This is a genomic window from Aeromonas sp. s3 (assembly GCF_040907805.1).
Lineage (GTDB): Bacteria > Pseudomonadota > Gammaproteobacteria > Enterobacterales > Aeromonadaceae > Aeromonas > Aeromonas dhakensis.
In genome coordinates this window covers 108590-165137 of the sequence record NZ_JBFOCQ010000034.1, presented here as the reverse complement: position 1 = coordinate 165137, position 56548 = coordinate 108590, and the positions used below count along the sequence as shown (strand labels likewise).

Genomic DNA, 56548 nt, shown 5'->3' with positions numbered 1-56548 from the left:
GGGAAGAGATCGGGATCCGGGTGCAGGATTGCGCTCCCTTCATGGAGCTGCATCACGACTACCCGGACAAGCAGGTACTGCTGGATATCTGGAAGGTGACCCGCTTCAGTGGCGAGCCGTTTGGCAAGGAGGGGCAGGAGTGTCGCTGGGTGCCGCTGGCCTCGCTGCACGAGTACCATTTCCCCGACGCCAATGGTCCGATCGTGACGCGCCTGCAGGCATCGCTGACCGCACAGGGCTGATATGAGCCGCAGTGCATACCAAAATAAAAAGGGCCGTATCGGCCCTTTTTGCTTGCTGGCTTACTGCCACTGCTCCCCCTCTTCGGGGTAGGGCAGCAGCTCGGGATCCACTTCACCCGGGATGCACTTCTGCTCGTCGGCCCACTCGCCGAGATCGATCAGCTGGCAACGCTTGCTGCAGAACGGGCGAAACGGGCTCTGCGGGCCCCATTCCAGCTCGGTCTGGCAGGTCGGGCACTTTACCTTGGTCACCATGGATGCTCCTTAGCAGCAGGCCAGCTGGAAGGACACGTCACCGATCTGCTGCTCCGCAGTGGGCAAAAAGCGCAGGGCAAACCGGTTCTTGTGGCCGCTCAGGGTCGGGTAGCACTGCTGGGTGCCGCTCAGGCGAATGCGGATCAGCTCGGCACTCTCGGCGGTATCCTGGAAGAAGCCGTTGACGGCCACCTGTTCGCTGAAGTTGCCGGATTCACGCCACAGGCGCAGCAGCAGGGAGATGGCGTTCATCAACAGGTTGATGTCGCTCAGCCACAGCTGCATCTGCTGATGGCGCGTGATGGCCGGGGTGGCCAGCCAGTGGTGCAGTTGCGGCACGTCGAAGGCACAGAGCCCGCCCGGGATGGAGAAGCGCTGGCGGATGGAGCCAAGCAGCCGGTCCTCTTTCAGGCGGGCACCGGGACGCGGTGCACTCAGCAGGTTGCGGGAGAGCTGGGTGCTCTCCTGCTGCATCAGGTTGATCTGCTCCAGGTCGACGTCTGGCAGACTGGCCCAGTGGCTCAGGCGCTGGCTGAGGCGCTCCAGATCCTTGATGAGATCGGCGCGCAGGTCACCGCGCTCCAGCAACTCCTGCAGGTCGAACAGGCCCTTGAAAAAGGCGATGTGTGCCCAGGGCTGGTCGCTCTCCAGATTGTCGCGGATCTGGGAAAACAGGGACTCCAGACGAAGATAGGTCCGGCTTTTTTCATTGAGGGGAAAATCGTAAATCATGCCTAATCCTAGCCAGCCATAAACCGGCCTAGTGTACTCACAGTTGGCGGGCTTGTTGAGAGGCAAATGCCAGATATGTCTCGTGCAGCGCGAAAATTCGGCTCTTTATTGCCTCGGGCGTGCCGTTCCGGTTGTCCAGCACATCGTCGGCTGCCGCCAGCCGCTCGGTCCGGCTCGCCTGGGCGGCCAGGATGGCCTCAGCCTGCTCCCGGCTCACGCCGTCCCGGCGACAGGTGCGCTCAATCTGGGTCACTTCGTCCACGTCGATCACCAGTACCCGGTTGGCCAGTGCGGTGAGCCGGTTTTCCACCAGCAGGGGCACCACCAGCAGGCAATAGGGGGAGCGCGCGGCCGCGCACTGGCGCTGCATCTCGCTGCGAATGAGGGGATGGAGCAGGGCGTTGAGCCAGCCCTTGGCCTGCGGGTCAGTGAAGGCCCGCTCACGCAGCTGGCGGCGATCGAGCCGGCCATCGGGGGCGATGACGTCTGCGCCAAAATGGGTGGCGATGGCCGCCAGGGCCGGGGTGCCGGGTTCCACTACCTCGCGGGCGATGATGTCCGCATCCACCACCTCGATGCCCAGCTCGGCAAACTGATTGGCAACCGTGGTCTTGCCGCTGCCAATCCCGCCAGTAATTGCGACTACATACATGGGTCAGTACTGCCTTTGATCAGAGAAACGTCGTGAGATACCAGCGGGTGATGGTATCGCCCCACAGCAGCGCGATCCAGCCGGCGATGGCCAGGTAGGGGCCGAAGGGGATGGGTTTGTTCTGATGGTGGTTGCGCAGCAGGATGAGACTGATCCCTATGATGGCGCCGACCAGGGAGGAGAGCAGCAATACGATGGGCAGGGCCTGCCAGCCCAGCCAGGCCCCCAGCGCCGCCAGCAGCTTGAAGTCGCCGTAGCCCATCCCTTCCTTGCCGGTCAGCAGCTTGAAGGCCCAGTAGAGACTCCAGAGCACCAGATAGCCCGCCATGGCACCGATCACCGCATCGGCCAGCGGAACGAATCCCCCTGCCAGATTGAACAGCAGGCCACCCCACAGCAGTGGCAGGGTCAGCTGATCCGGCAACAGCATCTTGTCCAGATCGATGAAAGTGAGCGCCACCAGCACCCAGGTGAGCAGCAGGGCGGCCAGCAAGCCCCAGCCCGGTGGAAATGTTGCGGCGACGACCAGCGAGAGCAGGGCGGTCAACAGCTCCACCAGCGGATAACGGGCCGAGATGGGGGCCTGACACTCACGACAGCGACCCTTGAGCCAGAGCCAGCTGAGCAGGGGGATATTCTCCATGGCCGTGATGGCGTGGCCGCAATGGGGGCAGGCGGAACGTGGCACCATCAGGTTGTAGCGTTCCTCCTGCTGCAGTTGTGTCTCTGGGTTGAAATAGCTGAGGTATTCGGCCTGCCACTCCCGTTCCAGCATGATGGGCAGGCGATGGATCACCACGTTGAGAAAACTTCCGATCATCAGAGAGAAGAGGAATACTAGCGAAAAATAGAGCCAGGGCAGGCTGTGAAAAACGTCAGTGATCAGCAACATCGGGTTCCGGATTGGTTGGGGGTCAGTGGATGACCGACCCCAGTTTGAAGATGGGCAGGTACATGGCAACCACCATGCCGCCGACCAGTACTCCCAGCACCACCATGATGAGAGGTTCCAGCAGGCTGGTGAGGCCGTCGACCAGATCGTCCACCTCCTGCTCGAAGATGGTGGCGACCTTGGAGAGCATATCATCGATGGCGCCTGACTCCTCGCCAATCATCACCATCTGGATCACCATGTCGGGGAAGAGATCGACGGTGCGCATGGCCACGTTGATCTGCATGCCTGCCACCACCTCGTTGCGAATGGCCATGACGGCGGTGCGATAGACATAGTTGCCGGAGGCGCCTGCGGCGGAGATCAGGGCATCCACCAGCGGGATACCGGCAGAAAAGGTAGTGGAGAGGGTGCGGGCGAAGCGGGCCATGGCGGCCTTGTGCAATATCATGCCGACCACCGGGATGGTCAGAATGAACTTGTCGGTGTTGTCTCTGACTTTCTGCGAGGCACGCCAGGCTCGCACGTAGAGGAAGATGGCGAGTGCAACCCCGCCAAAGATCATATACCACCAGTTCTGCATGAAGCGGGAGATGCCGATGACGAACTGGGTAAAGGCAGGCAGTTCGGCGCCGAAACTCTTGAAGATGTCCTCAAACTGCGGAATGACGAACAGCAGCAGAATGGAGGTGACGACAATGGCCACCAGGATGACCATGGTGGGGTAGAACATGGCCTTCTTGATCTTGGATTTGAGCGCTTCGGACTTTTCGCGATAAGTCGCGATGCGGTCGTAGATGGTTTCCAGGGCGCCGGACTGCTCGCCCGCCTCGACCAGGTCGCAATAGAGATCATCGAAGTGGCGGGGATGGCGGCGCAGCGCCTCGGACATGGGGGTGCCGGTCTCCACATCGGCGGCTATCTGGCCCATCAGCTCGCGCATGGCCGCCTTCTCGTGGCTGCGGGCGATGATCTGCAGGCTCTGGACCAGAGGTACGCCGGCCGACAGCATGGTGGTGATCTGACGGGAGACGACGGCAATATCCATCGGCTTTATCTTGGCGCCGCCCTTGGAGAAGAGCCCCTGGCTCTTCTTGCTCACCTTGGTGACGTTGACGCCCTGCTTGCGCAGCTCGGCCTTGACCGTGTTGATGCTGTCGGCCTGCAGCTCGCCGGAGACCTTCTGGCCCTTGCGGTTCACCCCGCTCCAGCGAAAGGCGAAGACTTTCTTGGGGGCATTCTGTTTCTGGGTTAGCGTTGCCATCACTGCGTCCTGCAATGGGGCCCGGCTTGCTCGTCGCTAAGACAAGCCGCCTCGGCCTGATGGAAATCGCCAGGGCCGGCGGCACCTGGATGAATCGGCTGAGCGATAGACTCTGTCAGTTGGTTGTTACCCGGTTTATCTCGGCCAGGCTGGTCACCCCCAGCCGGGCCTTCTCAAGACCGGAGGTCCGCAAGGTGCGCATGCCCTCCTTCTGGGCAATGGCCGCAATTTGCATGGAGTTGGCTCCCTGCATGATCAATTTTGCAATATTTTCGGACATCAACAGGATTTCGTAGATGCCGACCCGCCCCTTGTAGCCGCCCGAACACTCCTTGCAACCAACCGGCTTGAACAGCCGCAAGCCTGCTGCCAGCTGCTGTTGGGTGAACCCCAACTCCAACAGTTCAGCCTCCGGCACCACTTCGGGGGCCTTGCAGTGGTCACACAGCTTGCGTGCCAGTCGCTGGGCCATGATCAGGGTAACCGAGGAGGCGATGTTGAAGGCGGGTACCCCCATGTTCATCATCCGGGTCAGTGTTTCGGCCGCCGAGTTGGTGTGCAATGTGGAGAGCACCAGGTGGCCGGTTTGTGCCGCCTTGATGGCGATCTCGGCGGTTTCAAGATCCCGTATTTCCCCGACCATCACTACGTCGGGATCCTGGCGCAGGAAGGAGCGCAGGGCACTGGCGAAGGTCAGCCCGGCCTTGGGGTTGACCTGTACCTGATTGACCCCAGGCAGGTTGATCTCCACCGGGTCTTCGGCGGTTGAAATATTCACTTCTGTGGTGTTGAGAATGTTCAGGCCGGTGTAGAGCGACACCGTCTTGCCCGAACCGGTCGGGCCGGTCACCAGGATCATGCCCTGAGGCTTCGAGAGCGCGCGCAGATATTGTGCCTTCTGCCGATCGTCAAAGCCGAGCTGCTCGATATTGAGGCGCGCAGCGGAAGAGTCGAGCAGACGGATAACGATCTTCTCGCCCCACATGGTGGGCAGGGTGTTGACCCGCATGTCCATCGACTTGTTGCGCGACATCTTCAATTTGATGCGGCCATCCTGGGGCAGCCGCCGTTCGGCGATGTCTAGGCGCGCCATCACCTTGAGGCGGGCCGAGAAGCGGTTGGCCAGATTGACCGGCGGCGTTGCTACCTCATGCAGGATCCCGTCTATCCGAAAGCGAATACGGTACTTGGTCTCATAGGGCTCGAAGTGGAGGTCGGATGCACCACGTTTGATGGCATCCATCATGATTTTGTTGATGTATTTGACGATGGGGGCGTCATCGTCCGCCGTGTTGACGCTCTCGTCGAGTCGTGACCCCTCGTCAGACACCTCCAGCTCGGAGATCTCGGATTCGTCGATGTCCTCCATGCCGAGGGCGTCCTGATCGTTCTCCATCAGCTTGCTGATGGCGGCGGTCAGCTTGTTCTCTTCGACCAGCAGGGCCTCGGTGTGCAGCCCGAAACTGAAGCCAAAATCCTCCAGTGCTGACACATTGGTCGGGTCGGACATGGCGATATAGAGGGTGTGGCCCTGGGTGTAGATGGGCAGCACATGGTGTTTCTCAATCAGCTTCTGATTGAGGTACTTCTGCGGGATCTCGGCCAGGTCGAAGGCGGCAAGATCCAGCAGAGGTACCCCATACTCCAGCTCGCAGAAGTCAGCCAGCGCCTTGCTGTCGAGGATCTCGTTCTCGATCAGAAAAGTCACAAAGGGTTTGCGCTGCGCCTTGGCCTGGCTCAGATAGCGCTGTGAGTCGGACTCACTGAGCAGGGAAGAAGCGGCCAGGCTTAACGCCAGGCCGCTATTGGGGCTAGAGGTCATGCTAATTCAGCAAATCCCTGCCGCGACGCATGTTCCAACGTTGCCGGCAGGGTTGGCTGCCCAGGTTACTTTACCGGTGAGCACGGTCGGAACAATGATATAAGTTTCACCGGTCAAGCCGTTTACCGGAGCTCCGGCTGCACCCACAGCGGTCGCCGTGATGGCATTGGTGGCCGCATCGACGGATACAGATGCCACGTTACCATTAGCCGCAGCAATGTTGGCGGGAACACCATTGGTGCCTGCGTCACAAGTCGAAAGCACTCCATCAGGGGCGGCGGTGGATTGCGCGCATAGCTCAATGGCTGTCTTGAATGAACCGGTTGCAGCAACGACCTCCGAGAATCTCGCCTTTTGGGTGTACGTTTGATACGCCGGCAGCGCAATGGCGGCCAAGATGGCGACGATCGCGACCACGATCATCAATTCGATAAGGGTAAAGCCTGATTGTTTCTTCATTTCAAATATCCTTTTTGTCCTTGGTTCCTGGGAAGTGCCGGTGGAAAACTATCCACACGTCAGTATCTTATCCGAGCTGTCCGACTTGGCAACAGAGGTCGGGGTTTTTGTTAATGGTCTTTTTGTCATTTGCGGAAAATTTGATATAAATCATGAGTAAAGAGCCCCTATCGACTCTTTTTAGCTGGCGGGGATGGGTCCATCTCACACTCCTTTGCCGAGGGATCCTGCCTTAAAGAAAAGGCGCCCATGGCGCCTTTTGCAAGTCCTTCATCTTGTTATATGTCACCGGCCCGACGGGGCATGGTGAACGCCCTTCGGCTAGATAAAACGCATCGAGAGATCAAGGGCCCGCACATGTTTGGTCAGGGCACCGACCGAAATGAAGTCGACACCGGTAGCCGCATATTCGGCCAGGGTGTCCAGCGTGACGTTGCCGGACACTTCCAGCTTGGCCCGCCCCTGATTGAGTGCAACGGCCTCGCGCATCATGGGCACGTCGAAGTTGTCCAGCATTACTATGTCTGCCTGGGCTGCCAGCGCCTGTGCCAGCTCGGCCAGGGATTCGACCTCGACTTCCACCGGTTTGCCCGGATTGAGCCGGCGAGCCTCGGCAATGGCCTGCGCTATGCCACCACAGGCGAGAATATGGTTCTCCTTGATGAGATAGGCGTCATAGAGGCCGATGCGGTGATTCTTGCCACCGCCGCAGGTGACCGCATACTTCTGGGCGCTGCGAAGGCCGGGCAGGGTCTTGCGGGTGTCGAGCAGGCGGCAATCTGTGCCTGCCAGCTCGGCCACGTAGCGAGCGGTGAGGGTGGCGACGCCGGAGAGGGTCTGCACGAAGTTCAGCGCATTGCGCTCGCCGGTCAGCAGGGTGCGAGCCGGGCCGTGCAGACGAAACAGCTCCTGATTGGGGGTGAGCACTTCACCATCCTGCACCAGCCACTCCACTTGCACATCGCCGCCAAGCTGGGTGAATACCTCGTCTACCCAGGGTTGGCCACAGAAGACGCCGGCTTCGCGGGTGATGACGCGGGCCGTCGAGATGCGATCCGCCGGGATCAGCTGGGCCGTGATATCGGCGCTGGCATCCGGTTGGTCCAGCGCGGTGAGGGCGTCGCCCAAATCTTCGAGTAGTGCGGCGCGCACGGCGCGACGGATGTCCTGTTGTAGCATGCCTTTATTCCTGCAAAGGTCTGAGCAGCAACTGCCGCTCCTTTTGAACCAGCTCCAGCCGGCCGAGGGCATTCATGCCTACCAGCACCTCGTCGCCAGCCGTCGCCGGGTTGATAAAGATGGCCAGATCGTACAAGGTCAATGGTCCCATCGCCAGCGTTTCGATGGTGCCGTTGCCGACCCGGATAAAGCCGGCTGCCGTATTCACCTGGCTGCTGCCGTGGGCGGTCAGGCCGAGCCGCTCGGCGACCCGTTGTGGCACTGTGATGCGCGTTGCGCCGGTATCGAGCAGCAGTTGCACCGGCTGGCCGTTGATGGCACCCTCCAGTCGATAGTGGCCGCTCTGGTCGGCCCTCAGCAGGAGTTCGCCGCTGGCGGTGACGCTCGGTTGGGTGCGGGAGTGGAAGTAGAGGGTCAGCAGGCCCATCAAAGAGAGCCAGGCCAGTAGCCAGAACCAGCGCGCCGTTTGCTGCATACCTCATCCATATCGAGCCAAAGATGACCCAGCCTAACACACAATTTTCCACTGATTCAGCGGCTTGGTGACAAGATGCCGGCCCGGATCGCGCTTTTCCCCTCAACTCGTATCGAGTAGCCGATGACCCATCCTGACCCCATGTTTTCCATCGACGCCGCCGGCTGGTGCCGGGAGGCTCGCCAGGTGCCTTCTCCCCACCACAACGAGCGGGCCAGCCCGAGCGACATCTCCCTGCTGGTAGTGCATGGCATCAGCCTGCCGCCAGGCGAGTTCGGCGGCCCCTTCATCGACGATCTCTTTATGGGCAGGTTGGATCCCGCGGCTCATCCCTACTTTGCCGACATTCATCAACTGCGGGTTTCGGCGCACTGTCTGATCCGGCGCGATGGTGAACTGGTGCAGTATGTGCCGTTTGGTGCCAGAGCCTGGCATGCCGGGGTCTCGAGCTGGCAGGGGAGGGAGGCGTGCAACGACTTCTCTATCGGCATCGAGCTGGAAGGGACCGACGAACTGCCCTACACGGACGCACAGTATGAGGTATTGGTTGGGCTCAGTCGAACCTTGTCGAGTCATTATCCCGCCATCACGGCGGATCGCATCGTCGGCCATTGCGACATAGCGCCGGGGCGCAAGACGGATCCGGGTGAGAGTTTCGAATGGCAGCGATATCGCCAGGCACTCAACTTTAAGTAAATATTATAAAAATAAGTTTGTGTTTTTAAAACAATGGCTTGCCTATATGGCAGGCCATTTTTATTCGCTGTTGATCAAATGTTGCCTGTGAGCCATGTCAAAAATATTGGTCTGACCAATTTCTATGAGCCAAATCATAAATCCCTCTATTTACCCCTTAAGTGGCAAGGTTGATTCTTGATTCAGATCATCTTTTGGGTGGACTTTTCCCATGCCCTCTGCTAATTTTCGCCCCATTCATGAAATTGGTAATACCAATTTAACAAAGCAGCCTCATGCCCTATCTCAAGATTACTCAACCCAAGTTGGCCGACGCCATTGTCGCCGAGCTGGAACAGATGATTCTGGAAGGCAGTTTGCAGCCGGGCCAGAAGTTGCCGCCCGAGCGGGAACTGGCCATCCAGTTTCAGGTTTCGCGCCCCTCCCTGCGCGAAGCCATCCAGCGCCTCGAGGCAAGAGGACTCTTGTATCGCCGTCAGGGCGGCGGCACTTACGTACAGAATGCCTTGAGCAAAGGGATCGCCGATCCCCTGTTCGAGCTGCTCAGCACCCACCCGGAAGCCCAGTACGACCTGCTGGAGTTTCGCCATGCGCTGGAAGGCATCTGTGCCTACTATGCTGCATTGCGGGGAACGGAAGCCGATTTCGAGCGGATCCGTCAGGTGCAGTCCGCCATCGAGGAGGCTGGCCAGCAAGGCTCGCTGGTAGCCGAATCCGCTGCCGTCACCCAGTTCTATCTGGCGGTGGCCGAGGCGTCCCACAACGTGGTGCTGTTGCATCTGCTGCGGGCCATGGGCCCCATGCTTGAGCAGAACATTTTACGCAATAACGAAATTCTGAATCGCCGTCCGGGAGTGGTCGCCAAGATCCGTCGCCATCGCGCGCATCTGATCGAGGCTATCCTGTCGGGGGCTCCGGAGCGGGCCAGGGCAGCTTGTCATGAGCACCTGGCCTTTATCGAGGACACCTTGTTGGATATGCAGAGGGAAGACAGCCGGATCCAGCGATCCATGCGTCGGATCCGTCAGCAGGAAAACTAATCCCACAAGGCTTTATTGTCGAATGCTTGCGCCCTTCGCCGTGCAATGCCGTGCAATCACAACATAATAGGAACCAGCCATGTCTGATATCCTGAAGAACGATGTGGACCCGATAGAAACGCTGGAGTGGCTTGCCTCTCTGGAATCCCTGCTGCGTGAAGAGGGTCCGCAACGCGCTCAGTTCATCCTTGAACAGTTGGCCGAGAAAGCCCGCGCAAGCGGTGTGGACGTGGCTGCCAAGGCAAATCGCGACTACATCAACACCATCCCGTCCAGCGACGAGCCGGCTTACCCGGGCGACCTGGAGATGGAGCGTCGCATTCGCGCCATCATCCGCTGGAACGCCATGATGATCGTGCTGCGCGCCTCCAAGAAAGACCTGGACCTGGGTGGTCACATGTCTTCCTTCGCCTCTTCCGCGACCATCTACGAAGTCTGCTACAACCACTTCTTCCGTGCCCGCAACGAGAAGGACGGTGGCGACCTGGTTTACTTCCAGGGTCACATCTCCCCGGGCATCTACGCCCGTGCATTTGCCGAAGGTCGCCTGACCGAAGAGCAGCTGGACAACTTCCGTCAGGAAGTGGATGGCAAGGGTATCCCTTCCTACCCGCACCCGAAACTGATGCCGGAATTCTGGCAGTTCCCGACCGTCTCCATGGGTCTGGGCCCCATCGCCGCCATCTATCAGGCCCGCTTCCTGAAGTACCTGACCGACCGTGGCATCAAGGATTGCTCCGAGCAGACCGTTTACGCCTTCCTGGGTGACGGCGAGATGGACGAGCCGGAAGCCAAGGGCGCCCTGACCGTTGCCGTGCGTGAAAAGCTCGACAACCTGGTGTTCGTGGTCAACTGCAACCTGCAGCGTCTGGATGGCCCGGTTGTCGGCAACGGCAAGGTTATCAACGAGCTGGAAGGCCTGTTCGCCGGCGCCGGCTGGGACGTCACCAAGGTTATCTGGGGTCGCAAGTGGGATGAGCTGCTGAAGAAAGACACTTCCGGCAAGCTGATCCAGCTGATGAACGAGACCGTGGATGGTGACTACCAGACCATGAAGTCCCGCGATGGCGGCTACGTGCGCGAGCACTTCTTCAACCGTTACCCGGAAACCGCCGCGCTGGTCAAAGACATGACCGACGAGGAGATCTTCGCCCTGAACCGCGGTGGTCACGATCCTCGCAAACTGTTTGCCGCTTTCTCCAAAGCCGCACAGACCAAGGGCAAGCCGACCGTGATCCTGGCCAAGACCATCAAGGGCTATGGCATGGGCGAAGCGGCCGAAGGCAAGAACATCGCTCACCAGGTCAAGAAGATGGATCTGGGCTCCGTGCGTCACCTGCGCGATCGTTTCAACCTGCCGGTGACCGACGAGCAGCTGGAAAACCTGCCGTACCTGAAGATCGAAGAGGGTACCGAAGAGCACAAGTACCTGCACGCCCGTCGTGCCGCGCTGAAGGGTTATGTTCCGACCCGTCTGCGCGAGAGCACCACCAAGCTGGAAATTCCGGCACTGGATGCCTTCGGTCCGCTGCTGGGTGAGCAGGCGCGTGAAATCTCCACCACCATGGCGTTCGTGCGTTCCCTGAACGTGATGCTGAAAGACAAGTCCATCGGCAAGCGCATCGTGCCGATCCTGGCTGACGAAGCCCGTACCTTCGGTATGGAAGGCCTGTTCCGCCAGATCGGTATCTACAGCCCGCACGGTCAGCAGTACACTCCGCAAGACCGCGACATCGTCTCCTACTACAAGGAAGACAAGCAGGGTCAGGTTCTGCAAGACGGTATCAACGAGCTGGGCGCCATGTCCTCCTGGCTGGCTGCTGCGACCTCTTACAGCACCAACGACTGCCCGATGATCCCGTTCTACATCTACTACTCCATGTTCGGCTTCCAGCGGATCGGCGACATGGCGTGGGCAGCCGGTGACCAGCAAGCCCGTGGCTTCCTGCTGGGTGCGACCTCCGGTCGTACTACCCTGAACGGCGAAGGTCTGCAGCACGAAGATGGTCACAGCCACATCCTGGCCAACACCATCCCGAACTGCGTCTCCTACGACCCGTCCTACGCCTATGAAGTAGCGGTGATCGTACAGGACGGTCTGCGCCGCATGTACGGTGAGAACCCGGAGAACGTGTTCTACTACATCACCACTCTGAACGAGAACTACGCCATGCCGGCCATGCCGGAAGGCGCCGAGGAAGGCATCCGCAAGGGTATCTACAAGCTGGAAACCGTGGCCGGCACCAAGGCCAAGGTACAGCTGCTGGGTTGTGGCTCCATCCTGGGTCACGTGCGCACCGCCGCCCAGATCCTGGCCAGCGAATACGGTATCGGTTCCGATGTGTTCAGCGTCACCTCCTTCAACGAGCTGGCTCGTGACGGTCAGGACGCGGATCGCTGGAACATGCTGCACCCGACTGCCGAGGCTCGCGTCCCCTACATCGCTCAGGTGCTGGGCAGCGAAGCCACCATCGCCGCGACCGACTACATGAAGTCCTTCGCCGATCAGGTGCGTGCCTTCGTGCCGACCGAAAACTACCGCGTGCTGGGTACCGACGGTTACGGCCGTTCCGACAGCCGTGCCAACCTGCGTCGTCACTTTGAAGTGAACGAGTTCTACGTAGTGGTTGCTGCCCTGACCGAACTGGCCAAGCGCGGCGAGGTAGACAAGCAGGTTGTGGCCGAGGCCATCGCCAAGTACGGCATCGATGCCGACAAGGTCAACCCGCTGTACGCGTAAGAGGATCAAGTGTCGTGCCGGGACTCGTTGCCCGGCACGGCCTTGCAAAGGTTAACGCGAAAGACGCGTGACAGCAGTCGGTCACGCGGATGCACGCAAGAGGATAAAGCACAATGTCCAAACAGATTATGGTGCCGGATATCGGCGCCGATGAAGTTGAAGTCACCGAGATCATGGTGGCCGTGGGTGACAAGGTCGAACTCGATCAGTCCATCATCGCGGTAGAAGGCGACAAGGCCTCCATGGAAGTCCCGGCCCCGTCCGCCGGCATCGTCAAAGAGATCCTGATCAAGGTGGGCGACAAGGTTGCCACCGGTTCCCAGATCATGATCTTCGAAGCCGAGGGTGCTGCCGCACCTGCGCCGGCCCAGGCCGCTGTACCGGTTGCAGCCGCACCGGCCGCCGCTCCTGCTGCTGCCGCTCGCAAAGACGTGCACGTGCCGGACATCGGTGACGACGAAGTGGACGTGACCGAGATCATGGTTGCCGTGGGCGACATGGTTGAAGCCGACCAGTCCATCATAGCCGTGGAAGGTGACAAGGCCTCCATGGAAGTGCCGGCACCGTTCGCGGGCCGCGTGGTCGAGATCAAGGTTGCCGCTGGCGCCAAGGTCTCTACCGGCTCCCTGGTGATGGTGTTCGAAGTGGCTGGCGCCGCTCCTGCCGTTGCTGCTGCACCGGCCCAGGCTGCCGCTCCCGTGGCTGCTGCCCCGGTTGCCGCCGCTGCCAAAGAGGTCAATGTACCGGATATTGGTGGCGACGAAGTCGAAGTTACCGAGATCATGGTCGCCGTGGGTGACAAGGTTGAAGCCGACCAGTCCCTGATCGCCGTGGAAGGTGACAAGGCCTCCATGGAAGTGCCTGCGCCGTTCGCCGGTGTGGTCAAGGAGATCAAGGTGAAGGCGGGTGACAAAGTCTCCACCGGTTCCCTGATCATGGTATTCGAAGTGGCTGGTGCCGCTCCGGCTGCCGTGGCTGCTCCGGCTCCTGCCGCTGCACCTGTTGCTGCCGCTCCGGCTGCCGCTGCTCCTGCGCCGGTTGCCCAGGCTGCTGCCGCCTCCGACTTCGTTGCTAACGATGCCTATGTACACGCCTCTCCGGCGGTACGCCGTCTGGCTCGCGAGTTCGGTGTCAACCTGGCCAAGGTGAAAGCCTCCGGTCGCAAGGGCCGCATCGTCAAAGAAGACGTGCAGGCCTACGTGAAGGATGCGGTCAAGCGCGCCGAGTCCGCTCCGGCTGCAGGTCAAGGCACTGGTAACGGCAACGGCATGAGTGTGCTGGCGTGGCCGAAGGTCGATTTCAGCAAGTTCGGTGATGTGGAAGAGGTCGATCTGACCCGCATCCAGAAGATCTCCGGTCCTAACCTGCACCGCAACTGGGTCATGATCCCCCATGTCACCCAGTTCGACGAAGCCGATACCACCGAGCTGGAAGCGTTCCGCAAAGAGCAGAACGCGATGCTCGAGAAGCAGAAGGCAGACGTGAAGATCACCCCGCTGGTGTTCATCCTGAAAGCCGCCGCCAAGGCGCTGGAAGCTCACCCGCGCTTCTGCAGCTCCCTGTCCGAAGATGGCAGCAAGCTGATCATGAAGAAGTACATCCACATCGGTGTGGCGGTGGATACCCCCAACGGTCTGGTTGTGCCCGTGGTGCGTGACGTCAACAAGAAGGGCATCATGGAGCTGTCTCGCGATCTGGCCGAGATCTCCAAGAAGGCCCGTGCCGGCAAGCTGACCGCTGCCGACATGCAGGGCGGTTGCTTCACCATCTCCAGCCTGGGTGGCATCGGCGGTACCAGCTTTACCCCGATCGTCAACGCGCCTGAAGTGGCCATCCTGGGCGTCTCCAAGTCCGAGATGAAGCCGAAGTGGAACGGCAAAGAGTTCGCGCCACGTCTGATGCTGCCGCTGGCCCTGAGCTACGACCACCGCGTCATCGATGGTGCCGATGGAGCTCGCTTCATCACCACCATGAACGGCGTACTGTCCGACATCCGTCGACTGGTCCTGTAAGTGAGAGGGCGGGCCCAGAGCCTGCCCTTTTTACTTCTCATTTCGTTAACAGGATTGTAAACTTGCCCCGTTTTTTTCACGGCTGCAGCCGCCTTGTCCTGGCTTAAGACTGCGCTGTCCGGGGATATAAGAACGACAAAGAGGTCATGATGAGTAAAGAAATCAAAACCCAGGTCGTAGTACTGGGTGCTGGCCCTGCCGGTTATTCCGCTGCCTTCCGTGCGGCTGACTTGGGTCTGGATACCATTATCGTCGAGCGTTACTCCACCCTGGGGGGCGTCTGCCTGAACGTGGGCTGCATCCCGTCCAAGGCGCTGCTGCACGTCGCCAAAGTCATTGAAGAAGCCAAGGCGCTGGCCGAGCACGGCATCGTCTTCGGTGCCCCGCAGACCGACATCGACAAAGTGCGTCTGTGGAAAGAGAAGGTCATCAACCAGCTGACCGGCGGTCTTGCTGGCATGGCCAAGATGCGTAAAGTCCAGGTTGTGAACGGCTTCGGCAAGTTCACCGGCCCGAACACCCTGGAAGTGGAAGGCGCCGACGGCAAGACCACCGTCACCTTCGACAACGCCATCATCGCTGCCGGTTCCCGTCCGGTGAAGCTGCCGTTCATCCCCCATGACGACCCCCGTGTATGGGACTCTACCGATGCGCTGGAACTGACTACCGTTCCGGGCAAACTGCTGGTCATCGGTGGCGGCATCATCGGTCTGGAGATGGGTACCGTGTACTCCTCCCTGGGTTCCGAGATCGACGTGGTGGAATTTGCCGACCAGCTGGTACCGGCTGCCGACAAAGACATCGTCAAGATCTACACCAAGCGCGTTGCCAAGAAATTCAACATCATGCTGGAGACCAAGGTCACCGCAGTTGAAGCTCGTGAAGACGGCCTGTACGTCTCCTACGAAGGCAAGCACGCCCCGGCCGAGCCGGTTCGTTACGACAACGTGCTGGTTGCCGTAGGTCGCGTGCCGAACGGCAAGATGCTGGATGCCGAGAAGGCCGGCGTTGCTGTGACCGAGCGCGGTTTCATCGAGGTGGACAAGCAGCTGCGTACCAACGTGGCGCACATCCACGCCATCGGCGACATCGTCGGTCAGCCGATGCTGGCGCACAAGGGGGTGCACGAAGGCCACGTGGCGGCCGAAGTCATCGCCGGCAAGAAGCACTACTTCGATCCGAAAGTGATCCCGTCCATCGCCTACACCGAGCCGGAGATGGCCTGGGTGGGTCTGACCGAGAAAGAAGCCAAGCAACAGGGCCTGAACTTCGAAGTCGCCACCTTCCCGTGGGCTGCTTCCGGTCGCGCCATCGCGTCCGACTGCTCCGACGGCATGACCAAGCTGATCTTCGACAAGGAGAGCGGCCGCGTCATCGGTGGTGCTATCGTGGGTACCAACGGTGGTGAACTGCTGGGTGAAATCGGTCTGGCCATCGAGATGGGTGCCGACGCCGAAGACATCGCGCTGACCATCCACGCTCACCCGACTCTGCACGAGTCCGTGGGTCTGGCTGCCGAAGTGTTCGAAGGCTCCATCACCGACCTGCCGAACGCCAAGGCCAAGAAGAAGAAGTAATTCTCTTCCCGCCCCATGAAAAAGCCGCTCAATCGAGCGGCTTTTTGTTTTTCAGCGGCAGGAGGCCGGTTGTCAGCAGCGCCCCTTCTTGGCCTGACCGGGCGGGCAGAAGGTGCCGTAACCGTCCCTGCTGCCATCGCTGACCCGGATCCGGGCATCATCGACGCTCACATCGGCACTGTGCACCCGTACCGGTCCGCTGCTGCAGGCGCTGAGCAGCCCCCCCAGCACTATCATCACTACCAGCTTGCCCATAACTCCTCCTCTCATTTTCCTGATTATGGGGCATTTTCAGAAGCCGGTGGAGGCGGCGTAAAAGCGCCTGCGTCACGACTTGCCGTGGTGGCGACAGAGGGCGCCGCAGCGCCTTCTGTCGGGTGATGAAGTGAGCGCCAAAAGCTACAGCCGGAAGTTGCCGACCAGCTTGTCCAGCTCGCCGGAGAGGTGCTGCAGGCTGCGGCTCGACTCGGTGAGCTGGTGGGCGATGTCGGCGGTCTCCATGGTGAGCTGGTTGATGTCCTCCACGTTGCGGTTGATCTCGCCCACCACGCTGGATTGCTCCTCGGTGGCGGTGGCGACCTGGATGTTCATGTCGCTGATCTGGGTGATGTGGGCGGTGATCTGGCCGAGGGCGCCGTTGGCCGCATCGGCCTGGGAGACCACTTCCAGGCTCTGGTTGCGACCCTGGGCCATGGCGCTGACGGCGCGGGCGCTCTGCTCCTGCAGCCGGTTGATCATACCCTGGATCTCGGCTGTGGAGGCGGCGGAGCGGCTGGCGAGGTTGCGCACCTCGTCGGCCACCACCGCGAAGCCGCGGCCCTGCTCACCGGCGCGAGCGGCCTCGATGGCGGCGTTGAGCGCCAGCAGGTTGGTCTGCTCCGAGATGCTGCGGATGGTGTCGAGGATGCTGCCGATGGAGTCGGTCTGGCTGGCCAGCGACTCGATGACCCCGGCCACCCCTTCAATCTCGCCGGAGAGGCCGACGATGCCGTGACGGGCCTGGGCCACCACCACGGCGCCGGCGTCGGCTTGCTCGTTGGCCTGCTTGGCCACGTCAGCCGCCAGCGAGGCATTGCCGGCGATTTCACTCACGGTAGCCCCCATCTCGTGGATGGCGGTGGCTACCTGCACGGTGCGATCCCGCTGGGCGGTGCAGTTGTGCTGGGTGAGCTGGGCCTTGGCGGCCACCTCGTCGGCGGTGGCGGCCAGTTGATGGGAGTTGCGGGCTACCTGCTCGATGGCGCTGTGGATCTTGCTGACGAAGTGATTGAAGCTCACCGTGATCTCCGCCAGCTCGTCATTGCCCTTCAGCTGGGCACGGGAATCCAGCGCCAGGTGTTCGGCGGCATAGCCAATGTACTGTTGCAGGAAGCTGACGCGATTGCGCAGGCCACGCAGTACCAGAAAGGAGACCAGCAGGCAGATGACGAGTGCGCCTCCTATGATGGCGAGCATCTGGCTTTCGCCCCGTGCGAAGCTCTGCTGACTGATGGCGTGACGCTGCTGGGCCAGCTTCATCAGTTCGTCGAGCTGGGTATTGGCACTCTTGCGCATGGTGCCGTAGGTCACCGCGTAGCGCTCCTTGTAGATGCGCCGTGCGCTCTCCATGTCACCCTGTTCCATGGCGGCCAGCATGGGCTGCAACTCACTCTTTTCCATCGCCTCGAATTGTTCGAACAGCTGCTGGGCATTTTGCCGCGCGGCAGGATCGACCTGGGCGTTGACCGCTAGCTGCATGGCCTGGCGCATCTCGGGGATGTCCTCTTCCCGTGTCTCCTTGACCCGGGTCAACACCCCTTTTTCATCCTTGAGCGAGGTTTCTTGCAGCAGCATCATGTCGAGCCCCACCCGCATGCGGGGGATGCGCGACACTACCTCTGCCATGGCCCGCATCGGGGTGGCGGTGTTCTCGTAGAGCTCGGTGGCCTGTCGTTCGATAGCGCCCATGCTGCGAAGGCTGGCGGCGCCCACCAGCAGCAGCGCCAGACAGGGCACGGCGACAGCCAGTATCAACTGGCTCTTGATTGTCAGTTTACCCTCTAGCATGGGCTCTCCTCGCTGATCATGACGATGTGAATTATCACAGTATAAATCGACGGATCTGGCGCCAACTTGAGCCTTTGTTAACAAACGGCCAACAAAAAGGGGCGCCATGCGCCCCTTGTGATGTCAAAAGCCTCAAAGTCGGAAGTTGCCGACCAGCTTGTCCAGCTCGCCGGAGAGGTGCTGCAGGCTGCGGCTCGACTCGGTCAGCTGGTGGGCGATGTCGGCGGTCTCCATGGTGAGCTGGTTGATGTCCTCTACGTTGCGATTGATCTCGCCCACCACGCTGGACTGCTCCTCGGTGGCGGTGGCAACCTGGATGTTCATGTCGCTGATCTGGGTGATGTGGGCGGTGATCTGGCCGAGAGCGCCGTTGGCGGCATCGGCCTGGGTGACCACTTCCAGGCTCTGGTTGCGGCCCTGGGCCATGGCGCTGACGGCGCGGGCGCTCTGCTCCTGCAGCCGGTTGATCATGCCCTGGATCTCGGCGGTGGAGGCGGCGGAGCGGCTGGCGAGGTTGCGCACCTCGTCGGCCACCACGGCGAAGCCGCGGCCCTGCTCACCGGCACGGGCCGCCTCGATGGCGGCGTTGAGCGCCAGCAGGTTGGTCTGCTCCGAGATGCTGCGAATGGTGTCGAGGATGCTGCCGATGGAGTCGGTCTGGCTGGCCAACGACTCGATGACCCCGGCCACTCCTTCAATCTCGCCGGAGAGGCCGACGATGCCATGACGGGCCTGAGCCACCACCACGGCCCCTGCATCGGCCTGCTCGTTGGCCTGCTTGGCCACGTCAGCCGCCAGCGAGGCATTGCCGGCGATTTCACTCACGGTGGCCCCCATCTCGTGGATGGCGGTGGCCACCTGCACGGTGCGATCCCGCTGGGCGGTGCAGTTGTGCTGGGTGAGCTGGGCCTTGGCGGCTACCTCGTTGGCAGTGGCGGCGAGCTGGCGGGAGTTGTCGGCCACCTGCTCGATGGAGCCGTGGATCTTGGCGACGAAGTTGTTGAAGCCGGTGGCCACCTGGGCCAGTTCATCCCGCCCTTCCACCTTGAGGCGCTGGGTCAAATCGCCGTCGCCGCTGCCGAGTTCGCGGAACAGGTGGGCCAGCTGGTTGAGCGGGCGGCTCACCGAGCCGGCCAGCAGCATGCCGAGCAGGCCCATGCCGGCGGCGATGGCCAGGCTTACCAGCAGGATGTGCAGACGGGCGCGGTCCAGTTCGGCATAGATCTCCGCTTCTGGCACCTGGGCCACCAGGTACCAGTCGAGTAGGGGGATGTAGCTGCTGGCCAGCACCACCGGCTGACCATCCACCTCGGCGTGGGTGGCGGCAAAGGGTTGCTTGGCCAGCAGGTTGCCGCTGCCGCTTGCCAGCTGGGTCAGGCTGTCCCGGTCGATGCGGCTGGCGTCGGGGTGCAGCTTCACCTTGCCGCTGCCATCGGTCATGAACACGAAGCCGCTGTCACCGATGCGGAAGTTGGCGAGCATGCTGACCATGCTGTCGAGGGACTTGGCGAGACCGGCGAGGCCGCGGCCATTGAGTTGCTGGAAGTTGACGAACAGCTTCACCTCGCCGTTGCTCTCGCGAAAGATGCTGAGCATCAGGTCCTGCTGGCTCTTGGTGTAGCCGTAGAACCAGGCGTCCTGCTCCGGGGTGAGGTTGCGCAGGAAGCCATCCTGGTTGTAGTAGGCGGCGCTCTGGCGATCGGCGAAGGAGGCGGTGACCAGACCATACTGGCTCGTCATGTCCTTGAGCTGGTTGATGAGGATGGACTCCTGCTCCTTGGGCATGCCGCGCTCGACCCAGTCCAGCACGAAGCGATCGTTGGCCAGTTGCCTGGCGGCACCGGCGACCGAGGTGAGATCCTTCTCGATCTCCTTGCCGATGCGCTGGGTCAGGTTGGGCAGCTCCTGCTCGAACATGCGGGTTTCGATCAGTTGCTGGGCCGAGCGCTGGCTGAAGTAGCCTACCAGCAGGCAGGAGAGCACCACGGCGAGGGTGACCGTGGCCAGGATTTTCTGTTTGAGTGTCAGGCTTGCAAGCATAAGAGTGACTCGGATGGATGAACGCGGGATTGAGCACATATTAGCGGCAGCCCGGCGCCACCCTTGATAGGCCGGCCCACTTTATTGATGGATTACGTTTGCGCTCACATCGCTGCCTGGCTGGGCCGTACCCGCCTGCGTCGGAATGCGCATCGATAACCCCTGCCAACTGTTGCGGTTCGCTTTGCGCACCTTATAGTAGGCTTCACTGCCTAGCTGGCTCGCCCTGGATTCAATGGAAAATCATATGCGCATCTTTCGTCGAGGATGGAACCCACTGTTCCTGATTTTGCTGGCCTGTCTGCCGCTGATGGCGGCGGCCCAGCCCGAACGGCCCAAAATTGCCCTGGTACTCAGCGGCGGCGGCGCCAAAGGGTCGGCCCACATCGGCATCCTCAAGGTGCTGGAGCAGAAGCGCATCCCGGTCGACATCATAGTGGGCACCAGCATGGGCTCCTACGTGGCGGGCATGTACGCCATGGGGCTCAGCGCCGAAGAGGTGGAGCGCACCACCCTGGCCATCGACTGGAACAAGGGCTATCAGGACAAGGTCGGGCGCGACGAACTCTCCCTGCGCAAGAAGCAGCAGAGCGAACAGTACCAGCTGCGCACCGACATCGGCATCAACGGCGACTCGGTCCAGTTCCCCGACGGCTTCTTCCAGGGCCAGTCCATGGCCAGCCTGCTGCGCCACGCCACCTCCAACCTGCCGGTACAGAAGAGCTTCAACGATCTGCCCATTCCCTACCGCGCCATGGCCACCGACATGGAGACGGTGACCCCCTTCGTGCTGGACCACGGCAGCCTGGCCAAGGCGATGCAGGCCTCCATGTCCATTCCCGGCGCCCTCAAACCGGTGGAGTGGGAGGGGCACATCCTGGCCGATGGCGGCACCGTCAACAACATGCCGGTGGACGTGGCCAAGGCGATGGGGGCCGACGTGGTGATCGCGGTGGACATCAGCGCCAGGCTGCGCACCCGCGAGTCTCTGAAATCGGGGCTCGCCATGATCGACCAGCTCACCACCTACATGACCCAGGTCGGCACCGAGAAACAGAAGGCGTTGATGGGGCCAGACGACATTCTGCTGACGCCCGAGTTCGGCAACATGGGCATTGCCGACTTCGCCCTGATGCCGGAGGGGATCAAGCTCGGGGAGGAGGTGGCCAACCGCGCCTCGGCCCGGCTCGACAAGCTCTCCCTCTCGCCGGCCGCCTATGCCGCCTATCGCAACCAGAAGTTGAGCCGGCGTGCCGAGCGCAGCGGCCAGCCCGCCTACTACATCGACAAGGTGGAGATCATCAACAAGTCCCGTCTTTCCGACGAGACGGTGCGCGCCATGCTGAAAGTGCGCCCCGACAAGATCCAGACCAACGAGAGCCTGGAGGCGGGCATTCGCCGGCTCTATGCGCTGGAGTCGTTCGATCGCATTACCTACGAGGTGGTGGAGCGGGGTGGCGAGAACGTGCTGGTGGTCGACGCCAGCGAGAAGAACTGGGGGCCGGGCTACCTCAACTTCCAGTTCGGCTTCTCCGATGACTTCGAGAGCAGCTCCAACTACAACGTGGGCATGTCCTACACCCTCACCAACGTCAACGACTGGGGGGGCGAGTGGCTGACCGAGGCATCGCTCGGTACCGCCAAGCACTTCAAGACCGACTTCTACACCCCGCTGGAGCCCTCCCAGACTTTCTTCGGCGAGGCGAGCCTGGCCTATGACAAGACCCAGCGCCGCATCTTCATGCCCGAGGAGACGCGGGCGGCCGATGGGGTGAGCTATGTCGATTCCGAATACAGCTTCACCAGCGTCGATCTGGCGGTGGGCTGGAATCGTCAGCCCTGGAGCCGTCTCTCGCTCGGGCTGGAGGGAAAAATGGGGGATATAGACATTCGCAACGTGGCGGATGCCAAGGTGGATGCCTCCTCCTGGGGCCCCTATATCCGCTTCGAGCACGACACCCTCGACAGCCGCTACTTCCCCTATCAGGGCGCCTACTGGGACATCAAGGGGGGTTACTCCGCCGTCCGGCTGGATGACAGCAGTGACATCAATGATCGCTACGAGGGGGTCAACTACCACCTGGCGATGATCAAGCCCTGGTCCTGGGACAGACACAGCCTCAACCTGCTGCTGGAGGGAGGGGGCTCCACTTCCCAGGAGGAGTACCCGCTGTTCGTGCAGGATCTGGGCGGACTGTTCCGCATGTCCGGCTTCCAGCGCTACCAGCTGAGCGGCCGCTACAGCCTGTTTGGCGGGCTGCGCTACATCTACCGGGTGGCTGACAACGACTTCGGCGCGCTGCGGGCCCCACTCTATCTGGGGGGCTCCATCGAGCAGGGTGGGGTGTGGAACAGCGGCAGGGATATCAGCGTGGAGAGCTCTTTCACCGCCGGCTCCGTCTACGTCGGGGTGGAGAGCTTCCTCGGCCCCATCTTCCTCGGCTACGGCATGGCGGAGGGGGGCAACGACATGTTCTATCTGCAATTGGGCAGCACGTTCGAATAACGGGAAAATGATGCCTTTTTGTTAACTTATTTCTGGTGTGCCATTTATCCACTTGTAAAACATCAGCAAGTTTAGATGGTTATGTCGTTTTGATGAATATCTGTACAGGCTTTGGATTTTAATTAGTCGTTAAAACTTATATAGTGGGGGGCACCCTACGGGTGTCCCGCAAGGACGATCGCCGCGAGCGTGGGCGAACCCCAAAAAAAGACCAAAGAGGAATTAGTCGTGCTTGAAACATACCGTAAACACGTCGCAGAACGTGCCGCCGAAGGCGTGGTTGCCAAACCTCTGGACGCAGAGCAGGTCGCCGCCCTGGTTGAACTGCTCAAGAACCCGCCCGCCGGTGAACAAGACTTTCTGAAAGAGCTGTTGTCCTCCCGTATCCCCCCAGGCGTTGATGAAGCGGCCTATGTCAAAGCCGGTTTCCTCACCGCCGTTGCCAAGGGCGAAGCCCACTCTCCCATCCTCACCGCTGCCGAAGCCGTCGAGCTGCTCGGTACCATGCAGGGTGGTTACAACATTCAGCCGCTGATCGACCTGCTGGACGACGCGACCCTGGCTCCTCTTGCCGCCAAGGGCCTCTCCCACACCCTGCTGATGTTCGACTCCTTCCACGACGTGGAAGAGAAGGCCAAGGCCGGCAATGCCCACGCCAAGCAGGTGATGCAATCCTGGGCCGACGCCGAGTGGTTCCTCTCCCGCCCCGAATTGGCCGAGAAGATCACCGTCACCGTGTTCAAGGTGACCGGCGAAACCAACACCGACGATCTGTCACCGGCGCCGGACGCCTGGTCCCGCCCGGACATTCCGCTGCACGCCCTGGCCATGCTGAAGAACGCCCGTCCCGGCATCACCCCGGACAAGGATGGCGTCATCGGCCCCATCAAGACCATCGATGCCCTGAAAGAGAAAGGTTTCCCGCTGGCTTACGTGGGTGACGTGGTCGGTACCGGCTCTTCCCGTAAATCCGCCACCAACTCGGTGCTCTGGTTCATGGGCGACGACATTCCGTTCGTGCCGAACAAGCGCGCCGGCGGCGTTTGCCTCGGTGGCAAGATTGCCCCCATCTTCTTCAACACCATGGAGGATGCCGGCGCCCTGCCCATCGAAGTGGATGTCTCCAAGCTGGAAATGGGCGATGTGATCGACATCTACCCGTACCAGGGCAAGATCTGCAAGCACGGCACCGACCAGGTGCTGGCCCAGTTTGAACTGAAGACCGACGTGCTGATCGACGAAGTGCGCGCCGGTGGCCGTATTCCGCTGATCATCGGCCGCGGCCTGACCGACAAGGCCCGCGAGGCGCTGGGTCTGCCGTTCTCCACCGTGTTCCGTCGTCCGCAGCCTGTCGCCGACACCGGCAAGGGCTTCACCCTGGCCCAGAAGATGGTGGGCAAGGCGTGCGGCGTGAAGGGCATCCGCCCGGGCACCTACTGCGAACCCAAGATGACCACGGTCGGCTCCCAGGACACCACGGGCCCGATGACCCGCGATGAGCTGAAAGACCTGGCCTGCCTCGGCTTCTCCGCCGACCTGACCATGCAGTCCTTCTGCCACACCGCGGCTTATCCCAAGCCCATCGACGTGCAGACCCACCACACCCTGCCGGACTTCATCATGAACCGCGGCGGTGTCTCTCTGCGTCCGGGTGACGGCGTCATCCACTCCTGGCTGAACCGCATGCTGCTGCCGGATACCGTGGGTACCGGTGGTGACTCCCACACCCGTTTCCCCATCGGCATCTCCTTCCCGGCGGGCTCTGGCCTGGTGGCCTTCGCCGCCGCCACCGGCGTGATGCCGCTGGACATGCCGGAATCCGTGCTGGTGCGCTTCAAGGGCGAGCTGCAGCCGGGCATCACCCTGCGTGACCTGGTCCATGCCATCCCGTATGCCGCCATCCAGAAAGGGCTGCTGACCGTCGAGAAAGCAGGCAAGAAGAACATCTTCTCCGGCCGCATCCTCGAGATCGAAGGTCTGCCGACCCTGAAGGTAGAGCAAGCCTTCGAGCTGGCGGACGCCAGCGCCGAGCGCTCCGCCGCCGGTTGCACCATCAAGCTGGATAAAGAGCCGATCATCGAGTATCTGAAGTCCAACATCGTGATGCTGAAATGGATGCTCTCCGAAGGCTACGGCGACGTGCGCACCATTACCCGCCGCATCAAGGGGATGGAAGAGTGGCTGGCCAACCCGGTGCTGATGGAAGCGGACAAGGACGCCGAGTACGCCGAGATCATCGAGATCGATCTGGCCACCATCAAGGAGCCCATCCTGTGTGCGCCGAACGATCCGGACGATGCCCGCCTGCTGAGCAGCGTGGCCGGCGACCAGATCGACGAGGTGTTCATCGGTTCCTGCATGACCAACATCGGCCACTTCCGCGCCGCCGGCAAACTGCTCGAGAAGTACCAGGGCGAACTGCCGACCCGCATGTGGATCGCTCCGCCCACCAAGATGGATAAGGATCAGCTGACCGAAGAGGGCTACTACGGCATCTTCGGCCGGGTCGGTGCCCGCATCGAGATCCCGGGCTGCTCCCTCTGCATGGGCAACCAGGCGCGGGTAGCGGAAGGGGCCTCCGTGGTTTCCACCTCCACCCGCAACTTCCCGAACCGTCTGGGCAAGGGTGCCAACGTCTATCTGGCTTCTGCCGAACTGGCTGCGGTTGCCGCCATCCTCGGCAAGATCCCGACCGTGGCCGAGTACCTGCAGTATGCCAAGTCGCTGGATGCCACTGCCGCTGACACCTATCGCTACCTCAACTTCAACGAGATCGCCTCCTACACCAAGAAGGCCGATGCGGTGATCCTGCAGCAAGCGGTATAAGGGGAGGCGCCGACAGGGCGCGTCCGTATTGACTCCAAGCCCCGGCCCGTGCCGGGGCTTTTGTTTGTTTCGCTGTCAGCAGCTGGTCAATCTTTGCGCATGTTAGGGCCCGATTCAGCATCGGCTGTTAAGGTGGGCTGCCATGTTTGCCGTATGGTCCCGCCATGTCGATGTCGCCGCTCAACCTGGATTTCTCCCGCACCTGGCTAAGGTTCGGATGCACCTTGCTGCTGTTCATGCTGCCCTTTTCACTCGGGCTGTGGACCATCTACCACGGTCATCTGCAGACGCTGGATCGCCAGTCGCAACGCTCGGCCCGGCAGGCGGTCACCCTGATGGAGACCATGCTGACCCACGCAGAGGGGGCCAACCAGGCCTTGCGTCCCTTCGTTGACAAACCGTGCGAGCAGGCCCTGTTCACCCTGCGCCAGCAGGTGGCGCTGGTGCCCTTCGTGCGCACCGTCAACCTGGTGGGGGAGCAGGGGATCTACTGCAACTCGCTGTTCGGTGCTATCCAGTGGCCGGATCGGCTCGAACACTACAGCGGTGGCCGGCTGCGGTTGATGGCCGGCAATCAGGTGCGGGCCGATCACCCCCTGCTGGCGCTGCGCGACAGCGAGGGCAAGGGCGCCATCTTCAGCACCATAGACGGCGACTACCTGCGCTTCATGCTGGTGCTGAGTGGCCACCCCTGCACCCTGCTGCTGCACGTAGGCAAGCAGTGGCTGGATGAGCGGGGCGTGCTGAGTGAAGAGCCGCAGGCGCCCTCCATGCTGGCCGGCCATGAGATCCGCTCTGCCCGCTACCCGCTCTCCATCTATGCCGGGCACGATCTCCCTTCGCTCTGGCGCTCCCTCTGGCAGACCCGCCCCTGGGCCATCCTACTGTTGCTGAGGATCTGCTTCGGCTTTGCCCTGCTCATCTGGTGGTTGCTGGGGCGACCCCGTTCCCCCGGGATCGAGCTGGCCCGTGCCCTGCGCAACCGGGAGTTCGTACCCTATCTGCAACCGCTGGTGGAGGCGGGGAGTGGTCGGGTGATGGGAGGCGAGGTGTTAATGCGCTGGCAGCACCCGACGGCCGGGTTGATCCGCCCCGATCTCTTCATCCCCCAGGCGGAGGCGAGCGGCCTGATCGTGCCGATGACCACCCTGCTGATGGAGGAGGTGGCCCGCGAGCTGAGCATGGCGCGAGAGCTGGTGCCCGATGGCTTTCACATCAGCTTCAACATCAGTGCCGTCCACTGCCGCGACATGACGCTGCTTGCCGGGTGCCGGCGCTTCCTCGATCACTTCGCGCCTGGCCAGGTGGTGCTGGTGCTGGAGCTGACCGAGCGGGAGTTGCTGGTGGCGGATCCCAGGACGCTGGCGCTGTTTCGCCGGCTCGACGAGATGGGGGTCAGGCTGGCCATCGACGATTTTGGTACCGGCCACTCCAGCCTCCACTATCTGCAGCAGTTCCATGTGGACTATCTCAAGATAGACAAGTCATTTATCGGCAGGATCGGCACCGAATCCCTCTCCGAGCACATAGTCGACAACGTGATCGATCTGGGAACCCGGCTCGGCCTCGCTCTGGTGGCCGAGGGGGTGGAGACGCGCCGGCAGGCCGACTACCTGAGGGGCAAGGGGGTCGACTACCTGCAGGGCTATCTGTTTGGCCGCCCGCTGCCGCTGCGCGAATTTCAGGAGGTGCTGCGCCACTCCTGCGTCGATCCCGCACGGCAGGCGCTCTCGGCCTGAGTCGTCAGGTGAGGGCGTGCAGCCACTCCGCGAGCTTGGCGTGGGCACTGCCAGGGGCGGGAGGCGCGGGGGCGAGCAGGTGATAGCCGGTGCCATCCGCAATGAAGCCGAGCGGCGCCGCCAGCAGGCCGGCTTCAATGTCGTCGCACACCTGCCGGTAGGGGCCGATGGCGACTCCCAGCCCGGCAACCGCCGCCTGCAGGCTGAAGTAGAAGTGCTCGAAGGTCTGCCCCGGTGCCTCCTCGCCGGCGGGTTGGCCGGCGTGCTGCAACCACTCCTGCCAGGCCCCCGGCCGGGTCTTGGTGTGCAGGCGGGGGGCGCCAGGGCGCAGGGCCGGGCCGTTTGCCCCCGTCTCGAAGAAGTGCGCCACCTTGCCCGGCTGGCAGACCGGCCCGGTCAGCTCTTCGAACAGCGGCTGGCTGTAGAGCTCGGCGGGCCACTGGAAGTCGTTGCGCCGGATGGCGAGATCGATGCCGCTACCGAAGTTGAGGGCGCCGCCACCGGCCATCAGATGCACGTCCAGCTCGGGGTGCAGGGCCTGGAAGGCGGGCCAGCGCGGGATCAGCCAGCGCATCAGCAGGGTCGGCTCACAGGAGATGACCAATGAGGATGGTCGCCCCTGCTGGCGCAGTGCCTGCGCCGTCTGGCGGATGCCGCCCAGTCCCTCCCTGACCGCCTGATAGAGCCGTTCGCCCGCCTCGGTCAGAAAGACCCGGCGCTGGCGCCGCTCGAACAGCATGACTCCCAGATCCTCCTCCAGCAGGCGCACCGCCCGGCTGACGGCTCCGTGGGTGAGGTGCAGCTCGTCGGCGGCGCGGCTGAAGTGTTCGGTGCGGGCCGCCACCTCGAAACAGCGCAGCGCGGTCAGGGCGGGCAGCGACAGGCTTTTCTGTGAATTATTCTCACCGTTCATGTCAGAAGTTATCGTTCGTTATTGGCATCATGGCCAAATAAAATAGCCGATATTCCATGTAATCAGGACTATTTTCATGACCGAACTGTTAGCCGTAGTGGCCATTACCTTCTTTGCCGTCATCAGCCCCGGGCCCGACTTCGCCATGGTGTCGCGCAACAGCCTGCTGCTCTCGCGCCGCAGCGGGGTGCTGACGGCGCTCGGCATCGGCGCCGGGGTCTGCGTGCACGTCACCTACACCCTGCTCGGGGTGGGGCTGCTGATCCAGCAGTCGCTCTGGCTGTTCAACCTCATCAAGCTGGCGGGGGCCGCCTACCTCATCTTCCTCGGCATCAAGATGCTGCGGGCCAAACCGGCGAGCGCCGAGGTGCTGGCCGACCAGCCCGCCCTCTCCAGCCCGGGGGCGCTGCGCACCGGTTTCCTGACCAATGTGCTCAACCCCAAGACCACCATCTTCATCGTCAGCCTGTTCATGCAGGTGGTGCAGCCGCAGACGCCGCTGGCGGTCCAGCTCGGTTACGGCGCCTTCATCGTGCTGGCCCACGCCGTCTGGTTCAGCGCGGTGGCGATCTTCTTCTCCACCGACTCGGTACGGGGTCGGCTGCTGGCGGTGCGCCACTGGATCGATCGGGTGTTTGGGGGGCTGCTGGTGGGATTCGGCATGCTGCTGGCACTGACCCAGCAGACACGCTGAGGCGAGGGGAGAGGCGCTCTCCCCTATCCACCCCCGACTGTAGGGGCTTGTTTTTCATGCCTTGTGGTTCGCTTTTCGGTAGAATTGGCGCTCATTTTGACGTCAATAAAGATGAGGGGCGGTATGACGGTCAGGTTCCAGGCATTTCACAGCATCAAGGCGATAGGTCAGCGGGAGGTGCTGTTCAACTGGTCCAGGACCAATCCCCTCGGCGCACTGGAGCAGGTGTGGCGTCCGAAGAATCGCGACGAACTGCAGCAACTGCTGCGGGAAAACCCCGAGCGCAAGCTGCGCCTCATCGGCTCCGGTCTCTCCTTCGAACCCATCCACAGCGTCTATGCCGAGGGCAGCCAGGCGCTGCTGGTGGACTTGCACCACCTGCGCGGTCAGTTGGCGCAGACCGCCGACACCGTCACCTATCAGGCGGGCACCCCGCTCGACACCGTCTACGCCGATCTCATCGCCATGGAGCGGATGCTGCCGGCTTCCCCCGGCGTCATCGGCATCCAGACCCTGGGCGGTGCGCTCAGCACCGGCACTCACGGCCAGGGGCTGCACCAGTCCGCCCTCTGTGATGCGGTGGCGGCCCTGACAGTGATGTTGGCCAGTGGCGACATCATCCGGGTGGATCGCACCGACTCCCGCTTCGGTGCCTTCGTGATGGGGATGGGCATGCTCGGCATCCTGCTCGACGTCACCCTGCAGACCGTGCCCAACCGCATCATGCGCTGCACCAAGTTCACCACCGACTACCCCTTCCTGCTGGAACACAACGAGCGGCTCAACCGCGAGCACGCCTTCGTGAAAAGCTGGTGGTTCGCCTGGACCGGCGAGAGCCACATCTGGCTGGTGGACCCCGCCTCTGAGGAGGAGGTGGCCCGCTACCGCGCCGGTGGCAGCGAGCCGCTGCTGCTAGAGGGCGACATCGACGCCCGCATGAATGCCACCATAGATGCGACTCTGCAGAAGATGGCCAAGGACACCAAGGATGAGGCGCTGGCCGGCGAGCACTTCGAGACGGTGCGCCGCTTCAAGGATGCCTCCGATCTGGTGGGCAACGTCTACCAGATCCTCTGCAAGGGGATCCCGGCGCCCCAGATCAACTGCGAGGTAGCGGTGCCGCTTAATCGCATGAACGAGGCGCTGGAGACCCTGCAGGCGTGGCAGCAGGCCAACCCCGGCGTGCTGCATTACCCCTTTATCCTGCGCTGTACCGGCCCCTCCAAGGCCTGGCTCAGTGCCGCCTACGATCAGTCGGTCTGCTGGATCGGGTTCCTGGTCTATCTGGCGGCGGACGGCACCTTCGTCAACGGCTCCATGGAGCAGATGCGCGAGCTGCAGCAACTGCTGGTGCCGCTCGGCGGCATCCCGCACTTTGGCAAGCACCTGGCGATGGATCTCTACGACTTCCCGGCCCTGCTGCCGCGCTGGCACGACTTCCTGGCCCTCAAGGGCGAGCTCGACCCCCACGGCCGCTTCGAAAACCGCTGGCTCGCCGACCTGTTTGCCAACCGGTAAGGATCTGACATGACCGATATGCAAGATACCCGCATCCCAGTGACCCTGCTGACCGGCTTTCTCGGCAGCGGTAAGACCACATTGCTCAACCACTGGGTCAAGCAGCCCGAGCTTGGCGAGTGCGCTGTACTGATCAACGAGTTCGGCTCGGTGGGGCTGGATCACCACCTGGTGCAGCAGGTGGACGAGCAGGTGGTGCTGCTCGATTCCGGCTGCATCTGCTGCTCGGTGCAGGGTTCCCTGGTGGAGGCGCTGCAGGGGCTGTTTATGAAGGCTATCCAGCGGAAAATTAAGCCTTTTAAACGACTCATTATCGAGACCACAGGCCTCGCCGATCCGGCCCCCGTGCTGTTCACGTTGAGGGAGGAGGGCTTTATCGCCCAGCGCTATCGCTTCGACGGTACCGTCACCGTGGTAGATGCCGGCCATATCGAGCAGCAGCTGGCGGCTCAGTATGAAGCGGTGAAACAGGTGGCGCTGGCGGATCTGCTGGTGGTGAGCAAGGGCGATCTGGTGGATGAGGAGACGCTGGCACGGGTGGAGGCCCAGCTGGCGACCCTCAACCCGGCGGCCCCCATCGAGCGGGTCAGCAATGGGGTGCTCTCGCCCGCCGTGCTGGAGAAGCTGGGCGCCTACAACGAGGCGGCCGGGCGCGACGTGCGCCAGTTGCTGGCCTGGCTGCGCACAGAATCCCCGAAACAGGGGCTGGCCTCGCCGATGCAGCCGAAGATGAAGCCGTTTGCCGCCAAGGTGGGTACGGCCGCGCCGACCCACTTCGAGCACGGCAATATCGAAAGTTTCTCCCTGCGCATCGGCGAGCCGCTCAAGCCCTCCCGCCTGCTGGCCGCCATCGACGCGGTGCAGGCGCAATACGGCGATGCGCTGCTGCGGCTCAAGGGCATCTTGCAGCTGGAGGGAGAGAGCCAGCCGGTGGTGATCCACGGCGTCCATGGCCAGCTCTATCCGCTGCAGGCGCTGGGAGAGTGGCCGGAGGGCAAGGCCCAGTCCCGGCTGGTGTTCATCGTGAAGAGTCAGGACAAGGCGGGTATAGAGCGGTTGTTCCTTGATACCCTCAAGGCCCCCGAGCCCAGCCTGGAAGAGCAGCTCAGAGCCATGCTCGGCCAGCCTGATGCCTGATGTAATGAGATGACCCGCGCTTGTGCGGGTCTTTTTTTGTCTGAAGAGGAGGTGGCTGCAGATGCCCGATAGCACACACATGGTGACCCCTGCCCAGCGCAAATGGCTGCCGCCGCTCACGGCGGTCGGTTTCTTCATGCAGACGCTGGATGGCACCATCCTCAACACCGCCCTGCCCAGCATGGCCGAGACCCTGGGTGAGAGCCCGCTGCAGATGCAGTCGGTGATCATCGCCTACATGCTGACGGTGGCGCTGCTCATTCCCGCCTCCGGCTGGCTGGCGGACAGATTCGGCACCCGCCGCATCTATCTGGCCGCCATCCTGCTGTTTACCCTGGGCTCTCTGGCCTGCGCGGCCGCCAACTCCCTGCCGGTGCTGGTGGCCGCCCGGGTACTGCAGGGGATCGGTGGTGCCCTGCTGATGCCGGTCGGCAGGCTGGCGGTACTACGGGTCTACAGCAAGCACGAGCTGCTGCGGGTGATGTCGTTCGTCACCATCCCCGGCCTGGTGGGGCCGCTCATCGGCCCGGCACTGGGTGGCTGGCTGGTGGAAGTGGCGAGCTGGCACTGGGTGTTTCTCATCAACCTGCCGGTGGGGTTGCTCGGCTTTATCGCCAGCTGGTACTTCATGCCGGACTTGCGCCAGAGCACGGCCAAGTTCGACTGGCAGGGATTCGTGATGTTCAGCGCCGGCATGGTGCTGGTGTCGGTGGGCCTGCAGGGGCTGGGGGAGCACAGCATCTCCACCGGCTGGGCGCTGTTTGCCCTGCTGTTCGGGCTGGCCGCCATGGCGAGTTACTGGCTCTACGCCGCCAATGCCGAGGAGCCGCTGTTCGGGCTGGGGCTGTTCAAGACCAGCACCTTTGCCATCGGCATCTGGGGCAACCTGTTCGCCCGCCTCGGCAGCGGCGCCATGCCGTTTCTCACCCCGCTGTTTCTGCAACTGGGGCTCGGCTTCTCGCCGAGCAAGGCGGGGATGACCATGATCCCCACCGTGCTGGGGGCCATGCTGACCAAGACGCTGGTGAACAAGCTCATTCCGCGCATCGGCTATCGCCGCATCCTGATCGGCAACACCCTGGCGCTCGGGGTGATGATCGCCAGCTTCTCCCTCATCGACAACCAGCTCCCCTACGGGGTGCTGCTGGGCTGGTTGATGGTGTTTGGCGCCATCAACTCGCTGCAGTTCTCCGCCATGAACACCCTGACCCTGCAGGATCTCAGCCCGGAGTTCGCCAGCAGCGGCAACGGCCTGCTGTCGGTGGTGATGCAGCTCTCCATGAGCCTGGGGGTGGCCATCGCCGCCAGCCTGCTGGGGCTCTTCTCTGCCGGCTCGGCGGCGGCGGATAGCCAGTGGCTGGGAGGCTTTCACCTCACCTACCTCTGCATCGGCCTGATGTCGATGCTGGCGGCGCTGATCTTCGCCCAGCTGGCGCGGGACAAGCGCTGAGCTGCAGGCTCAGGGGGCCGGCAGGTAGCTCACCTGGCAGGGCAGCTGGGCCAGCAGTCCGGCCAGGTGGGCGGTTTCCAGCAAAAAGGTTTGCTCGGGGTGGCCGGGGGTCCAGGTAAAGGCGTGGTGGGTCATGAGCACAGGATCCACCAGCAGCGGAATGTCGGCGCGGGGCAGGAAGGGGCAGACCGCGCCCGGCAGGCAGCCGATCTCGGCCTGCATCTCGTCGGCGGTGCAGATGGAGGGCTTGGCGCCGAGCGCCGCCTTGACCGCCTTGTTGTCGAGCCGGCCGTCCCTGTGGGTCAGCAGCAGGGCGAAGCGGCCATCCTTGAACTTGAGAAACAGGGTCTTGCTGAACTCGGCCTGCCAGCCGAGGCGGGCTCTCACCTTTTCATCGGTGGCGTAGTCGAGAATGGGCTCGTGCTCGAAACGCTGATGGGGCAGTTCGGCCAGCAGCCGGCAGTTGAAGTCGTGAATGGTATCGAGTGGCATGGGGTCCTCCTGTGATGGCGGCCATCCTGCCACTTGCCGCGGCGCAGGCCCAATCACGGTTTCTTATCCGTTATCAGCTCTGTCCATCAACAACAAGGGCACCCGTGGGTGCCCTTGTCGTTCAGTGGTGCTGCAATGCGCCTGCTTCCCAGTGAAAAGGAATGGGGCAGAGCCGTTGGGAGGCCTTGTCGTAGCACGCCCACAGCTCGCCGATGGTGCGGCCATCGACGGGGTGGCAGAACTTGGGCGCCAGCTCGGCCAGTGGCCAGAGCACGAAGGCGTTGGTGAGGATCTCGCCGCGCGGCAGCACCAGCGGCGTCTCGCAGACCAGCTCGCCGTAGAGCAGCAGATCGAGATCCAGGGTGCGCGGGGCGAACTTCTTGGCGTCCGGCTCGCGGCCGTGGGCGAACTCCATGGCGCGCAGTCGCTGGCACAGGGTCGCCAGCGGCAGCTCGGTGTCGGCACCCACCACCAGGTTGTAGAAGGGCCGGCCGTTGAAGCCTACCGCCTCGCTCTCGAACACCCGGGAGACCTGCAGCTCGCCAAACTCGGCCTGCAGGGCATCGAGGCCGGCGCGGATATGGCGTTCCCGCTCGATGTTGGATCCCAGGCTGATATAGACACGAGTCATGCGGTGCTCCCTGTCATCTGGCTGGAACCCTGGCTGATGTAGATACAGGTCATGCAGCGCTCCCTGTCATCTGGCTGGAACCCAGGCTGATATAGATGCGGGTCATCAGTTGGCGCTCGCGGCCGGGGTGCGGTGACGCAGGATCTCGACACCGACACCGGCGGCATTGGGGACGGCACCCGGCTTGGTCAGGGTGACCTTGACCCACTGCACCCGTTCGTCGGCCAGCACCAGCATGGCGACCTGTTCGGCCATGGTCTCGACCAGCTCCACCACCTTGCTGGCGACGTGATCACAGATCTTGCGAGAGAGGGTGGCGTAATCCAGTGCCAGATTGATATCGTCGGTTGCGGCGGCGGGGCGGTTGTCGAACCCCATCTCGAGGTCGAAACAGAGCTTCTGGCGAATGCCTTTCTCCCACTCGTATACACCGATAGTGGTCAAAACCTCGAGTCCGCGAATAAACACCTTGTCCATGACAGTACTTCTTCTTTACTCTTGATGGGCTGTGATGACAGCGCAGGGATGCAGGCCTGGCCAGCGGATGAGTGCCGGCGGCCGGTTTGGGCGACACGCGGTGGGCAACCCCACGCAGGCGCCAGAGAATGTGGCCCGCATCATACCCCATTCATATCGTGGTAAAAACGACCAAGATGACGGCCCTGACGATTTTGATGATTATTCTGGCCTACCTGGGCGGCTCGCTGTCCAGTGCTGTGCTGGTTTCCCGCATCACGGGTCTGCCGGATCCCCGTGATCACGGCTCCCACAACCCGGGGGCCACCAATGTGCTGCGCCTCGGTGGTCGGCTGGCGGCCGTGGTGGTGCTGTTGCTCGATGTGCTCAAGGGCACGGCTCCCGTCTATCTCGCCTGGTATCTGCAGATCAAACCCGTCTACCTCGGCTTTATCGGGGTGGCAGCCTGTCTCGGCCACATGTACCCCATCTTCTTCCACTTTCGTGGCGGCAAGGGGGTAGCCACGGCGCTCGGCACCATGATGCCCATCGGCTTCACCATGGGGGGCGCGGTGATCGGCACCTGGCTGCTGGTGCTGCTGGTGAGCGGCTATTCGTCGCTGGCCTCCATCATTACCGTGCTGCTGACCCCGCTCTTTACCTACCTGCTCAAGCCGGAATACACGCTGCCAGTGTCTCTGCTCTCCTGCCTCATTCTGATCCGCCATCACGAGAACATTGCCCGCCTGCTGAAAGGGGAGGAGCCCAGAGTCTGGGGCCGCCAGAACCGCGCCGAGCAGGAAGAAGTGCTGGAAATGGATGATCCTGAGCAAAAAAGAGACGAACGAGACAAAAAGTGAAATTTCCCGTTGACCACCTGCCTTAAAATCCGTTTAATAGCGCCCACGCCCAGATAGCTCAGTCGGTAGAGCAGGGGATTGAAAATCCCCGTGTCGGCGGTTCGATTCCGTCTCTGGGCACCAAATTTTGGTGTCGTGAAAGAAAAACTTGTTCATGCACAATGGTTTAAAGTGTGCCGGCTTAGCTCAGTAGGTAGAGCAACTGACTTGTAATCAGTAGGTCACCAGTTCGATTCCGGTAGCCGGCACCATTTGCCCAGATAGCTCAGTCGGTAGAGCAGGGGATTGAAAATCCCCGTGTCGGCGGTTCGATTCCGTCTCTGGGCACCACTTATAATTCCTCCTTAGCTCAGTCGGTAGAGCGACGGACTGTTAATCCGCAGGTCGCTGGTTCGAGCCCAGCAGGAGGAGCCAATTCAAAAGCCCAGCAGCAATGCTGGGCTTTTTCTTTGCCCGTTTTCCGGCATCCGGCGCCCCATTGAGCAAGATCTCGCCAGCTCGGCGGCAAGTTGTCGCAGTGCCCCTGCCGTACCGCTCCCGCCAGTGACTTCCCCCGCCCGCCTAGTATGATGGCGTGATGAGTCCCTATTCTGCCCATCTTGCCCTGGCGGCCTCTGTCGCATCGGTGGGCGCAGGAGAACGGGACCGCTTTCTTGAGTGAGGTCATCCATGAATGCAACAGAGCTTTGGCAGCTTTCCCCCGAACAGTTCAACGAGTGGCGCCGGGCCAACGACTACCCCCTGATCTGGGATCTGCTGGTGGCATCGCTGCCCCATTTCGACGACTGGATGACGGAGCAGAAGATCGACAAGCAGGTGATCTTCCAGATCGGCATCGCCCGCTTCATCAGCTCCCGCTGCGTGCTGAGCCTGTGCCTCTACATGAGCGACGACAAGATCAGACTCTATGAGACCGCCTCGAGCGCGCTGGAGTCCCTGCGCAAGAGCGGGCTGATCCGCGCCGAGACGCGTTTTGAACCCTATTGCATGTGGCTGGCCGGCAAACACGGCAAGGACGAAGTGAAGCGGGTGCAGAGCCTGCTCTCGGTCTCCGAGAACAACAAGGGGGAGGCCCAGGTGCTGGGCAGGCACCGGCTGCTCAACATTGGCGGCGTCGAGCTCAAAAGCCCCATCATCTCCGGCCGGCTGCTCGACTTCACCTGCCTGGACGAGCTCTCGCTGGATGGCGCCGTCAACAACTCCAAGGTCTATCTGTGGCACTGTTCGGCCAAGGGGGTGAGGGTCAACGGCGGGGTGATCGGGCTCGATCTGTTCGACTCCCTGCTGTGGGACCACAGGGCCTGGGCCAAGAAGCGGGAGCTGGCGCTGGAGGACGGGGTGTTTCAGGACTTCACCATAGAGTGCGAGGAGATCCGCTTTCACTCCTCCCGGGCGGTACTGAAAAACTTCAACGTGCGGGCCAAGAACTTCGACGCCACCATGGAGCACACCAACCTGGACAAGGTGCAGGTGGCCTACAACGAGAATGGCCGGGTCGATCACAGCGAGGCCAGCAAGCTCTACCGCAACGCCAAGCGGCTCTTCTCCAGCGTGGGCGACACCGTCGATGCCGGCGAGTGCTACTACAAGGAGAAGCTGCACGAGATGAAGTCGCTGGCGAGCCCCAGGGAGCTGTTCAAGGAGTGCTGGCTGCGCAGCGGCTGGCTCAAGAAAGGCTGGCTCACCCTGCTGTGCTACCTGAAGTGTGCCGCCAAGTTCATCAGCTTCATCACCTGGGGCTTCGGCGAGCGGCCGATCCGCAGCCTGCTGCTGTCGATGGGGGTGATCCTGCTGGCGACCCTGACCTATTATCTGGCGCCGGGATCGGTCACCCATGATCATCTTGGGCGCTCGCTCTATTTCAGCATCGTCACTTTCGTGACCCTGGGCTATGGCGACATCTCCCAGACCTCCTCCCCGCTGCAGCTGCTGTCGGCCATCGAGGCCTTCTGCGGCATGTTCCTGACCGGACTGTTCCTGGCGGGGTTTGCCTCCAAGACCAAGCAGTATTGACGGCGCGCCGGTCACTGGTCGAGCAGGTCAGCCGGCTGGCGTGATCTCCTGCATCTTGAGCCAGAAGGCCTCCTGGCAGGGGTTGTGGAACAGCTTGCGCGCAGGGGTTATGGGGATGGGGCTGGCGACCACCCGGTAGCTGATCCAGCACTCCGGACAGACTTGTGGGGAGGGCTCTTCGTCCAGCTCCAGCTGGTGGCAGATGACCACGCCATTGGCGAACCAGTAATGGGTCTGCCGGTGGTGGGTCAGGGTGCCGCTCTCGTCCTGCTCGCTGTGTTGTTCGCTCTGCTGGCGGACGAGTATCGCCGGTCCTGCCTGGCGGTGGATGGCCTTGATATAGGTCACGAGGTCGTTCATGGTGCTGCCCATGTTGCTGCCGGATGGTGAATGATGGAGTCGATTGCCGATGGGGAAGCTTACCCGCGCAGGCGCTGGGCGGCAATTTGCTCCGGTCGCCCCTTGTTTCGCCGACCGGCCCCAGTTGCTATACTGCCGCCCCGTTTCGTCGCTAGGCAGGCCGTGGTGCCGGTGCGCTGGCGCGAGACAGGCAGACTGGACAGGATCGTCCGGCCACCCGTTTTCTCCTCCCCGGTTCAGTCGCCAGCGTGGTGGGCAGTCAGCCCGCATGGCACAGTTCGAGCCTGGCAGAAGAATCAATGCAAGGAGCCCTTGTCGCAAGACAAGGGCTCCTGCTTTATGGGTGCCATAACAACAATACTCACCACACAGCGACAGATTTCAGGATTGGTATGGAAAATCAAGCAGTTAAAGATTCTCACCAGGGGGCGGCCTCCCTTCGCCGCTGGCTGGAGCCGGTATTGGTGCTGGCCATCCTCGGCAGCCTGTTTGGCTACCTCGGCAGCCAGATGGGCCTCTCTGCCCTGGTCAACACCCTGTTCAACACCGCCCACCAGCTGCTGCTCAACACAGTGCTCTTCATCATGGGCATTACCGTGCTGTCTGGCGCGCTCAGCCAGCTGCTCAGCGAATTCGGGGTGATCCGCCTGCTGGAGGTGTTGCTGGCGCCGCTGATGAAGCCGGTGTTCCGGCTGCCGGGTCGCACCGCACTGGCGGCCCTGATGACCTTCTTCTCCGACAACCCGGCGGTGATCAGCCTCGCCAGGGACAGCCGCTTTCGCAAGGGTTTCACCCCCTGGCAGCTGGTCTCGCTCACCAACTTTGGCACCGCCTTCGGCATGGGGTTGATCGTGGTGACCTTCATGGCCACCCTGCAGCTGCCGGGGGGCGAGTCCACTGCCAGCGCGGCGCTGATCGGCCTGCTCGGCGCCCTCATCGGCTCCGTGGTATCGACCCGGCTGATGCAGCGGATGATCCGCCCGCTGGTGGGGGAGACCCCGATCGCCGACGAGGTGGCGAGCGTGGGGGCCAAGCCCGGCCTGCGCCGGGAGGCGGCGCCTACCTGGCTGCGGGTGCTCAACGCCCTGCTGGATGGCGGCAAATCCGGGGTGGAACTGGGGATGGCGGTGATCCCCGGGGTGCTCATCATCAGCACCTTCGTGATGCTGCTGACCTTCGGCCCGGGTGAGAAGGGGTATACCGGCGAAGCCTTCCAGGGGGTGGCGCTGCTGCCGGTGCTGGCGGCCAAGGTGGGCTGGCTGTTCGAGCTGCTGTTCGGCTTCACCCACGCCGAGCTGGTGGCCTTCCCGGTCACCTCGCTGGGGGCGGTCGGGGCGGCCATGTCGCTGGTGCCTCCCTTCATCGGCAAGGGCTGGATCACCGGCAACGAGGTGGCGGTGTTCACCGCCATGGGCATGTGCTGGAGCGGCTTCCTGAGCACCCACACCGCCATGCTGGATGCGCTCGGCTATCGTCATCTCACCTCCCGCGCCATCGTGGCCCACACCATCGGTGGCCTGTGCGCCGGGGTGGCTGCTCACCAGCTCTACCTCTGGCTGGGCTGATCCATCAAGCAGCAAAAGGGCGCCGAGGCGCCCTTTTGCTTGCGTGGCCGACCGGCGGCCTCACAGGTTGCCCGGTTTGGGAATGGGGATGCCGAGCAGGAAGTTGTCCATCATGCCGACCATGCGGCCCAGCTCCGGTTTGGTGATGGTGTCGTTGGCCCCCAGCTGCAGCGCCTTTTGGCGGTTGTCATCGCTCATCAGCGACGAGAACATGACGATGGGGATGGTCTTGAAGGCGGGGGTGTCGCGCAGCCGCTTGAGCAGGTGCATGCCGTCCATGCGGGGCATCTCCACGTCGGTGATGATGCCGCTGACGAACTCGGCCACCGGGATCTTCTCCTCCTGCGACAGGCGATCGAACTCCATCAGCATCTCCAGCCCGTCGCCCCCGTCCTTGGCAGTCACCACGTTGTAGCCCGCGGTGCGCAGGGTGGTCTCGATCATCTTGCGGATGAAGGCGGAGTCGTCCACCACCAGGATGGTTTTGGCCTGGCGCATGGCCATCATGCGATCGTCGATGATGACCTTGCGATCCTGGGTCACATCGTACTTCTCCATGCTCAGCTCGGGGTTGATGTCGGCGATGATCTTCTCGAAGTCGAGGATCATGATGAGGTTGCCATCGCGCCTGACCACTGCCACCACGCAGTCATTCTCGCCCGCCTCCAGGAACTGGCTGGGGGACTCCACATCCTCCCAGGAGACCCGGTGGATCCTGCTGACGCTGTCGATGAGGAAGCCGTTCGCCATCTTGTTGAAATCGGTGACGATGACCACCTTGTTGCTGTTGTCCGGGTTGGTTTTGATACCAAGCCAGCCGGCCAGATCCACCAGCGGGATCAGCCGCTCGCGCAGGGAGAAGACCCCCACCATGTGGCGCTGGGCGTTGGGGTAGTCGGTGGTCTCCGGCACCCGGATCACCTCGCGCACCTTGGCGACGTTGATGCCGTAGTAGGCTATTTTCTCGCGGCCATCGGGCAGCTGCTTCTTGAGGTGGAATTCGATGATCTCGAGCTCGTTGGTGCCGCTCTCGGTCAGAATGGATTTACGCTCTTCCCCGTCTTTGGCCATCATGGTCACTCTCGTGCTTCTGGTTGCGCTGGCAGCAGCCGCTGCGGTTTTCCCTCAGTATAGGAATGGATCCGCCGCTGACGACGGGATCCACACAAGATCGCCTCCATAACCGCTTGATCCCGCAGGCTGGAAGGCGCGTATCAGCCTATCAGGAAAAGCGTGGGGCGATGGAGAAGGCCATCACACTCGCCGCAAGGGGGAGTCATGGAAGAGAGTGTCGTGGTGATCGGCGCCGGCGGTGGGCTGGGAAGCGCCCTGGTGGCGCACTGGCTGGCGGCGGACACTGCGCCTGTCATCGCCGTCAGTCGCCAGCCGAAACCGGCGGGGCTCAACAGCAGCAGGCTGCACTGGCTGCGCTGCGATTACAGTGATGAACAGCTGGCAGAGGCGGTGGCCCGCATCGGTGAGCTGGCACCGAGACCGCGCTGGCTGGTGATCTGCAACGGCTTGCTGCAGCAGGGAAGTATCCGGCCGGAGAAGCGGTTAGAGGCGCTCAACCTCGAGGCCATGACCCAGCTCTACCAGACCAACGCTCTGCTGCCGCTGCGCTGGATCAGCCGGCTGCTACCCCTGCTGGGGTCGAGCCCCTGTACCCTGGCCGTGCTCAGTGCCCGGGTCGGCAGCATTGGCGACAACCGCGCCGGGGGCTGGTATGGCTATCGCGCCGCCAAGGCAGCCCTCAACATGCTGCTCAAGTGCGCCGCCATCGAGCTCGCCAGACGGGCGCCCGGCGTCAAGCTGCTGGCGTTTCATCCGGGCACGGTGGACACCCCACTCTCGCGACCATTCCACGGCAACCTGGCCGCCGGCAGTCTGCACAGCCCGCAGCAGGCTGCCGCGGATCTGGTGACGCTGATGGCGCGGCTGACGCCGGATGGCGAGCTGAGCTACCTCGACTGGCGAGGCGAGCCTATCGAGTGGTAGCGGGCTGCAGCAGCCGGGCCAGCAGGCTGCGCAGCGCCTTGATGACCGCCGGCTTGCCTGCCAGTTGCAACTTGGCCGCCAGCGCTCCCCAGTCGGCATATTGCCAGATGGTGGCGATCAGCAGTTGCCGCTCGGCGAGGTCAAGCTTTGCCAGTTTCGTCGGGTTGCCCGCCAGCCAGCGTCGCAGGCTGGGCTGGCACAGCTCGAACGGCTTGTGGTGGTGGGCAAAGCAGGCCAGTTCATCCTGATCAAAGCCATCGAGCGTGCTCGAGCTGGCCTCCGCATCCTGCAGGCACTGCCACACCAGCTCGGATTCAAGGGTTTTCAGCTCGCCCGCCAGCAGGGTGGGCAGCTGGCGCACGAAGCGTTGGTGCCAGTCGGCCAGCTCGGCGGTGCGAGCCGGTTGCAGCGCCTTGAGCAGCAGGGCAGCGTGGCTGCCGCTGGCGGCATCCCGCTGCAGGCCGATGCGCAGCACCCTGAGCCCGGCCTTGTGCCAGAATGGCAACAAGTCGGCGCTGGCCGAGAAGGCGGAGCCCAGATAGTCGAGCCCTGCCGCCTGATAATGCTGTTCGAGATGGGCCAGCAGGAGCGACCCCAGCCCGTGGCGATGCAGCGCCGGATGGATGGCGATGCGCATCACCCGGGCGTAGCTGCGCGCACCTGCGGTCTTGAAGCCGGCGTGCGCCAGCAGCGACTGGGGCAGCAGATGACCGCGCGGACGGCGTCGGCCGGCCCAGATCGCCTCGGCCAGCTCAGGATCTATCTCTCCTTCCCGGGCCACCAGCGCCACCCCGAGCAGATGCGGACCCTGCTCCAGCAGGTGGATGTCGAGGGCGGGGCTCTCCAGCAGGTAGCGTAGATCGCTCGGTGTGGTCTGGTAGTGGGCCAGCACCAGCAGGCCGAACACCCGATGGAGCAGCCCCTCGTCGGCAGCCAGTGCATCCTGCTCGAGCCGGCGCCAGCCAGGCTGGGTGGGCGCTGGCGGCGTCTCGACCTCGGCGTTGAGGCCGAGCAGTCGGAAAACCAGCGGCTCCAGCGGATCCCGGCTGCTCCAGCGGATCGGCTCGGCCAGGTGGATCTCCTGCCAGCCGGGTGTCTCGCGATCGAGTACCCGCTTGAAGCGCAGGTGAAAACCGCGCCCGGTGCCCTCGTAGCCATGTTCTGTGGTGGCGAAGACGATGCGACCGTGCCGGGCCAGCATGGCCTCCAGCAGCGGGGTGGGAATGGCGGCGGCTTCGTCCACCAGCAGCAGATCGGGCTGCAACGGCTCGTGCACCAGCCGATCCGGCGAACAGTAGCTGAGCCCTGCCAGCAGTTGCGGCGCGTCTTCAAGGGCATGGGCCGCGTGGGCAAACAGGGTGGCGACCGTGGCCTGGGAGGGGGCCGTTACCAGGATCTGCAGATCGGGTTGTTGGCGCAGCAGCTCGGCGGCGGCCAGCCCCAGCAGGCTGCTCTTGCCGCGGCCCCGATCCGCGCTCAACACCAGCGGGCGGCGGCGGTGACCGTGCAACACCTTGTGGATGGCGGGCAGGGCGCGGGCCTGATCGCTGCTCAATGGCTGCGCCGGCCCAACCGGCTGCCACGGGGTCGGCGTGGCAGGGGGCGTCAGCTCGAGGGCAGGGTCGCCCGTCAGCAGCCGCACCAGCCGGGCGAGAAAACCGTGGCCCGCCCGTGCTGTATCTTCCGGTTGCGCCACCAACCGAACCCGGTCCGGATCCGGCCAGGCTGGCCATTGGGCTCGGGGCGGGGTCAGCAGCAGCAGCAGGCCGCCCGCCCGCAAGGTGCCCGCCAGCGCCCCGAACGCATCGGGGTGAAAACCGCTGAACGCATTGAATACAAGCGTGTCGCACTCCTGACCGAGTCGCTGCAGCGCCTTGGCTGCCGGCTGCGGGTGGTGCTCGCTCGGGCCATCTCCCAGCCAGTAGCTGATGCCGCTTAGCAGCGCCTCGGCTCGGGCGATGCAATCGGCCTCGTCACCTTCCAGCCAGATCAGCCGCCGTTCACCGGCGCGGGCCAGCGCCTGGCGCAACTCGTCGAGTGCAGCCGGCATCATGAGGCTGCGTTGTCGGCCGGTTTGCGGGGCTCAAACATGCGATCCCCCATCTGGTCGATGAAGGTGTGCGCCTTCTGCACCATGAAGCGCTCCGCATCGGCGGGGTTGGCAAACAGATCGGAGCGGATGAAGCGGTGGGTCTGCAGCACGCCGTCCAGCTCCTTGGTGATGCGGCCCGCCAGCCGATACTGACCCCCTTCGGCCATGGGCTCGGGATAGATGAGGTAGCCGGCATATTCGGTGGGGGTGACTTCGGCGACCGGAGCGGGCTGGCCGCCAAACAGGGCAGTGAACAGTTTCTTGAGCATGATGTTTCCCTCAGTGACAGAGCATTGTCACCAAGGGGTTGATGGCTGGCAAGCGGGGGATCTTATTACCAATCGTTATTTGCACTACGAACCATTCTCATTTAGATTTCATGGCAATTCAGCATGAGGTAAACACTATGTACGTCTGTTTGTGCCGCGGCATCACAGATTCCCAGATCCGCAAGGCGGTACAGGCAGGCAAGACCGAGTTTCGCCAGCTCAAGCAGTCGCTCGACGTCGGTGCCCAGTGCGGCAAATGCGTGCGCATGACCATGGAGATCATCGCCGCCGAACTCGACAAGGCCGAGCTGGAGCAGGCACCGCTCTACTACGAGGTGGCCTGAGCAGAGCCTGTCGCCGGCAAAACCGGCCCGTCTTTTCAATCCCTTCCCGCTGGCGAGCAAGCTCGCCGGACCTCTTGTTGTCATCTTTCTGGACTAAGCTCTAAGGATCTAAGCCTCAGGCACGAACCAAGGAGCACTGTCGATGAAAGGAGATCCCAAGATCATCGCCCACCTCAACAAGGTGCTGGCCAATGAGCTGATAGCCATCAACCAATATTTTCTGCATGCCCGCATCTATGATGACTGGGGCCTCAAGGCGCTCGGGCACAAGGAGTATCACGAATCCATCGATGAGATGAAACACGCCGACGAGCTGGTCAAGCGGGTGCTGTTTCTGGAAGGGCTGCCCAACTTGCAGGATCTGGGCAAGCTGCGCATCGGCGAAACGGTGGAGGAGATGCTGCGTTGCGACCTGTCGCTGGAGATGGATGCCATCCCGGATCTGAAGGTGGCCATCGCCTACGCCGAGTCGGTGCAGGACTACATCAGCCGCGACCTGTTCCAGGATATTCTGGAAGACGAGGAGGAGCACGTGGACTGGCTGGAGACCCAGCTCGATCTCATCGATCGCATCGGGCTGGAGAACTATCAGCAGTCCCAGCTGCATCACGGCTCGTCCTGAATAGTTATGGCATGAAAAAACGATTAAAAAACCCGCTAAGGCGGGTTTTTTAATGTCCGTCTGCATAGCTTTTAATGAGGCTTATCATCATGAAAAGTAAGCTTATTTTTGTTAATCATGTCGCAAAAAAGCGAGCAAGAGAGGTGCACTATTGGAACCCCTTTTCGGGGGCAAACAATAACAACGGTTAAAGGACTACACCATGCACTTCTTGCCCAACAAACTGGCGCTGGCTTGTGCCATCGCACTCTCGCTCGCTGCCTGCAATGACAACAGCTCCAACGCGCCGGCGGATCCCGCCGCCATCAAGGCCTCCCTGATGCAGACCATGGACGAGGCCCTGCGCGAGAGCCAGGCGCTCGACCCCTACGGTTTTGCCATCGATGCCGCCAGCATCGCCAAGCGCAAGGCCCTCGACAGCGCCCTGCTCAAGCGGCTGGATGCCCTGGACGCGAGCGTGCTGAGCGAACGGGACCGGTTGTTCTACGACATGATCCGCTGGGATCTGCAGATCAACCTGACCGGTTACGATCTGCCCCAGTCCCAGATCCCGATCCACCACTTCAGCAACCGGGTGGTTGATCTGGTCGATGAGGTGGGGGCCGCCCCGGCCAGCGGCAAAGCTGCCCGCACCGTCGAGCCCGGCTTCGACTACTTCGAGCAGAGCTCGGCCGAGCGGGTTGCGCCGGGGGATGCCACCTGGCGGCGCGACATCGATCGCCCGGCAGCGGCACCGGTTGTGGCCAGCAAGGCGAGGGTCGCCACCGCACCACTGGCCTGGTATCAGGAGCACCTCAGCTGGCTCAAGGCCTATGACGGCTACCTTGCCGAGGTGAAGCTCCAGTTCGAACTGGGCAGCGCCCAGGGCAACACCCTGCCGGACGAGCTGGTGGACCGGCTGCTGGCCCAGCTCGACAGCAAGCTGGAGGGCGAGGCGATCGCCGGTTCCTACCTCGGCTGGCAGCAGCTGCCGGGAGAGGCGGACGAGGCGCTGCGCAGCGAGTACAAGGGGGTGCTGGACAGCATCAACGGCCACTATCTGGCGCTGCGCGACTACCTGGATTACCAGCACGGCGGTGCCTATGCGGTGCGCCTTGGCAGCGGCGAGTGCGACGACGGCTTCTGCGGCATGACCAACGGGCGTGACTGGTATCGCTGGCTGCTGAAGAAGCACACCACCACCGACATGACGCCGGAGCAGGTGCATGAGCTGGGGCTGAGCGAGGTGGAGCGGATCTTCGGCGCCATGGTCAAGGTGTGCCATACCGTCGGCAAGTGCGACAGCGACGACGTGGCCCAGAGCAAGCAGAGCGGTCAGATCTACGCCTTCTTCCGCTACCTGAACGAACCGGCCTTCTTCTATCAGAACCCGCTGGCGGTCTGGTCGGCCGGCCTCAACCCCGGCAACGCCGCCGGTGCGACCCTGAGCGGGCCGCAGCAGCAGGCGCTGGCCGAGCACGAGCGGGCACTGCAGGAGTACAACGCCTTCAAGAGCAAGGCGGCGCTGGTGCTGCCGGACTTCTTCGATGCCGAGCGCACCATTCCCAAGCTGGATTACGAGGTGGTGCCCGTCTCCTATAAGGACGCGCCATACGGCGGGGTGGCCTGGTATCAGGACGGCAACCCGCAGACCGGCCGCAAAGGGCGCTTCTTCCTCAACACCTACTACCCCTATGGCCTGCAGAGCTGGAACATCAGCACTCTGCTGGCCCACGAGGCGGCGCCAGGCCACCACTTCCAGATCACCATCGCCCAGGAGCTGGCAGCCAAGGATCCCGACTTCCCGCAGTACGTGGCGAACGCCTCCTACACCGCCTATGCGGAGGGCTGGGCACTCTACACCGAATACCTGGCGGATCACGACATGGGGCTCTATCAGGGGCGCGGTCTCTATGATCCGGCGGTGGGAGACGTGAAGGTCGAGGGATCGTCCGCCTTCAACAACCAGCTGCAGTACTTCGGCCGCCTCAACGAGGAGATGCTCAGAGCCATGCGGCTGGTGGTGGATACCGGCATCCACTGGTATGGCTGGAACCACGACCAGGCCGCCAGCTACATGAAGGAGAACTCGGCGCTGGGGGACGGGGACATCAGTTCCGAGGTGCCGCGCTACATGGCCTACACCGGCCAGGCGACCTCCTACAAGGCGGGCCAGCTGGCGCTGATCCGGATGCGGGAGTCGGCTGAGCAGGCGCTGGGCGCAGGCTTTGACCTCAAGGCGTTCCACCATCATGTACTGGAATACGGCATGCTGCCCATCTCGGTGCTGGAGCAGAAGAACAAGCAGTGGATTGAACAGTCGAAGTGATCACAGTTACGGCGCCCGGCAAGGCAACGGGCGCCGCTTTCGATTAGGATACGGCTCTATTCAAACAACAATGCTACGGATGATGTCCATGGAACAGATCGCCCGTGAGATGGCGCCCCACAAGCGAGTGGCGCTGGTGGCTCACGACAACATGAAGACCCCCCTGCTGAACTGGGTGATGCGGCGCAAGGAGGAGCTCAAGCTCCACCACCTCTACGCCACCGGCACCACAGGGACCATGCTGGGCAAGCAGGCACAACTGCCCATCACCTGTCTCTTCTCCGGCCCCATGGGGGGCGACCAGCAGCTTGGCGCCCTGATAGCCGAGGGCAAGATCGACGTGCTGATCTTCTTCTGGGATCCCCTCAATGCGGTGCCCCACGATCCGGACGTGAAGGCCCTGCTGCGCCTCGCGGCAGTCTGGAACATCCCGGTCGCCACCAACGAGGCGACCGCCGATTTCATCATGGACAGCCCCCACATGCGCCAGGCATTCAGCGTGCAGATCCCGGACTACGCCGGCTATCTCAAGGCGAGAACCCAGTAACGGGGCAGAAACGACAGAGCCGGCCATGGGGCCGGCTCTTTTTATTGGCGGGAACGACGATCAGCGCTGGAAGCTTTTCTGCGCGAACTTGGGTCTGGCGTTCATGATCTGCTCCACCTGCTCGTCACTCATCTTGCCGCGCGACAGCCCCAGCACCTTGTAGGTGAGCAGCGGGCGGGCGGGCAGGGCGATCATCAGGGCGCGGATCTGGTTCTCGTCCTCTTTCTCCCGGGCCGGCTTGCCATAGGCGTAGGTGAGCACACCGGCATCCATCAGGTTTTTGACGGCGGGCTCGGTGATCGGCAAGTTTATGACGCTTTTGCGTTGCAGCACGAACTCGCGCAGCACCGCCTTCTCGTTGAAGTCGAGGAAGGAGATCATCTGGGCCAGCTGATCCTGCTGACGGCGCGACTGCCATTCGTCACAGGCCCACTCCCAGGCGATCAGGAAGCCCTGACTGCAGAAGTAGGAGATGGCGATCAGCATGCCGACCCCGAGCCAGGCGGCGTGTGTGGCGGCCCACTGGCTGACGGCCCCCTGCATCAAACCGGCCGGAAACAGCAGAATGATGCTGCAGCAGAGCAGCAGCCAGACCATCAGCCAGTTGAGGCGGTTCAGTTGATAGAAATGTTGGATCCACCGTTTCATCGTTCACCCTTCCCAAATCAGTGTGGACAGTAGTCATCTCATAGCAAACGGTGTGCCAAGGCGAGGAACTCACCGGCATTGGAGTGGATCCGGATGGAAAAGCCGATGGGTGGACGGTTACATTCCCTTACAACTTGTTGAGTCAATGATCATTAGTTTGCCTTGTGGGGTGGCGGTCAACTTGGTAAAAAGCCCGCACTGTCATAGGGGAGTAGCAACCCGCCCGTGATCCGGGCAGGGCTCATGTCAACATTCTTGGATCCTCAGATCCATGGCATGGGCGGCGATGGCATCCATCGCTCTGCAAGACCTTTGGCCTCGATATGCAAGCCAGCCGGGCGAGCCATATCGGGTCCATTGGTTGTTCTGCTCGCCTGGCGGTTACTCATCATGCTGATCACCCTGCTGTTATTTCTGCTCTCTGCCGTCACCATCTATCTGGCCTGCGAATATTTCGTCAATGGCATCGAATGGACCGGCCACCACTTCAAGTTATCCCAGAGCGCAACTGGCTCCCTGCTGGCGGCCCTCGGCACGGCCCTGCCCGAATGCATCGTCACCCTGACCGCCTTGCTGATGGGGGATGCCCCCGCTCAGCAGCAGATAGGCATAGGTGCCGCCCTCGGCGGCCCGCTGGTGTTGGCCACCATAGGTTATGCCGCCGTCGGCGTGACCCTGCTGTTGTGCATGAGCCGGGAGCACAGGGCCATCGATGGCGAGGTGCAGCGTGAGATAGGCCGTGATCAGGCCTGGTTCGTCGGCATCTTCCTGGTGGCGGTGGCCCTCGGCATGGTGGCCTTCACCGGTAAAACCTGGCTGGCTCCGCTGTTCGTGCTGGTGTATCTGGTCTATGTGCGGCGCGAGCTGAAACAGACCGACAGCCACGAGGTCGAGCTGCCAGAGCCCCTCAAGCTGGATCCGGGCGCCGAGATCCCGGCGCTAGGCAAGGTGCTGCTGCAAACCCTGGTGGCGCTGGTGGTGGTGGCGCTGGCGGCCCAGCTGTTCGTTCACCAGCTGGAGAGCATGGGCGAGCTGTTCGGTCTCTCGCCGGTGCTGGCGGCCCTGTTGCTGAGCCCGGTGGCGACCGAGATGCCCGAGCTGATGAACGTGCTGATCTGGGTGCGACAGGGCAAGCACCGGCTGGCGCTGGCCAACATCTCGGGGGCCATGATGATCCAGGGCACCATTCCCAAGGCGTTCTGCCTGCTGTTCACCCCCTGGCTGCTGGACAGCACCATGATGGTCTCCTCACTGGTGACCCTGCTGGCGGTGGCGCTGTTGTGGTGGGGGTTCAGTCGGGAGCGGATGACGGCGGGCAGGCTCGCCTGGGTGGGGCTGATCTATCTTGGCTTCTGCGGCTGGCTGGTCATGAGCTGATGTGCCACGAACAAGGGCGGGATGGTATCCCGCCCTTTTTTATTCATTCCCTCTGCCGGCCGAGGCCGGCAGGGAGATCAGAACTGCTGGAACCAGCGCTGGATCTGGGCCGGATCCTTGCTCTGGGTCAGGGCAAGCATCAGCAGCACCCGCGCCTTCTGCGGGTTTAGGGTCTCGGCGGCGACGAAGCCGTACTTGGCGTCATCGATCTCGGCATCCAGGGTAGTGGAGCCGGTCGGCACGCGGGCGGAGCGCACTACGCGGATGCCGTCCTTGCTCGCCTTGGCCAGGGTGTCGAACAGGGTGTGGTAGAGGTTGCCGTTGCCCACCCCGGCGCTGACGATGCCGTCGAACTTGGCATCCACCAGGGCCTTGGCCGGCAGATCCGAGGCGTTGGCGTAGCTGTAGACGATGCCGACCTGGGGCAGCTTGTCGAGCTTGCTCACGTCAAACGGGGTCTTGCTGGTGTGCAGACGGGCCGGGCTGCGCTGATAGTCGATCTTGCCGTTGTGGATGTAGCCGAGCGGGCCGAAGTTGGGGGAGGCGAAGGTCTGCACCCCTGTGGTGTTGGTCTTGGTGACGTCGCGGGCATCGAGCACGGTGTCGTTCATCGCCACCATGACGCCACGCCCCTTGGAGGCGGGGTCGGAAGCGGTCACCACGGCGTTGTAGAGGTTCATCGGGCCGTCGGCGCTCATGGCGGTGGAGGGGCGCATGGCGCCGACAAGTACCACCGGCTTGTCGCTCTTGACGGTCAGATTGAGGAAGTAGGCGGTCTCTTCCATGGTGTCGGTGCCGTGGGTGATGACGATGCCGTCCACGTCATCCCTGGCCAGCAGCTCGTTGACCCGCTTGGCGAGCTTCAACCACACCTCGTCGTTCATGTCCTGGGAGCCGATCTTGACCACCTGCTCACCCTGCACGTCGGCCACGTTCTTCATCTCGGGCACGGCGGCGATCAGCGTCTCGATGGCCACCTTGCCGGCCTCGTAGTTGGACTGGGTAGCGGACTGCCCCGCCCCGGCAATGGTGCCGCCGGTGGCCAGGATATGGACGTTGGGCAGGGCCATGGCCATCGGGGAGAGGGTCAGGCCGAGGACGGCGGCGAGCAGGGTCTTGCGGATCGGGAGAGTCATGCTGCAATTCCTTCTGGGTGATAAAAATTGCAGCAAGTTTGCGCTTTCTGTTGCAGGGGTTTGTGATGACTCTCACCAAAAAACAGCTGGGTACAGAATTTTAACCTGTTTTATACCTATATGGAGATAATTTAACTCGCCGAGAAGCCTTTGGTTTCGATCAGGGCGATCAGCTCGTCCTTGCTCAGCTCGCTCTCGATGACGGCCTTGCTGCTGGCAAAGTCGACGCTGGCGCTGCTGACGGCGGGTTGGGCCAGCAGGGCTTTTTGCAGGCTGGCGGCGCAGCCACCGCAGGACATGCCGGAGACGGTGAGTTCGATGGTCATGGGATATCTCCTCTGTTGATTGAGAGTCAGCGTAAAGCTGCCGCCCGCGGCAAGGTCAAGGGGGTGATGAAGGGGTGAGGGCCAGCAGGTTTGCTGCTGGCTAGCCCATCAGCCCCAGGTAGTTCATCAGGGTGGCCCCCAGGCTGGTGGTGACGAGTGAGCCCAGCGTGGTGGTGGCGATGATGTTGGCCGCCAGGGCGCTGTCGCCCCCCATGGCGCGGGTCATCACATAGCTGGCGGCGGCGGTGGGGGTGGAGCTGATGAGAAACAGGATGCCGAGGGCCTGCGGGCTGAAACCCAGCGCCCAGGCCCCCATCACCAGCAGCACGGGGATGCACAGCAGCCGGTTGGCGGTGGCCCAGCCGGTCAGCAGGGCGCCGCCGCGCAAGGCCTTGAGGTTGAGGCTGGCACCGGTACAGAGCAGTGCCAGCGGCAGGGTCATGTTGGCGAAGTAGTTGCCGGTGGTGATCACCAGCTGGGGCAGCTCGATGCCGAGCAGGCCGAACGGCAGGGCCGCCAGGATGGCGATGATCAACGGGTTTTTGGCGATCCCCCTGAGGATCGGCTTGATCCCCTTGCTGCCCCCCAGGCTGCGGGTCAGGGTGATCACCGCAAGCACGTTGTAGAGCACGGTGACCGAGCCCACCAGCAGGGCGGCGGCGCCTATCCCTTCGGCGCCGTAGGCGTTCTGCACATAGGCCAGCCCCATGATCCCCATGTTGCCGCGAAAGCTCCCTTGCACGAAGATGCCGCGCTGGCGCCGCTCGGGGATGAAGCGGGCCGCCAGCAGCTCCAGCACCAGAAAGCCGGTGAGGGTGCCGAGCAGGCCGTAGACGATGAGCCAGGGGCTCGGCATGGTGGAGAAATCGGTGCGCACCATGCTGAGAAACAGGAGCGCCGGCAGGGTGACCTGGAACACCAGGCGGGAAGCGGACTCGACGAAGCTGTCCGGCAGCAGGCCCAGCTGCTTGAGCCAGATGCCGAGCAGCAGCACCACGCAGATGGGGCCCGTGATGGAGAGGGAGAAGTGCAGACTGGCCAACAGATCCATGATGCGCGTCCTGTGCGATGGCGGGTGGCACGGCATGCGCCGGCGCCAAAAGGGCATTCTAACGCCATGGGCTTGTATTCACAGGGGTTAATCACAACAATGTGGGCAATTCCACCGCCGAGCCCCTGTGAGCCACTTCATGGACAAAAAACTGACCATCCTCGATATCGCCCGACTCAGTGGTGTCGGCAAGTCGACCGTCTCCCGGGTGCTCAACCAGGATCCCAAGGTGAAGCAGGCGACCCGCGAGCGGGTGGAGCAGATCATCGCCGAGCACGGCTTCGTGCCGAGCAAGTCGGCGCGGGCCATGCGCAGCCAGAGCCAGCAGGTGGTGGGGATCATCGTCTCGCGGCTCGACTCCAGCTCGGAAAACCAGGCGGTGCGCGGCATGCTGGAGACCCTCTACCGGCGCGGCTACGACGCCGTGCTGATGGAGAGCAAGTTCTCCCCCGCCAAGGTGCAGGAGCATCTGGCGGTGCTGGAGCGGCGCGGGGTGGATGGCATCATTTTGTTCGCCTTCAACGATCTCGACTATGCCGCCATGGCGCCGCTCAGGGAAAAGCTGGTGCTGGTGGCCCGCGACCATCCCGGTTTCTCCTCGGTCTGTTTCGACGATGCCGGTGCGGTGCGCACCATGCTGGACCAGCTCGCTAACCGCGGCATTCGCGAGATTGCCTACCTGGGGGTGGACACTGCCGACCTCACCACCGGCCAGCGCCGACTCGATGCCTACCTCGGCTACTGCGCCGAACAGGGGCTGACGGCGCGCAGCGCCCTCGGCGATCTCAGTCTGCAGAGCGGCTACCGGCTGGCGGGGGAACTGCTCACCCCGACCACGGGCGCCCTGGTCTGCGCCAGCGATACTCTGGCCATCGGCGCCGCCAAGTACCTGCAGGAGCAGGGGCGCAGCGAGGTGCTGGTGACCGGCCTTGGCAACAACCCCATGCTCACCTTTCTCTTCCCCAACGCCCTCAGCCTGGATCTCGGCTACAAGGGGGCGGGGGAGCAGGCCGCGCGCCAGCTGCTCGGCCAGATCGAGCAGGATCCGCGCCCGCTGGCGACCATAGCTCCCTGCCGCTCTTTGTGAACTCCATCACCTAGCGCCGCACAAAAAATGCGCTTTTTGTGACCTCGACCACGAATTGGGAACGTTCCCATTTTGATCGTGACCAATTGGCGGCATGCTAAATGGGAACGATACCAAAAACGCTCTGGCCCACAGACTGGCCCAAAAGGGCGACGCAGACCAATATCAATGGAGTCACAGAGGGAAGGCTCATGTCCAAGATCAACGCACAACATCTGGCCACGCTCATCGACAAGATCGGTGGCAAGGAGAACATCGCAACCGTCAGCCACTGCCTGACCCGGTTGCGCTTCGTCCTCAACGATCCGGCCAAGGCCGACAGCAAGGCCATCGAGACCATACCGGCGGTGAAGGGAAGCTTCACCCAGGGCGGCCAGTTCCAGGTGGTCATCGGCAACGAGGTGGAGCAGTGGTACAAGGCGCTGACCGAAGAGATCGGCGTCAGCGGCGGCAGCAAGGAGGCCGCCAAGCAGGCGGCGCGCCAGAACATGAATCCGCTGGAGCGGGGCATCTCCCACCTGGCGGAGATCTTCGTGCCGCTGCTGCCGGCCATCATCACCGGCGGTCTGATCCTGGGCTTTCGCAACGTCATCGGCGACATCAAGATGTTCGACGATGGCACCCACACCCTCACCGAGATCAGCAAGTTCTGGGCTCAGGTGCACGCCTTCCTCTGGCTGCTGGGTGAGGCCATCTTCCACTTCCTGCCGGTGGGCGTCTGCTGGTCGGCGGTGAAGAAGATGGGCGGTTCCGAGATCCTGGGTATCGTGCTCGGTATCACGCTGGTGTCGCCCCAGCTGATGAACGCCTACGGCATCGGCCAGCAGACTCCCGAGGTGTGGGACTTCGGTCTGTTCGTCATCCAGAAGGTGGGTTATCAGGCGCAGGTCATCCCGGCCCTGCTGGCGGGTGTCTTCCTCGCCTGGGTGGAGACCAACTTGAAGCGCATCATCCCGGCCTATCTCTACCTGGTGATCGTGCCCTTCATCTCCCTGCTGCTGGCGGTGATCGTGGCCCACGCCTTTATCGGCCCGTTCGGTCGCTGGCTGGGTGACGGCGTCGGCTTTGCCGCCAAGGCCGCCATGACCGGCTCGTTTGCCCCCATCGGTGCCGCCCTGTTCGGCTTCCTCTACGCGCCGCTGGTCATCACCGGTATCCACCACACCACCAACGCGGTGGATCTGCAGCTGATGCAGAGCATGGGGGGCACCCCGATCTGGCCGCTGATCGCCCTTTCCAACATCGCCCAGGCATCTGCGGTGGTCGGCATCATCCTGATCAGCCGCAAGGAGAACGAGCGGGAGATCTCGGTGCCTGCCGCCATCTCCGCCTACCTGGGGGTGACCGAGCCGGCCATGTACGGCATCAACCTCAAGTACAAGTTCCCCATGCTGTGCGCCATGGTGGGCTCGAGCCTTGCGGCCCTCATCTGCGGCTTCGCCGGAGTGATGGCCAACGGCATCGGGGTAGGGGGCCTGCCGGGCATCCTCTCCATCCAGCCGCAATACTGGGCCGTCTATGCCGTCGCCATGCTGGTGGCCATCGTAGTGCCTATCGTGCTGACTCTGCTGGTTTACCAGCGCCAGCAGGCGGCCGGCAAGCTGGCTCAGGCCAGCGCCTGACTCCACGCATCAGGGCGACCTACAGGGGTCGCCCTCTCCCTTTTTCATTCGAGACAAGAGCAAGACCCATGAGCCAAACACCCTGGTGGCAGAGCGCCGTGATTTACCAGATCTACCCCAAGAGCTTTCAGGACAGTGGCGCGCGCGGCACTGGCGATCTCAAGGGGATCATGGCCCGCCTCGACTATCTCAAGACCCTCGGCGTCGACGCCCTCTGGCTGACCCCGGTTTACGTCTCGCCGCAGGTGGACAACGGCTACGACATCGCCGACTACCTGAATATTGATCCCGCCTACGGCACCATGGCCGACTTCGAGGCGCTGCTGGCCGCCGCCCACGCGCGCGACATTCGGATCGTGATGGACATCGTGGTCAACCACACCTCCACCGAGCACGCCTGGTTCAAGTCGGCGCTGGGGGACAAGAACAGCCCCTACCGCGACTACTACATCTGGAAAGACCCGGTGGAGGGTGGTGTGCCCAACAACTGGCAATCCAAGTTTGGCGGCAGCGCCTGGGAGCTGGATAAGGCCACCGGCCAGTATTACCTGCATCTTTTTGCCCGCGAGCAGGCGGATCTCAACTGGGAGAACCCGGCCGTGCGCGCCGAGGTCAAAAACATCATCCACTTCTGGGCGAATAAGGGGGTGGACGGTTTCCGCCTCGACGTCATCAACCTCATCTCCAAGGATCAGCGCTTCCCGAGCGACGACAGTGGCGATGGCCGCCGCTTCTACACCGACGGGCCGCGCATCCACGAATTTTTGCAGGACGTGAGCCGCGACGTGTTCGCCCCGGTGGGCGCCATGACGGTGGGGGAGATGTCCTCCACCAGCCTGGAGCACTGCCAGCGCTATGGCGCGCTGGATGGCTCCGAGCTCTCCATGGTGTTCAACTTCCACCATCTGAAGGTGGACTACCCCAATGGCGACAAGTGGACCAAAGCGCCGTTCGATTTCCTCGAACTCAAGCGCATCTTCAACCACTGGCAGAGCGGCATGCACGGCAAGGGGTGGTCGGCCCTGTTCTGGTGCAACCACGACCAGCCGCGCATCGTCTCCCGCTTCGGTGACGAGGGCGAACATAGGGTGGTAGCGGCCAAGATGCTGGCCAGCACACTGCACGGCTTGCAGGGCACCCCCTACATCTATCAGGGGGAGGAGATCGGCATGACCAACCCCGGCTATCAGTGCATCGATGACTATCAGGACGTGGAGAGCCGCAACATCTTCGCCATCAAGCAGGCCGAAGGGATGAGCGAGGCCGAGATCCTGGCCATTCTCGGCGCCAAGTCCCGTGACAACTCGCGCACGCCCATGCAGTGGAGCGCTGCGGCAAACGCCGGTTTCACGACCGGCACCCCCTGGCTCAAGCCCGCCGGCAACTACCCGGTGATCAATGCCGAGGCGGCGCTGGCCGACACCGACTCGGTGTTCTGGCACTACCGGGATCTGATCCGCCTGCGCAAGGCCCATCCCATCTTCACTCAGGGGGATTATCAGGAGCTGCTGGCGGGGCATTCGCAGATCTGGGCCTATGCCCGCCGCACCGACGGTCAGACCCTGCTGGTGGTGAGCAACTTCTACGGCGAGCCGATCAGCTTCGCACTGCCGAAGGAGCTGGCCACCGGCAAGGGGCGCCTGCTGCTTGGCAACTACCCAGATAGCCCGGCCCGGCCGCAATCCTGTATGCTGCGCCCTTATGAATCCCTGATCTGGTTGGTGGAATAGATGACTGACGCAACGACAACGACCCAGCCGGGCTTCCCGGCGCCGCAGCTGGTGCGTGGCCCCGAGTGGCAGAAGATGGTGGCGGGGGAGCCCTATGATGCGGGCAAC

At 62.7% G+C, this 56548-nt stretch carries 50 protein-coding genes, 4 tRNA genes and 1 riboswitch (2 of these 55 cut by a window edge); of the genes, 30 read left to right on the top strand and 24 right to left on the bottom strand.

The genetic code is table 11. The features are described from left to right. A protein-coding gene (gene mutT, locus AB5Y98_RS21535; RefSeq protein WP_368232905.1) for an 8-oxo-dGTP diphosphatase MutT crosses the window boundary here: on the top strand, nt 1-242 show its 3' portion. Its footprint begins 172 nt before the window's first position; the window shows 242 of its 414 coding nt (coding positions 173-414); its start codon lies beyond the left edge, outside the window; the stop codon is at nt 240-242. A 60-nt stretch (nt 243-302) separates the two neighbouring features. Here mutT and yacG read toward each other — a convergent pair whose 3' ends face one another. The 9 genes from yacG to AB5Y98_RS21490 form a co-directional block, all read right to left on the bottom strand. Next, nucleotides 303-497, bottom strand: a complete 195-nt coding sequence (gene yacG / locus AB5Y98_RS21530) for a DNA gyrase inhibitor YacG (RefSeq protein WP_017782442.1) — start codon at nt 495-497, stop codon at nt 303-305. Nucleotides 498-506: 9 nt separating this feature from the next. Continuing rightward, a complete protein-coding gene (zapD, locus tag AB5Y98_RS21525) occupies nt 507-1229 on the bottom strand; it encodes a cell division protein ZapD (RefSeq protein WP_005305658.1) in 723 nt (240 codons plus the stop codon). 37 nt (nt 1230-1266) lie between these two features. Continuing rightward, nucleotides 1267-1881, bottom strand: a complete 615-nt coding sequence (coaE, locus tag AB5Y98_RS21520; RefSeq protein ID WP_368232903.1) for a dephospho-CoA kinase — start codon at nt 1879-1881, stop codon at nt 1267-1269. A 19-nt stretch (nt 1882-1900) separates the two neighbouring features. Beyond that, on the bottom strand, nt 1901-2773 hold the full coding sequence (locus AB5Y98_RS21515) for an A24 family peptidase (protein ID WP_201889602.1): 873 nt from the start codon (nt 2771-2773) through the stop codon (nt 1901-1903). A gap of 22 nt (nt 2774-2795) precedes the next feature. Further along, entirely contained in the window at nt 2796-4037 is a 1242-nt protein-coding gene (locus AB5Y98_RS21510; protein ID WP_005305649.1) for a type II secretion system F family protein, read from the bottom strand. A gap of 115 nt (nt 4038-4152) precedes the next feature. Continuing rightward, the gene (gene tapB / locus AB5Y98_RS21505; RefSeq protein WP_017766420.1) at nt 4153-5859 is read right to left on the bottom strand and encodes a PilB family type IVa pilus assembly ATPase TapB; all 1707 of its coding nucleotides are present in this window, start codon (nt 5857-5859) and stop codon (nt 4153-4155) included. A 6-nt stretch (nt 5860-5865) separates the two neighbouring features. After that, nucleotides 5866-6318 (bottom strand): type IVa pilus major pilin TapA, encoded by a 453-nt coding sequence (gene tapA / locus AB5Y98_RS21500; protein WP_017784974.1) that lies wholly within the window; start codon nt 6316-6318, stop codon nt 5866-5868. A 321-nt stretch (nt 6319-6639) separates the two neighbouring features. Beyond that, nucleotides 6640-7497, bottom strand: a complete 858-nt coding sequence (gene nadC / locus AB5Y98_RS21495; protein ID WP_017779054.1) for a carboxylating nicotinate-nucleotide diphosphorylase — start codon at nt 7495-7497, stop codon at nt 6640-6642. Nucleotides 7498-7501: 4 nt separating this feature from the next. Then, complete coding sequence (locus AB5Y98_RS21490; protein WP_336291145.1) at nt 7502-7972, bottom strand: retropepsin-like aspartic protease; 471 nt, start codon at nt 7970-7972, stop codon at nt 7502-7504. 123 nt (nt 7973-8095) lie between these two features. Here AB5Y98_RS21490 and ampD point away from each other — a divergent pair, with 123 nt between their 5' ends. The 5 genes from ampD (at nt 8096) to lpdA (ending at nt 16037) form a co-directional block, all read left to right on the top strand. After that, nucleotides 8096-8668, top strand: a complete 573-nt coding sequence (ampD, locus tag AB5Y98_RS21485; RefSeq protein ID WP_005305633.1) for a 1,6-anhydro-N-acetylmuramyl-L-alanine amidase AmpD — start codon at nt 8096-8098, stop codon at nt 8666-8668. Nucleotides 8669-8943: 275 nt separating this feature from the next. Further along, complete coding sequence (gene pdhR, locus AB5Y98_RS21480; protein WP_005305630.1) at nt 8944-9708, top strand: pyruvate dehydrogenase complex transcriptional repressor PdhR; 765 nt, start codon at nt 8944-8946, stop codon at nt 9706-9708. Nucleotides 9709-9787: 79 nt separating this feature from the next. Next, nucleotides 9788-12448 (top strand): pyruvate dehydrogenase (acetyl-transferring), homodimeric type, encoded by a 2661-nt coding sequence (gene aceE / locus AB5Y98_RS21475; protein ID WP_005305627.1) that lies wholly within the window; start codon nt 9788-9790, stop codon nt 12446-12448. A gap of 113 nt (nt 12449-12561) precedes the next feature. Beyond that, nucleotides 12562-14460, top strand: coding sequence for a pyruvate dehydrogenase complex dihydrolipoyllysine-residue acetyltransferase (gene aceF, locus AB5Y98_RS21470; protein ID WP_368232900.1), 1899 nt, complete (start codon nt 12562-12564; stop codon nt 14458-14460). A 149-nt stretch (nt 14461-14609) separates the two neighbouring features. Further along, nucleotides 14610-16037 (top strand): dihydrolipoyl dehydrogenase, encoded by a 1428-nt coding sequence (gene lpdA, locus AB5Y98_RS21465; RefSeq protein WP_005305622.1) that lies wholly within the window; start codon nt 14610-14612, stop codon nt 16035-16037. Between the two features lie 72 nt (nt 16038-16109). Here the strand turns inward: lpdA and AB5Y98_RS21460 are convergent, their stop codons facing one another. The 3 genes from AB5Y98_RS21460 to AB5Y98_RS21450 all read right to left on the bottom strand — a co-directional run bounded on the left by AB5Y98_RS21460 (nt 16110) and on the right by AB5Y98_RS21450 (nt 20123). After that, nucleotides 16110-16292, bottom strand: coding sequence for a hypothetical protein (locus AB5Y98_RS21460; protein ID WP_005305619.1), 183 nt, complete (start codon nt 16290-16292; stop codon nt 16110-16112). Nucleotides 16293-16436: 144 nt separating this feature from the next. After that, a complete protein-coding gene (locus AB5Y98_RS21455) occupies nt 16437-18083 on the bottom strand; it encodes a methyl-accepting chemotaxis protein (RefSeq protein WP_368232898.1) in 1647 nt (548 codons plus the stop codon). Nucleotides 18084-18215: 132 nt separating this feature from the next. After that, a complete protein-coding gene (locus AB5Y98_RS21450) occupies nt 18216-20123 on the bottom strand; it encodes a methyl-accepting chemotaxis protein (RefSeq protein WP_258118539.1) in 1908 nt (635 codons plus the stop codon). A gap of 247 nt (nt 20124-20370) precedes the next feature. Between AB5Y98_RS21450 and AB5Y98_RS21445 the strand changes: the two genes are divergently transcribed. The 3 genes from AB5Y98_RS21445 to AB5Y98_RS21435 all read left to right on the top strand — a co-directional run bounded on the left by AB5Y98_RS21445 (nt 20371) and on the right by AB5Y98_RS21435 (nt 27194). Continuing rightward, a complete protein-coding gene (locus AB5Y98_RS21445) occupies nt 20371-22629 on the top strand; it encodes a patatin-like phospholipase family protein (RefSeq protein WP_139725684.1) in 2259 nt (752 codons plus the stop codon). Nucleotides 22630-22857: 228 nt separating this feature from the next. After that, nucleotides 22858-25455: a bifunctional aconitate hydratase 2/2-methylisocitrate dehydratase gene (acnB, locus tag AB5Y98_RS21440; RefSeq protein ID WP_005305603.1), complete on the top strand. Its 2598-nt coding sequence runs from the start codon at nt 22858-22860 to the stop codon at nt 25453-25455. A 164-nt stretch (nt 25456-25619) separates the two neighbouring features. Then, nucleotides 25620-27194, top strand: coding sequence for an EAL domain-containing protein (locus AB5Y98_RS21435; protein WP_368232896.1), 1575 nt, complete (start codon nt 25620-25622; stop codon nt 27192-27194). Between the two features lie 4 nt (nt 27195-27198). Here AB5Y98_RS21435 and AB5Y98_RS21430 read toward each other — a convergent pair whose 3' ends face one another. After that, complete coding sequence (locus tag AB5Y98_RS21430; RefSeq protein ID WP_139725682.1) at nt 27199-28107, bottom strand: LysR family transcriptional regulator; 909 nt, start codon at nt 28105-28107, stop codon at nt 27199-27201. A 76-nt stretch (nt 28108-28183) separates the two neighbouring features. Between AB5Y98_RS21430 and AB5Y98_RS21425 the strand changes: the two genes are divergently transcribed. From AB5Y98_RS21425 to mdtD, 4 genes are all read left to right on the top strand, one after another. Next, nucleotides 28184-28801 (top strand): LysE family translocator, encoded by a 618-nt coding sequence (locus AB5Y98_RS21425; RefSeq protein ID WP_368232894.1) that lies wholly within the window; start codon nt 28184-28186, stop codon nt 28799-28801. A 123-nt stretch (nt 28802-28924) separates the two neighbouring features. Beyond that, nucleotides 28925-30319, top strand: coding sequence for a D-arabinono-1,4-lactone oxidase (locus AB5Y98_RS21420; protein ID WP_368232892.1), 1395 nt, complete (start codon nt 28925-28927; stop codon nt 30317-30319). Between the two features lie 9 nt (nt 30320-30328). Further along, complete coding sequence (locus tag AB5Y98_RS21415; RefSeq protein ID WP_042049826.1) at nt 30329-31456, top strand: GTP-binding protein; 1128 nt, start codon at nt 30329-30331, stop codon at nt 31454-31456. Between the two features lie 61 nt (nt 31457-31517). After that, a complete protein-coding gene (gene mdtD / locus AB5Y98_RS21410; protein WP_208200759.1) occupies nt 31518-32906 on the top strand; it encodes a multidrug transporter subunit MdtD in 1389 nt (462 codons plus the stop codon). Between the two features lie 9 nt (nt 32907-32915). Here mdtD and AB5Y98_RS21405 read toward each other — a convergent pair whose 3' ends face one another. The 3 genes from AB5Y98_RS21405 to folB form a co-directional block, all read right to left on the bottom strand. Beyond that, the gene (locus AB5Y98_RS21405) at nt 32916-33398 is read right to left on the bottom strand and encodes a YbaK/EbsC family protein (RefSeq protein ID WP_017788220.1); all 483 of its coding nucleotides are present in this window, start codon (nt 33396-33398) and stop codon (nt 32916-32918) included. A 121-nt stretch (nt 33399-33519) separates the two neighbouring features. Beyond that, a complete protein-coding gene (folK, locus tag AB5Y98_RS21400; RefSeq protein ID WP_017782461.1) occupies nt 33520-34029 on the bottom strand; it encodes a 2-amino-4-hydroxy-6-hydroxymethyldihydropteridine diphosphokinase in 510 nt (169 codons plus the stop codon). A gap of 105 nt (nt 34030-34134) precedes the next feature. Then, nucleotides 34135-34506 carry a dihydroneopterin aldolase gene (gene folB / locus AB5Y98_RS21395; protein ID WP_010635977.1) on the bottom strand — a complete coding sequence of 124 codons (372 nt, stop codon included), beginning with the start codon at nt 34504-34506 and terminating at the stop codon, nt 34135-34137. A gap of 176 nt (nt 34507-34682) precedes the next feature. Between folB and plsY the strand changes: the two genes are divergently transcribed. The 6 genes from plsY (at nt 34683) to AB5Y98_RS21365 (ending at nt 37358) form a co-directional block, all read left to right on the top strand. Continuing rightward, entirely contained in the window at nt 34683-35345 is a 663-nt protein-coding gene (gene plsY / locus AB5Y98_RS21390) for a glycerol-3-phosphate 1-O-acyltransferase PlsY (protein WP_016352149.1), read from the top strand. Between the two features lie 47 nt (nt 35346-35392). Then, nucleotides 35393-35468, top strand: a tRNA-Phe gene (locus AB5Y98_RS21385). Between the two features lie 52 nt (nt 35469-35520). Continuing rightward, a tRNA-Thr gene (locus AB5Y98_RS21380) sits at nt 35521-35596 on the top strand. Between the two features lie 3 nt (nt 35597-35599). Beyond that, nucleotides 35600-35675: transfer RNA gene (locus tag AB5Y98_RS21375), tRNA-Phe, on the top strand. A gap of 8 nt (nt 35676-35683) precedes the next feature. Continuing rightward, nucleotides 35684-35759 (top strand) — tRNA-Asn (locus AB5Y98_RS21370). A 255-nt stretch (nt 35760-36014) separates the two neighbouring features. Then, entirely contained in the window at nt 36015-37358 is a 1344-nt protein-coding gene (locus AB5Y98_RS21365; protein WP_010635979.1) for a potassium channel family protein, read from the top strand. A 27-nt stretch (nt 37359-37385) separates the two neighbouring features. Here AB5Y98_RS21365 and AB5Y98_RS21360 read toward each other — a convergent pair whose 3' ends face one another. Then, a complete protein-coding gene (locus AB5Y98_RS21360; protein WP_208200758.1) occupies nt 37386-37730 on the bottom strand; it encodes a hypothetical protein in 345 nt (114 codons plus the stop codon). Between the two features lie 380 nt (nt 37731-38110). Between AB5Y98_RS21360 and AB5Y98_RS21355 the strand changes: the two genes are divergently transcribed. After that, entirely contained in the window at nt 38111-39283 is a 1173-nt protein-coding gene (locus AB5Y98_RS21355; RefSeq protein ID WP_042889256.1) for a nucleoside recognition domain-containing protein, read from the top strand. Between the two features lie 60 nt (nt 39284-39343). Here AB5Y98_RS21355 and AB5Y98_RS21350 read toward each other — a convergent pair whose 3' ends face one another. Then, on the bottom strand, nt 39344-40357 hold the full coding sequence (locus AB5Y98_RS21350) for a chemotaxis protein CheV (RefSeq protein ID WP_005305558.1): 1014 nt from the start codon (nt 40355-40357) through the stop codon (nt 39344-39346). A gap of 204 nt (nt 40358-40561) precedes the next feature. On the opposite strand from AB5Y98_RS21350, the gene AB5Y98_RS21345 reads away from it, so the two are divergent. Beyond that, nucleotides 40562-41281, top strand: coding sequence for an SDR family NAD(P)-dependent oxidoreductase (locus AB5Y98_RS21345; RefSeq protein ID WP_368232889.1), 720 nt, complete (start codon nt 40562-40564; stop codon nt 41279-41281). Here the strand turns inward: AB5Y98_RS21345 and AB5Y98_RS21340 are convergent. Further along, a complete protein-coding gene (locus tag AB5Y98_RS21340) occupies nt 41268-43334 on the bottom strand; it encodes a tRNA(Met) cytidine acetyltransferase TmcA (protein WP_368232888.1) in 2067 nt (688 codons plus the stop codon). The two genes, AB5Y98_RS21345 and AB5Y98_RS21340, sit on opposite strands and share 14 nt — an antisense overlap. Continuing rightward, the gene (locus tag AB5Y98_RS21335; protein WP_017788213.1) at nt 43331-43642 is read right to left on the bottom strand and encodes an HlyU family transcriptional regulator; all 312 of its coding nucleotides are present in this window, start codon (nt 43640-43642) and stop codon (nt 43331-43333) included. Before AB5Y98_RS21335 ends, AB5Y98_RS21340 begins: the two co-directional genes overlap by 4 nt. A 137-nt stretch (nt 43643-43779) precedes the next feature. On the opposite strand from AB5Y98_RS21335, the gene AB5Y98_RS21330 reads away from it, so the two are divergent. The 4 genes from AB5Y98_RS21330 to AB5Y98_RS21315 all read left to right on the top strand — a co-directional run bounded on the left by AB5Y98_RS21330 (nt 43780) and on the right by AB5Y98_RS21315 (nt 47463). Beyond that, nucleotides 43780-43986 (top strand): bacterioferritin-associated ferredoxin, encoded by a 207-nt coding sequence (locus AB5Y98_RS21330; RefSeq protein ID WP_010635984.1) that lies wholly within the window; start codon nt 43780-43782, stop codon nt 43984-43986. Nucleotides 43987-44128: 142 nt separating this feature from the next. Further along, nucleotides 44129-44608 carry a bacterioferritin gene (bfr, locus tag AB5Y98_RS21325; RefSeq protein ID WP_005314068.1) on the top strand — a complete coding sequence of 160 codons (480 nt, stop codon included), beginning with the start codon at nt 44129-44131 and terminating at the stop codon, nt 44606-44608. Between the two features lie 202 nt (nt 44609-44810). Continuing rightward, entirely contained in the window at nt 44811-46916 is a 2106-nt protein-coding gene (locus tag AB5Y98_RS21320; RefSeq protein WP_368232886.1) for a DUF885 family protein, read from the top strand. An 88-nt stretch (nt 46917-47004) separates the two neighbouring features. After that, complete coding sequence (locus AB5Y98_RS21315) at nt 47005-47463, top strand: methylglyoxal synthase (protein ID WP_005305534.1); 459 nt, start codon at nt 47005-47007, stop codon at nt 47461-47463. A gap of 60 nt (nt 47464-47523) precedes the next feature. On the opposite strand, the gene AB5Y98_RS21310 is transcribed toward AB5Y98_RS21315, so the two are convergent. Next, nucleotides 47524-48111 carry a superinfection exclusion B family protein gene (locus AB5Y98_RS21310; RefSeq protein WP_005305531.1) on the bottom strand — a complete coding sequence of 196 codons (588 nt, stop codon included), beginning with the start codon at nt 48109-48111 and terminating at the stop codon, nt 47524-47526. Nucleotides 48112-48305: 194 nt separating this feature from the next. Next, a riboswitch (yybP-ykoY riboswitch) is annotated at nt 48306-48412 on the top strand. 89 nt (nt 48413-48501) lie between these two features. Here AB5Y98_RS21310 and AB5Y98_RS21305 point away from each other — a divergent pair. Continuing rightward, nucleotides 48502-49488, top strand: coding sequence for a sodium:calcium antiporter (locus tag AB5Y98_RS21305; protein ID WP_268000058.1), 987 nt, complete (start codon nt 48502-48504; stop codon nt 49486-49488). Between the two features lie 77 nt (nt 49489-49565). Here AB5Y98_RS21305 and ansB read toward each other — a convergent pair whose 3' ends face one another. The 3 genes from ansB to AB5Y98_RS21290 all read right to left on the bottom strand — a co-directional run bounded on the left by ansB (nt 49566) and on the right by AB5Y98_RS21290 (nt 52001). Continuing rightward, nucleotides 49566-50624 (bottom strand): L-asparaginase 2, encoded by a 1059-nt coding sequence (gene ansB / locus AB5Y98_RS21300; protein ID WP_126880594.1) that lies wholly within the window; start codon nt 50622-50624, stop codon nt 49566-49568. Nucleotides 50625-50755: 131 nt separating this feature from the next. Then, the gene (locus AB5Y98_RS21295; protein WP_019840677.1) at nt 50756-50950 is read right to left on the bottom strand and encodes a heavy-metal-associated domain-containing protein; all 195 of its coding nucleotides are present in this window, start codon (nt 50948-50950) and stop codon (nt 50756-50758) included. 100 nt (nt 50951-51050) lie between these two features. Then, a complete protein-coding gene (locus AB5Y98_RS21290; RefSeq protein WP_010635992.1) occupies nt 51051-52001 on the bottom strand; it encodes an AEC family transporter in 951 nt (316 codons plus the stop codon). Nucleotides 52002-52140: 139 nt separating this feature from the next. Between AB5Y98_RS21290 and treR the strand changes: the two genes are divergently transcribed. From treR to AB5Y98_RS21270, 4 genes are all read left to right on the top strand, one after another. Further along, nucleotides 52141-53088 carry a trehalose operon repressor TreR gene (gene treR / locus AB5Y98_RS21285; RefSeq protein WP_368232884.1) on the top strand — a complete coding sequence of 316 codons (948 nt, stop codon included), beginning with the start codon at nt 52141-52143 and terminating at the stop codon, nt 53086-53088. A gap of 191 nt (nt 53089-53279) precedes the next feature. After that, nucleotides 53280-54710, top strand: a complete 1431-nt coding sequence (treB, locus tag AB5Y98_RS21280; RefSeq protein WP_324044415.1) for a PTS trehalose transporter subunit IIBC — start codon at nt 53280-53282, stop codon at nt 54708-54710. 68 nt (nt 54711-54778) lie between these two features. Continuing rightward, a complete protein-coding gene (treC, locus tag AB5Y98_RS21275) occupies nt 54779-56440 on the top strand; it encodes an alpha,alpha-phosphotrehalase (protein WP_368232882.1) in 1662 nt (553 codons plus the stop codon). Further along, nucleotides 56441-56548, top strand: partial view of a sugar O-acetyltransferase gene (locus tag AB5Y98_RS21270; RefSeq protein WP_368232880.1) — the beginning only. The gene runs 522 nt beyond the window's last position; the window shows 108 of its 630 coding nt (coding positions 1-108); it begins with the start codon at nt 56441-56443; the stop codon falls past the right edge of the window. It abuts the gene before it with no gap.

Bases quoted from the DNA above. Each gene is read 5' to 3' on its own strand.
- AB5Y98_RS21340 (WP_368232888.1), bottom strand. From the start codon at position 43,334: ATGATGCCGGCTGCACTCGACGAGTTGCGCCAGGCGCTGGCCCGCGCC.
- AB5Y98_RS21460 (WP_005305619.1), bottom strand. From the start codon at position 16,292: ATGGGCAAGCTGGTAGTGATGATAGTGCTGGGGGGGCTGCTCAGCGCC.
- AB5Y98_RS21415 (WP_042049826.1), top strand. From the start codon at position 30,329: ATGACCGATATGCAAGATACCCGCATCCCAGTGACCCTGCTGACCGGC.
- lpdA (WP_005305622.1), top strand. From the start codon at position 14,610: ATGAGTAAAGAAATCAAAACCCAGGTCGTAGTACTGGGTGCTGGCCCT.
- AB5Y98_RS21310 (WP_005305531.1), bottom strand. From the start codon at position 48,111: ATGAAACGGTGGATCCAACATTTCTATCAACTGAACCGCCTCAACTGG.
- ansB (WP_126880594.1), bottom strand. From the start codon at position 50,624: ATGACTCTCCCGATCCGCAAGACCCTGCTCGCCGCCGTCCTCGGCCTG.
- AB5Y98_RS21430 (WP_139725682.1), bottom strand. From the start codon at position 28,107: ATGAACGGTGAGAATAATTCACAGAAAAGCCTGTCGCTGCCCGCCCTG.
- AB5Y98_RS21350 (WP_005305558.1), bottom strand. From the start codon at position 40,357: ATGATGGCCAAAGACGGGGAAGAGCGTAAATCCATTCTGACCGAGAGC.
- AB5Y98_RS21445 (WP_139725684.1), top strand. From the start codon at position 20,371: ATGCGCATCTTTCGTCGAGGATGGAACCCACTGTTCCTGATTTTGCTG.
- AB5Y98_RS21315 (WP_005305534.1), top strand. From the start codon at position 47,005: ATGGAACAGATCGCCCGTGAGATGGCGCCCCACAAGCGAGTGGCGCTG.
- AB5Y98_RS21425 (WP_368232894.1), top strand. From the start codon at position 28,184: ATGACCGAACTGTTAGCCGTAGTGGCCATTACCTTCTTTGCCGTCATC.
- AB5Y98_RS21435 (WP_368232896.1), top strand. From the start codon at position 25,620: ATGTCGATGTCGCCGCTCAACCTGGATTTCTCCCGCACCTGGCTAAGG.
- AB5Y98_RS21290 (WP_010635992.1), bottom strand. From the start codon at position 52,001: ATGGATCTGTTGGCCAGTCTGCACTTCTCCCTCTCCATCACGGGCCCC.
- ampD (WP_005305633.1), top strand. From the start codon at position 8,096: ATGACCCATCCTGACCCCATGTTTTCCATCGACGCCGCCGGCTGGTGC.
- tapA (WP_017784974.1), bottom strand. From the start codon at position 6,318: ATGAAGAAACAATCAGGCTTTACCCTTATCGAATTGATGATCGTGGTC.
- zapD (WP_005305658.1), bottom strand. From the start codon at position 1,229: ATGATTTACGATTTTCCCCTCAATGAAAAAAGCCGGACCTATCTTCGT.
- AB5Y98_RS21420 (WP_368232892.1), top strand. From the start codon at position 28,925: ATGACGGTCAGGTTCCAGGCATTTCACAGCATCAAGGCGATAGGTCAG.
- aceE (WP_005305627.1), top strand. From the start codon at position 9,788: ATGTCTGATATCCTGAAGAACGATGTGGACCCGATAGAAACGCTGGAG.
- treR (WP_368232884.1), top strand. From the start codon at position 52,141: ATGGACAAAAAACTGACCATCCTCGATATCGCCCGACTCAGTGGTGTC.
- plsY (WP_016352149.1), top strand. From the start codon at position 34,683: ATGACGGCCCTGACGATTTTGATGATTATTCTGGCCTACCTGGGCGGC.
- coaE (WP_368232903.1), bottom strand. From the start codon at position 1,881: ATGTATGTAGTCGCAATTACTGGCGGGATTGGCAGCGGCAAGACCACG.
- AB5Y98_RS21450 (WP_258118539.1), bottom strand. From the start codon at position 20,123: ATGCTTGCAAGCCTGACACTCAAACAGAAAATCCTGGCCACGGTCACC.
- folB (WP_010635977.1), bottom strand. From the start codon at position 34,506: ATGGACAAGGTGTTTATTCGCGGACTCGAGGTTTTGACCACTATCGGT.
- AB5Y98_RS21335 (WP_017788213.1), bottom strand. From the start codon at position 43,642: ATGCTCAAGAAACTGTTCACTGCCCTGTTTGGCGGCCAGCCCGCTCCG.
- nadC (WP_017779054.1), bottom strand. From the start codon at position 7,497: ATGCTACAACAGGACATCCGTCGCGCCGTGCGCGCCGCACTACTCGAA.
- yacG (WP_017782442.1), bottom strand. From the start codon at position 497: ATGGTGACCAAGGTAAAGTGCCCGACCTGCCAGACCGAGCTGGAATGG.
- AB5Y98_RS21510 (WP_005305649.1), bottom strand. From the start codon at position 4,037: ATGGCAACGCTAACCCAGAAACAGAATGCCCCCAAGAAAGTCTTCGCC.
- aceF (WP_368232900.1), top strand. From the start codon at position 12,562: ATGTCCAAACAGATTATGGTGCCGGATATCGGCGCCGATGAAGTTGAA.
- AB5Y98_RS21360 (WP_208200758.1), bottom strand. From the start codon at position 37,730: ATGGGCAGCACCATGAACGACCTCGTGACCTATATCAAGGCCATCCAC.
- mdtD (WP_208200759.1), top strand. From the start codon at position 31,518: ATGCCCGATAGCACACACATGGTGACCCCTGCCCAGCGCAAATGGCTG.
- treB (WP_324044415.1), top strand. From the start codon at position 53,280: ATGTCCAAGATCAACGCACAACATCTGGCCACGCTCATCGACAAGATC.
- AB5Y98_RS21345 (WP_368232889.1), top strand. From the start codon at position 40,562: ATGGAAGAGAGTGTCGTGGTGATCGGCGCCGGCGGTGGGCTGGGAAGC.
- tapB (WP_017766420.1), bottom strand. From the start codon at position 5,859: ATGACCTCTAGCCCCAATAGCGGCCTGGCGTTAAGCCTGGCCGCTTCT.
- AB5Y98_RS21295 (WP_019840677.1), bottom strand. From the start codon at position 50,950: ATGACCATCGAACTCACCGTCTCCGGCATGTCCTGCGGTGGCTGCGCC.
- AB5Y98_RS21355 (WP_042889256.1), top strand. From the start codon at position 38,111: ATGGAAAATCAAGCAGTTAAAGATTCTCACCAGGGGGCGGCCTCCCTT.
- AB5Y98_RS21515 (WP_201889602.1), bottom strand. From the start codon at position 2,773: ATGTTGCTGATCACTGACGTTTTTCACAGCCTGCCCTGGCTCTATTTT.
- treC (WP_368232882.1), top strand. From the start codon at position 54,779: ATGAGCCAAACACCCTGGTGGCAGAGCGCCGTGATTTACCAGATCTAC.
- folK (WP_017782461.1), bottom strand. From the start codon at position 34,029: ATGACTCGTGTCTATATCAGCCTGGGATCCAACATCGAGCGGGAACGC.
- bfr (WP_005314068.1), top strand. From the start codon at position 44,129: ATGAAAGGAGATCCCAAGATCATCGCCCACCTCAACAAGGTGCTGGCC.
- AB5Y98_RS21365 (WP_010635979.1), top strand. From the start codon at position 36,015: ATGAATGCAACAGAGCTTTGGCAGCTTTCCCCCGAACAGTTCAACGAG.
- AB5Y98_RS21305 (WP_268000058.1), top strand. From the start codon at position 48,502: ATGCTGATCACCCTGCTGTTATTTCTGCTCTCTGCCGTCACCATCTAT.
- AB5Y98_RS21490 (WP_336291145.1), bottom strand. From the start codon at position 7,972: ATGCAGCAAACGGCGCGCTGGTTCTGGCTACTGGCCTGGCTCTCTTTG.
- AB5Y98_RS21330 (WP_010635984.1), top strand. From the start codon at position 43,780: ATGTACGTCTGTTTGTGCCGCGGCATCACAGATTCCCAGATCCGCAAG.
- pdhR (WP_005305630.1), top strand. From the start codon at position 8,944: ATGCCCTATCTCAAGATTACTCAACCCAAGTTGGCCGACGCCATTGTC.
- AB5Y98_RS21405 (WP_017788220.1), bottom strand. From the start codon at position 33,398: ATGCCACTCGATACCATTCACGACTTCAACTGCCGGCTGCTGGCCGAA.
- AB5Y98_RS21320 (WP_368232886.1), top strand. From the start codon at position 44,811: ATGCACTTCTTGCCCAACAAACTGGCGCTGGCTTGTGCCATCGCACTC.
- AB5Y98_RS21455 (WP_368232898.1), bottom strand. From the start codon at position 18,083: ATGCTAGAGGGTAAACTGACAATCAAGAGCCAGTTGATACTGGCTGTC.